We start from the raw sequence: 57,671 nt of genomic DNA, 5'->3' as shown, positions 1-57,671 counted from the left end.
GCACACAGGTGGCCACGCGGTCCAGGTCGAGCGCGTGGGCGGTGCGGTCCGCCTCGGTGAGCAGCCGGTCGGGGGAGAGGCCCTGCAGGGCCAGCGCACGGAGCAGCGAGCGGTACTCGCTCATGGCCGCGGCCGCCCGCACTCCGTGCCCCATGACGTCCCCGACGACGAGGAGGGTGCGTCCGGAGGGCAGGGCGACGGCGTCGAACCAGTCGCCGCCCACCTCGGCGCCCCGCCCGGCGGGCAGATAGCGGCTGGCGATCTCCACGCCCGGTCCCGGTGTGTGCGGGGTGGCCAGGAAGGCGCGCTGCATCTCCAGCGCGGTCTCGTGCTCGTGCGTGTAGCGCAGGGCGTGCCCGATGCCCGTGGCGGCTCGCGCGGTCAGCAGTTCCAGCAGCTCGACCTCGTCCGGCGCGAACTCGGGGGAGTCCGCCCTGCGGCCGACCATGACGGCCCCGACCGGCTCGCCGCCGACCATGAGGGGCAGGTAGGCCACGGAGTGCAGTTGCAGGGCGCGGTAGCGTTCCAGCCGCTGCCGGGTGGGGGCGAGCTGGCGCACGGTGTCGTCGTCGGGGTGGTTGAGCACCATGGGCTGGTGCCGGGTGAGAACCTGGGACATCGACGAACTGGCCTGGTGGAAGATCACCTCGCCGCTCCTGGTCGCGGGGATGAGCGGCACGGGTGTGCCGGGAGCGGCGGCCACCGCCATGCGCCGCAGCCGCACCGGGACCGGGGTGGCCGGAGCCCTGCGCGTGCCCTCGGGGTCGAGCACGTCCACGGCGGCGTAGTCGGCGAAGCGCGGCACCAGCAGATCGGTCAGCGCGCGACAGGCCTCGGCCGCGTCGAGGGTGCCGCCGACCCGGACGGTGGTCTCCTCCAGCAGCTCCAGCCGCTCCTGCGCCCGCGTGAGCGACTCGCGCTGCCGGATGCCCTCGGTGACCTCCATGACGACGGCGGCGACACCGACGATCTCGCCGTCCTCGCCCTCCAGCCGGTGGAAGGCGCCGAGCCACCAGCGCGGCACGTCCACCGTGTCCGCGGGCGCCCGGCCGTCGAACACGAGCGTCTGCGGCCGCCCGGTGCGCATCACCTCACGGGCCACCTCCGCCGAGGGCCCGGAGCCGGGGATCACCTCGGGCATGGGGCGGCCGAGGTGCTCCTCGACGGACAGCCCGTTGAACCTGGCCAGGGTGTCGTTGAGGTACAGATAGCGCAGGTCCGCGTCGAGGACCGCGACGGCCGCCGGTGTCCCGTCGAGAAAGCGGCGGGCCGTCCACAGCTCGTCCAGCACCTGCCCGGTCCCCGCCGCCCGGGCCGCCTCCGACAGCTCCCGCAGTGTCCCCGAGGAGAGGAAGGGAGCGGAACGCGCGGACAGACGGGGGTGGGTCATCTGGTGTGATTCCTCGGAGGCCGGAGTCCGTTTCGCCATACTTATGGCGTATTGGACCATATGTGAGGCGTCGAGGCTATGAGCTGCGTCTCATCCGCTGCTGACCAGCTTCTCGAAGAAGAACTCGTGCTTGAGGAACGACGTCTCGTGCTCCGCCCCGGGATACGGCGGGATCAACTGCGCGGCCTGGAAGAGCCGCCAGCCGTCCTCCAGGGCCGCGAGACCGCTCTCGTACGGCGGCTCGTCGCTGTCCCCGGTCGTGGGGCGGGTGGTGCCCGTCCCGTCGTAGCGGGCCCAGCCGACGACGCGGGAGTCGAGCGCGGAGGTGTCCAGGTACAGGACGAGAACCTGCTGGCGCACGGTGGTGGACATGCTCACGCCTGGCTCCTTCGTGCCGCGGGCCGGTTGGTGATGCGGGTGGCCCAGTACTCGATGTCGAACGCGGGATCGCCGGACAGGGCACGCCACAGCCGGACCCGGTTCAGGATCTCCAGCCGGCCGGTGGCCTGCTCGTACCAGGGGAAACCGCGTTCCAGTTCCTGCCGGACGGCGGGAGTGTCCAGGTCCGCGGTGTCCCACAGCCGCACCTGGGGCACGGTCGGGTTGAAGCGGATCTTGTACATGTGGCGGACGGTGTCGCTGTCGTTGCGCCGCCCGCCGTGCCAGATCCCGTGGTGCAGCAGGGCGACCGTGCCGGCCGGGCAGGTCAGCCGGGTCTGCCCGCGCAGGTTCTGGTAGCGGCCGGTGTCGCTCTCGTTGGTGCGGCGCAGATGGCTGCCGGGCACGATGAGCGTGCCGCCCATCGACGCCGTGACCTCCTGCGGGTAGTACATGAGCTGGACGTCGAACGCGTCGGTCCGCAGATCGATGAGGGCGTCGGCGTGCAGCGGCTGGGCGCTGCCCTCATGCGGTACACGCGTGTGCACGAAGTGGTGGTCGACGGTCGGGTCCGGGCCCACCAGACTCTCGAGCGCCCCCGCGACGGCGGGCAGTTCGACGAGCCGGCGGGCGAAGGAACCCTCGGGGAACGCCTTCGGCACCGGAGTCCCGTACGGCACGGAGGGCAGCCCGGCGGCGAAGACCCCGAGCGCCTCCTCGTTCATCTCCCGCGGCACGACGCCGTCCAGGAGCAGGAAGCCGTGGGCCACGAACCGCGCCGTCTGGACGGAGTTCAGCAGCTGTCGTGTGGTTGACATACGGCAACCGTAGGAACAACCGTCCTCGTCGTCGTGGGTCGTAATCGGCGAGCACTGGTAATTTTCCACCATGACACGCCATGTCGACCTGGCCCTCGACCTGCCGCCCCACGTGGAGAACGCGGGCGTCGGCGTGCACGGCTCCGCGGGCCCGCACGACGTGTTCCGGCTCCCGCGCCTGTGGCAGCTCCATCTCTACGGCTACTCGGGCGCCCTGGAGCTCGGCGGCTCCCGGCACCCGATCCGCCCCGGGCACGTGAGCCTCGTCCCGCCCGACACCGAGGTGCACTTCCACTACGACGCCACGCGCTGCGAGCACCTGTACGCCCACTTCCGGCTCCCGGGCGACGGCGAGCGGCGCCGGGTCCCGGTGATGCAGGACGCCGGTACGGAGGCGGCGGCGCTGACCGCGCTGCTGCGGCAGACGGTCGCGGCGAGCACGCAGTCCCCGGCCCGGGCCTCCGCCGAACTGTGGACGGTGCTGTGGCGCACGACCGGACTGACCGGCGCCGGCGAGGACCGGGCCCGGCACCCCGCGCTGCGGGCGGCGATCGCCCACATCGAGGAGCACCTGGCCGGCCCCCTGACCGTCCCCGGCATCGCCCGTGCCGCCGGGGTCTCGCACACCCATCTGACCCGGCTGTTCCGCGAGGACACCGGGCACACGGTGGTCGCCCACGTCCGGCGCCGCCGCATGGAACGGGCCCGGCACCTGCTCATCGCCTCCACCCTGGCCATCCCGGCGATCGCGGCGACCGTCGGCATCCCCGACCTCCAGGCCTTCAACAAGGCCTGCCGCAAGGAGCTCGGGGCCTCACCGCGCGCCGTACGGGAGCGGCACGGGTAGCGCGGGCGCGCCGGCAGAGGGCTCGGCGGCAGGGCGGATCGGGCTCAGGCGGGCGCCGGCACCGTACGCCGGGCGCCCCCGCGCCGGCTCCGATACCGGCCGGCCGCCGCGCAGCCGAAGTAGAGGACGAACGAGATCGTCGTGACGTACGGGCTGATCGGGATGCTGCTGCCCAGGGCCAGCAGGATGCCGCCCTCGATCGACGCCATCGCGAAGGCCACGCTGAGCAGCGGCAGCAGGACCGGTGAGGCGGTGACGCGGGCGGCGGCCGCGGCCGGGGTGATCAGCAGGGAGAGCACCAGCAGGGCGCCCACGACCTGTACGGACAGCGCGACCGCGAGGCCGAGCACGATCATGAAGGCGAAGGAGAGCCCCCGCACCGGGACCCCGCGGGCCTCGGCGACGTCGGGATCGGCGCTGGCGAACGCGAGCGGGCGCCACATCACCGCGAGGGCGATCAGGACCACCGCGGAGGTGGCCAGCAGCCAGGTCGTCTGCGGGGTGTCCACGGCGACGATCTGCCCGGTGAGCAGGCCGAACTTGTTCGCCGCCCGCCCCTTGTAGAGGGCGAGGAAGAGCACCCCGAGGCCCAGTCCGAACGGCATCAGGATGCCGATCACCGAGTTGCGGTCCCGCGCGCGTGTCCCGAGCACACCGATCGCGCCGGCCGCGAGCAGCGAACCGGTGATCGAGCCCGCCACGACGTTCATGCCCAGGAGCAGCGCTCCGGAGGCGCCCGCGAAGGACAGCTCGCTGATGCCGTGCACCGCGAACGGCAGATCGCGCATGGCGACGAAGACCCCGGCGAGGCCGCCGACCAGACCGAGGGCCGCTCCCGCGATGAGCGAGTTGCGGACCAGGACCAGGAGTTCGCCGTAGTTCTCGAAGTCGAACATCTGGTGCCAGACGCTCATGGGCGGACCTCCTCGGGCACGTGGTGCGCGTGCTCGTCGTGGGCGCCGACCACCACGACCCGGCCGTGCACCCGCACGACGTCGACCCGGGTGCCGTACAGCCGGGACAGGGAATCGGAGGTGAGCACCTCGTCGGGGGCGCCGACGCGATGACCGCCCGGCGCCAGGTAGAGCACCCGGTCCACCAGGTCGAGCACCGGGTTGATCTCGTGGGTCACGAAGACCACCGCCGTGCCGCGGGAGCGGCGGCGGGCGTCCACCAGCTCGGTGACCGCGCGCTGGTGGTGCAGGTCCAGGGAGAGCAGCGGCTCGTCGCACAGCAGGATGCGCGGGTCGGTCGCGAGCGCCTGCCCTATGCGGACGCGTTGCCGCTCGCCGCCGGAGAGCAGGCCGAGTGGCACGTCGGCGTACGCCGAGGCGCCCACGGAGGCGAGGACCTCGTCGACGCGTCTGCGTACGGCGGCCGTTCGCAGACGTGGTCCGAAGCGGTGGCCGTCGATGCCGAACCGCACGAGGTCACGGGCGCGGAGCATCGACTGCGCGGACAGCGTCGCCTGCTGGGGGACGTACCCGATGTGCCGGGCGGCCTCCCGGGGAGAGCGGCCGAGGACCGTCAACTCCCCGGCGGACAGCGGCTGCCGGCCGAGCAGGGCCCGCACGAAGCTGGTCTTGCCGGCTCCGTTCGGGCCCAGCACGGCGAGGAACTCACCCGGCCGCACGTCGAGTTCGAGGTCGCGCCAGACCGTGCGCGGGCCGTAGGAGAGAGCGGCCCCGCGCAGGCTGATGACCGCGCTCACTTGGCCAGGGCGTTCGCGAGCGCGTCGACGTTGCCGGTCATCCAGGAGAGGTAGTCCTTGCCGCTGGGCAGGGTCTCCGTCACCGGGACCACGGGGATGCCCGCCGCTTTGGCCGCCTGCTCGGACTTCTCGGTCTGCGGGCCGGAGGTCTGCTCGTTGTAGACCAGCGCCTCGACCTGCTTGCCGGTGAACAGGGCGAGCGCCTCCTGGAGGACCTTGGGGGAGACGTCGGTGCCCTCCTCGATGGCCTCGCTGAACTCCGCGGGCGTCTTGTCGACCAGGCCGCTCGCGGCGGTCATGTACAGCGGCACGGGTTCGGTGATGGCGATCGCCGCACCGCCGTGCTCCTTCTTGATCTGCGCCTCCTTGGCCTCCAGCGGCTTCAGGTCCGCCTTGAAGGCCTCGGCGTTCCTGGTGTAGGCGGCGGCGTTCGCCGGGTCGGCCTTGCCGAGGGCGGCGGCCATGCGGTCGGCGATCCTCGCGACGGTGGGGAAGTCGTACCAGACGTGCTCGTTGAGCTCGCCCCCCTTGGGGGCGCTCTTGCCGGAGACCTTCACCGCGTTGATCACCTCGGCGGAGGAGTTGCCGGCGCTCTTGAGCATGCGGTCCACGAAGTCGTCGTAGCCGCCGCCGTTCTCGACGACGACCTTCGCCTTCGACAGGGCCAGCTGGTTCTGGGTGCTGGCCTCGTAGGAGTGCGGGTCCTGGTCGGGGTCGCTGATGACCGAGGTGACGGAGACCTTGTCGCCGCCTATGCGCGAGACGATGTCGCCGTAGACGTTCGTGGACGCGACGACGGCGACCTTGGACGATCCGGCCGGGGCCGCGGCGGCGCTCCCGTCGTTCCCGGAGTCCGAGGAGCTGCCGCAGCCGGCCAACAGGGCGACGGAGGCGCCGACGAGCAGCGCCAGACGGCGGGACGGGGACGTGGACATGGATCCTCCAAGCGCGGTTCTGATGGCCCCGTCACGCTAGATGGAAATGATTGTCGTAAACAGCCCCGACGGCCGCTATGTGAAAACCGTTGCCAACAATTGACTTCTTCCTGGTCCGGGCCTGTGTCGAACGCGCGAGCGCGCCTCCTTCAGCGAGCCGGTCATTCCTTCCCGGTGAGCAGCCGTCGCGGGTTGGCGATGCGGAAGGCGTAGGCCGCGGCTCCGCCGAGCCCGTGGCCGGGGTGCTGCGGCGGCTCCGCGTACGGCCGGTCCGAGCCCTGGACCACGGCCTCCACCCCCAGGGCGCGCACGACGGCCTCGACCGCACGCGGCCCGTACGAGGACGTCTCGACGAAGACCGACGGGTCCGGCCGGGTCCCACCGCCCCCACGTGCGGCGAACCGCTCCCCGTGCAGCGGTGCGAGCCCTGCCAGCAGTGCGAAACAGACCCGCAGCCGCGGGTGACGCGGGCGGCCGTAGGCGCGGAAGGCGAACCAGGCGGCGTGCATCTGCTGGACGTAGGGGACCATCGCGGGCCACCAGCCGGGCCCGCCGGAGCCACCGGCAGCGGGCCCCGGGTGCACGAACAGCGGAAGATCGCGCTCCTCGAGCAGATCGAGCAGCGGTGCGCACCGGTGGTAACCGGCGGCGTCCGAGAGGGCGTCGGCGGGCAGCTGGAGGCCGACGAACCCCCGGTCGAGGCAGTCGGCCGTCGCCCTGGCGTCGATGTCCCGCACACAGGCGGCGGCCCACGCCCCGAACGGCTCGGGCAACCCGGCCGCGCCCTCGTGATAGGCGTCGAGCAGCGGCCTCGCCTCGGCCCCGGGCAGCCACTCCACACCGATCGGCGCCGACAGGGAGACCAGCGCGAGACCGAGACCGTCCTCGGCGGCCAGTTCCGCACGCAGCGCCACGTCGTGGTCGGCCGGTGGGAGGTCGAAGGGCGGCTCACCGTCCAGATGCAGCGTCCAGCCGTCCAGGTACGGTGGCTCGCGGCGCGTCCTCAGGGCCGTCACCAGCGAGGGGCTCCACAGATGCTGGTGCACGTCGACATTGGTCATGACGCTCCTCCCACCCAGGCGCGCAATGTGCTCCGGACATCGCGGGACCCCATGATCTCGTGGTGGACCACCCCCGCGTCCAGCCCATCGGACCCCGCGGACCTCACCGGGCCGTGGACGCCGACCCGATCTCGACCACGCGGGCCCACGCCGGCGGCAATCTGGGGACGTACTCGGGATTGTTCTCGCGGCGTGCCCGGCTCATGCCCGGCCGGGAGAACAGCCCGACGACCGTGCGGCACGGGGGCCGCGTGCTCGGCCAGGGGGTCTGCCCGTCGGTCAGGGCCACGACGACGTCCGGACGGGGGCGCGAGCGCAGCGCCTTCTCGAAGCCCGCGCGCAGGTCCGTACCCCCGCCACCGACCAGCGGGATGCCCTCGGCCCGGCACAGCGGACGCACCACCCCGGCCGCGGCATCGCACGACAGCACGTGCACCAGATCGCGGCGGCCGCCCACGGCACGGGAGATCGCGGCCACCTCCAGCAGCGCGCTGCCCAGTTCCTCGTCGCTGACCGAGCCGGAGGTGTCGATGATCACGCAGACCCGGGGCGGCCGGCGCCGCAGACTCGGCAGCACCGCGCCGGGCACCCCGGCCGAGCGCCGCGACGGACGGCCGTAGCTGTAGTCGTCGCCCGCACCGGCACCGCTGACCGCCGCACGAAGCGCCGCGCCCAGCAGTTCCCGCCACGGCTGCGGCGGATGGAACGCCTCCTCGGCCCACCGCCGCCAGCCCCGCGGGGTGTCCCCCGGACGCGCCCTGATGCCCTGCGCCACCCGGAAGCGGACCGCGTCCCGCTCCTGCTCGCTCAGCCCGTCCGCCCCCTCGGGGCCCAGGTCCCACGCGCGCTCCAGACCGTCGGCACCGCTGCCGCAGTCCAGCCAGGACAGGTCGAGGGTGAGCGGCCCGAGGCTGATCCCGCTGAGGTACTCCTCCATCAGCTGTCCCTCCGGCAGCCGCAACCGCCCCGGCCGGACGGCGCCCCGGGGCCGCACCAGCCCGTCGCCGTACACGTCGTCGTTGATCTCGCAGTCCGCGGCGATGTTCATCCGCAGCCGGTCTCCGACGCCGGTCAGTCCGCGTTCCCGGGCGACCCGGTCGCCGCGCCCGTGGTGGTCGCGCAGCAGATGCGACACCTCGTGCACCCACACGCCCGCGAGTTCCTCGACCGGCGTCCGGTCCACGAACGCGGGTGAGACGTAGCACCGCCAGTGCCGGTCGACGGCCATCGTCGGCACCTCCGGCGACTCGACGGTGTGCAGGGCGAACAGGGCGGTGGCGAGGTAGGGGCGGACCCGGGCGGCGTGGAGACGGGCGGCGAAGAGCTTGTCGCGGTCGAGCCCGCCCCCTTCGCCGGAGGTGTGCGGGTCTTCGGCGATGCCCGCGCTCACGTTTTCGCGGATGCCGGCGCTCACCTCCCCGGGGGCGTTCGTGCTCATCGGCGGGCCTCGGAGGCGACCGCCGCCCGGTCCGCCCGCCGGGACAGCGCCACCGTCCCGGCGAGCCTCTCGACCGTCGCCGGCACGTCCCAGTCCTGCTGCCGCAGCGAGGCGAGCGTCGTGGCGGGCACGACCACCAGGTCGGGTGCCCCGGTCTCCAGCGCCCGGGCCAGGACCGCCCAGGCGGAGTCCCAGCGGGCCCGGTCCGGACGCGCGCGTACGGCGGCCACCACCGCGTCGAGCACGGCCTGGCGCAGGTCTCCCCGCTCGGGCAGAACGGCCCCTTCCGGATCGGCGAGCACGTCCTCCGGGTCCGGGAGGTCCAGCCGGTCCAGGCCGGCCAGCAGCTCCAGACCCGGCCCGTCGCCCACCGTGCCCCGCACCAGCAGGGAGAGCACATCACGGTCGGAGCCGGCCGCGGTGGCGAAGGCGATCAGGGACAGGGTCATGTCCCAGCTCCGCGGCGACGGCCAGGGACCGCCCCGCCGGGTCTCGTCGCTGGGCAGCCGGTGCACGAGCGTGGGCCGCGCAGCGAGCAGTCCGCAGACCGCGCGGCGGGCGAAGTTCACGGCCTCCGGCAGCTTGCCCGGGTCGAGGCGCGGCAGGGTGGCCCGCGGCCAGGTCCCGCCGAGTCCGCGTACGACGACCTCGTGGTCGTGGGTCCACTGGAGATGGACGAACCGGTTGGCCAGGGGCGGGCTCAGTTCCCAGCCGTCGGCCGCCGAGGACCGGGGGTTGGCGGCGGCCACGATCCGCACCCCGGGCGGCAGCCGGAGCGCGCCGATCCTGCGCTCCAGGACGAGCCTGAGCAGTGCGGCCTGGACGGCGGGCGGCGCGGTGGACAACTCGTCCAGGAACAGCAGGCCCCGGCCGGCCCGCACCAGCCGTACCGCCCAGTCCGGTGGGGCCATCGGGACGCCCTGGGTCGCGGGATCGTCCCCGATCACGGGCAGCCCGGAGAAGTCTGACGGCTCGTGGACGCTGGCGATCACCGTGGTCAGCGGGAGGTCCAGGGCCGTGGCGAGCTGGGTGAGGGCAGCGGTCTTCCCGATGCCCGGCTCACCCCACAGCAGCACGGGCAGGTCGGCGGCCACGGCCAGGGTGAGGGCCTCCAGCCGGGAGTCGGGGCGCGGTTCGGTGGTGGAGTCGCGCAGGAGGGTCAACAGGTCGGCGGCGATGTCCAGTTGGGAGGTGGGAGCAGGGGTGGGCATGGGCATGGGCATGGGTGATCACCTGTGGGTCGGAAGTGGTCGGAAGTGGGCCGGGAGGAGGGGCGCTTGCCCCGGTGGAGGACTCAGTTCGTTCGACGCGGACGGGTGCGCCGCTTGCGGGAGCCGCGAGCGTCCGGACGCGGCGGGAACGCGGCGGGACCGGGGCCGGTCAGGCCCGCCCTGAACAGGCCGTAGGTGACGCGCCGTTGCGCGGCCGCCTCCAGTTCGTCGCGGAGCGGGCCGGGGCGCAGCATCGCCTCGGACCCGAGCAGTGCTTCCACGACGGCCAGTGCTCCGGCGGTGTCGCCGTGCACGAGGCGTTCGCGGACGCCCTCCAGGCAGTGCGGACGGCGGTGTGCCTCGTCGATCGCCCGGAGGCAGGGGAGCGGGGTGCCGGTCAGCGCGACCAGCAGTTCCTCCCGCCGGATTTCGTCCGGGTCGTGGTCCAGCGCGGCCAGCACGCCGTCGACCAGGCCGATCCGGTGGCGGGCTCCCCGGCACTCCACGAGGCCCGGTCCTCCGGGCGGGTCGGGGGTGCGGGGCGGTCCGGTGGCCGCGCTGTCCGGCGCCAGCGCGGTGGCGACCAGGGGGTGCAGCCGGTCCGCCTCGATCACGCCCGCGCGCAGCAGCCGGAGGTCGGGCGGGGCCCAGGTCGCCGCGTCGGGCAGGACGGGAAGCACGGAGACCACGTCGGGTGGCGGCGTCGGCACGGGACGCATCCTGTCGCCGTCCCCGCTGAGCTCCAGCACCAGCCGGTGCCGCCCGCCGAACCGCACGAGCACGCGGTCGCCGGATCGCCCCGGCGCGCGGTCGTCGGACCGCCTCGGCCCGCGCTCGCCGGATCGCCCCGGCACGTGGTCGTCGGACCGCCTCGGCCCGCGCTCGCCGGACCGCCACCCCGGCCCGCGCTCGCCGGATCGCCCCGGCGCGTGGTCGTCGGACCGCCCCGGCACGTGGTCGTCGGACCGCCCCGGCACGTGGTCGTCGGACCGCCCCGGCGCGCGGTCGTCGGACCGCCTCGGCCCACGCTCGCCGGATCGCCCCGGCGCGTGGTCGTCGGACCGCCTCGGCCCGCGCTCGCCGACCCGCTCCTCGGCCGCGAGCAGTATCCGCGCCTCGGCCGCCCAGCGGTCGGTGGCGCAGCCGTGCGGTACCAGCGACTGCGGTCCCGTCGGCGGGGGTCGGCCGGATCCCGCCCGCTCCGGCAACTCCTTGGCCCTGCCCGCGTCCCACAGGTGCCGGTGCAGATCCAGGCGGAACCGTCGATTCGGGCGCGGATGCGGATGTGGATGCGGCCGTCGTACGGCGTCGGCTCCGGACCGGGACCACAGCGCGAGGCTGATCCGTTGTCCGGCGTCCGCCCAGGCGGGTGCGGTTCGGGCCACGAGGTGCACCGGGCCCTCGACGGTTTCGTAGCGCGCCAGTGTCAGGGTCAGCCCGGGCCGCAGCAGCCCGTCCGGAGCCACCCTCGGCAGATGCCAGCGCAACAGGTCGGGAGCGAGGGCGCGGAGATCGGACCGGACCCGGCGGGCGAGTTCGCGGCCGTGATCGCGCGCCACGGAACGGAGGTCGAGATCGACGTCGAAGTTCGCGGCGGCACACGCCCCCGCCCAGTCCCCGGCGAGACGCCGGGCGGTCGCGGTCTCGATCATGGAGGCCGGCACGGCGAACTCGCGCACGCGCGGCCAGAAGGACGTACGGATGTCCTCGTTCGCGGTCGAAGTGAGCATCAGCACTCACCTTGCGCGGACGGGACCCCCCATCGTTCAGGAGTGTGAGTCGTCATCGTGGAGCAGCGTAGGCCGCCCCCCGCCCCGACTGCCACGCGTTTTCCGGCGGGTTAGCCTGGGGCGTGATCGGATTCCCGCTCGGCGCCGCCACCACGCTGGCCGAACTCGCCAGTGATCCGCACCCGCGGCTGGCCCGACTGCGCGCCCACGAACCCGTGTCCTGGCTGCCCGAACTGAACGGCTGGCTGGTGACCCGGCGCGATCTCGCGCTCGACGTGATGCGGGACGCCGGGACCTTCACCGTCGACGACCCCCGCTTCTCCACCGCCCAGGTCGTCGGCCCGAGCATGCTCTCCCTGGACGGCGACGCACACACCCGGCACCGTGAGCCGTTCGCCGCCGCCTTCCGCCCGCGTGAAGTGCGGGACGGCTTCGCCGAGTTCATCGAGCGGGAGACCGACCGTCTGGTCACCGCACTGGAACCGGCGGGCGCCGCCGAACTGCGCCGCGCCTTCGCCGGCCCCCTCGCGGTCGCCGTCGTCACCGAGGCGCTCGGACTGGTGGGCGCCGGGTCGGACACGGTGCTCTCCTGGTACGACGCCATCGTGCGGACGGTCTCGGAGATCACGGCGGGCCGTACGGCGGACACCGCGGGCCACGACGCCTACGCCGAACTCCGGACGGCGGTCGAGGCCACGGTCGCCAAGGGTGCCGAGTCCTCGCTCCTGACCGCCGCCGCCGGCCGGCTGGCGCTGCCGGAAGTGGCCTCCAACGCGGCGGTGCTGATGTTCGGCGGCATCGAGACCACCGAGGCGATGATCACCAACGCCCTCCTGCACCTCCTGCGCCACCCCGACCAACTCGCCCTCGTGCGGGCCGACTCCGCACTGCTGGGAGGTGCGGTCGAGGAGTCGCTGCGCCTCGAACCCGGCGCGGCCGTGGTGGACCGCTACGCCACCCGTGACCTCACCCTCGGCCCGGCCGCGATCCAGCGGGGCGACCTCGTGACCGTCTCCCTGGCGGGCGCCAACCGGGACCCGGCCGTCTTCCCCGACCCCGACCGCTTCGACGTCCGCCGGGCCAACGCCCGCCTCCAACTGGCCTTCGCGCACGGCCCCCACTACTGCCTCGCCGCGCACCTGGCCCGGCTGGAGGCCCGTATCGCCCTGCGGCACCTGCTCGACCGGCTCCCCGCCCTCCGCCTCGACCCGGACCACCCGGCCGCCCCGCACGGCCTGGTGTTCCGCAAGCCACCGACACTCCACGTGCTCTGGGGCTGATCCCCGCTCGTGGTCCGGGACCGAGGCTCAGCCGGCCTGCTTCACCTCCAGGGACAGGTCGTTGTCGACCGTGTAGTACGGCCGCACGACGATCTTCCCGGCCGTGGCGCCCGGGTAGACGAAGACGTGCTTGCGGTCCGCCACGTCGTCCAGGAGACGGGCGAGCCGGATCATCGGGGCGCCGGCAGCGGGCCGTACGAACAGGTCCCAGATGCCGGTGTCCAGGGACTCGTCGTCGACCGTGAACGAGAAGCTCCGGCCGTCCTCCCCGACCAGCGGCTTCAGCGCGCGTACGGTCCCCTCGGCCCGTCGCAGCCGCAGCCGCACCTCGGCATCGCCCGGCAGCGAGGCACCGTGCAGCCGGGCCGTGACGCTCAGCGCGGAGCCGGTGACGTCGACGCGGCCGACCTCCGCGTGCGCGGGCCGCAGCCAGGTCCGCATCGCGAGGTAGCCGTCCTTGGTGACATAGGGGACCCGCACGGCCAGCGGCCCCCGGCGCTCCCCCCACTGCCCGTCGACCAGGGCCCGCAGGTCACGCGGCCCCGGACGCAGACGCGTGCGCTCGGACCCGTCCAGCAGATACACGTCCCATCGGCCTTCCGCGAGCACGGGATCGGAGTTCAGCACGGCCCGCGCGCGCCCCTCGTCGACGGGTTCCAGGCCGAGGACGTGCAAGGTCTCCTCGGGCTGCCCCTTCTTGGGCCGCAGCCGCAGCAGCAGACCGTGCCCGTGGGCGGTCGGCAGCTCGAAGGTGATCCGGCCCTGCGAGTCGATCGCGCATCCCGCGCGTGGCGTGGTCATGACCGCCCCTTCCGTACCAGGCGCAGCGCGCCGCTCGCCGCGATCAGCGCGGTGTCCCTGGCGGCGGAGCCGCGGGCGGTCAGTGTTCCGCCCTGCCGCTCCCGCACGACCGGCCGTCCCGCTCTCCTCGCCGAGACGGCCTCCGTGATGAGCCGCTCGGCCTGTTCGACCACGGGCCCGGGAGCGAACCGCCGCGCGTTCTCCAGCGCCGCGCGGCCCATCCGGCGCCGCGCCTCGTCGTCCCCGACCAGCTCAAGGAGCGCCGCGGCCATGGCGTCCCGGTCCCCGACGGGCACCAGCCGGCCGTCCACCCCGTCCGCGATGATCTCGGCGGGGCCGTGCGGACAGTCGGTGCTGACCACGGGCAGCCCGCAGCGCATCGCCTCCACGATCGTCATGCCGAAGGGCTCGAAGTCGGAGGCGGCCACCCCGATCGAGCCCTTGACCCACTCGGCCTCCATCGGGGCCGCGGGACCCATCAGGAAGACGTTGTTCCACAGGCCGAGGTCGGTGATGAGCCGCCGCAGCCGGTCGTGCTCCTCGCCCTTGCCGTAGATGCGCAGCTGCCAGTCCGGGTGCGCGGCGGCGACCGCGGCGAAGGCCTCGACGAGAAGGTCGTACCGCTTCACCGGGACCAGCCGGCCGGCCGCGACGACCACCTTGGCGGAGCCGTCCGCGGCCGGCAGCACGGGGTCCGGCACGCTGTTGGGGAGGGCCTCGACCCGCACGCCGGGCAGCCGCATCCGGCGCCGGTAGGCCGCCGCGTCCGCCTCGGTGACCGTGGTGAGCACGTCGAGCCCGCGGTAGGCGCGGCGCAGCGCGGTGCGCAGGCGCGGCGAGTGGTTGTCCAGGGTGAGGTGCTCCTGTCCGATCCGGGCCACCTGGGGCGGCGCCTGGCTCGCGAGGTGCACGTTGAGTCCGGGCCTGGTCCCGATCACCGCGTCCGCGTCCATGGCGGCGAGGGCCTCGGCGATGCGCCGGTCGGTCAACTCGCTGTACTGCCCGTACCGGTACTCGGAGCGTGGGAACACCCGCGCCGGTCTCAGATGTAAGGGGTGCTCCTTCTCCTGTCTGAGATCGACCAGCGGCCGCAGTGAAACCCGGGGATCCAGCACGAAGTTGGGCAGTTCCCGATGGCGCAGCACGGACACGATCTCCACCTCGTGCCGTGCGGCCAGGGCCTGGGCCAGGTTGAACGTCGTGGTGATCGTGCCTCCGATCCCGTAGGCGTTGTGGAGCAGGAAAGAGATCTTCATGTCGGGCTAGACCACCCGGCATTGCCTCCGGTTGACCTTCGTTACCCTTTCGTGGTGTCCTCGCCGCCTGGACGTCATGCCGTGTACTGGTATGCGGGATAAGTGAGATAGCCCTTGTCGCCGCCCTGGAAGTACGTGGCCTCGTCGGCGGGGGCGATCGGCAGTCCGGTGCGCAGTCGCTCGACCAGGTCCGGGTTGGCGATGAACGCGCGGCCGAAACTGATGAGATCGGCGCCGAGCCCCAGCCAGTGGTCGGCCTCGGCGCGGCCGGTCTGCTTGGCGCCCAACGGCAGTACCGGGTTCATGACGAGCACGCCCGGCCAGGCCCGACGCAGGGCGACGAGGGTCTCCTCCGGGGCCGTGGCCTCCAGATGGACGTAGGCCAGTCCGAGCCCGGACAGCTCGGTCAGCAGCGCGGTGTACAGCTCGGGGACGTCCGACTCCTCGACTCCCCAGAAGGTGCCGCCCGGTGAGAGACGGATCCCGGTCCGCTCCGCGCCCACGGCGTCCACGGTCGCGGCGGCCGCCTCGACGGCGAACCGGATCCGTCCGGTCACCGAGCCGCCGTAGCGGTCCGTGCGCAGGTTGGCGTTGGAGGAGAGGAACTGCGAGATCAAGTAGCCGTTGGCGCCGTGCAGTTCCACCCCGTCGAACCCGGCGTCGACCGCACGGCGGGCGGCCTCGGCGTACGACGCGGCATGCTCGGGCACTTCCTCCGTGCGCAGTGCCCGCGGAACCGGCGGGGCCTGCGGACCCGTGGGGGTGAACACCTCGCCGGTGGCCGGGACGGCCGAGGGGCCGACGGGCCGCAGTCCGGTGGTGTCCGGGTGCGAGACCCGGCCGCCGTGCATGATCTGGGCGAAGAGCCGGCCCCCGTTGGCGTGCACGGCTTCGGTCACGGACCGCCACGAGGCCACCTGTTCGTCGGTGTACAGCCCCGGAGTGCCCGGGTTGGACTGTCCGACCAGGCTCGGCTGCACCCCCTCGGTGACGATCAGGCCGGCGGTGGCCCGCTGGGCGTAGTAGCGCGCCATCGACGGCGTCGCCAGGCCGCCCTCGGCGGCCCGCACCCGGCTCATCGGGGCCATGACCACCCGGTTGGGCAGCCGCAGTCCGCCGAGCCGGAAACCGGTGAAAAGCGTCGTCACGTCATGTCTCCTCAGTCAATTGACGTACCCGTGTCCCGGGCACACGGTTACGCTAAAACCTGACGTCGACGTGAGGGTCAAGCCCGGAACGGAGCACCACATGCGCATCGGGGAGCTGGCGGCACGGGCCGGGGTGAGCGTGCGGGCCCTGCGCTACTACGAGGAGCAGGGCCTGCTCCACAGCACACGCAGCGGGAGCGGGCAGCGGCACTACACGGAGCCGGCGGTGGAGCGCGTGGTGTTCCTCCAGCGGATGTACGCGGCCGGACTGTCCAGCCGTACCATCGCCGAACTCCTGCCGTGCGTCGAGTCGCCCAGCGAGGAGACGTCCGACGCCGCACTCGTGCGGATGGCCGAGGAACGCGACCGCCTCTCCGCGCACATCGCCGAACTGATCCGCACCCGGGACGCCCTCGACGGGCTGATGGCCAACAACCGGGCCCACCGCGAGACCCTGCGGACGGCGTGACAGGCTGAGATCACCGGAACCGGTCGGACCAAGGAGCCGCACGTGACGTACGACATCGCCGCCCTCCGCTCCCACTTCCCGGCCCTGGCCGCCGGCACCGCCCACTTCGACGGCCCCGGCGGCACCCAGACCCCCGAGCCCGTCATCCGGGCCATCGCCGACGCCCTGGCACAGCCCCTGTCGAACCGGGGCCGGATCACCCTGGGAGAGCGCAACGCCGAGCGGATCGTCACCGGGGCCCGCCGGGCCATGGCCGACCTGCTGGGGGCGGACCCGGCGGGCATCGTCTTCGGCCGCAGCGCCACCCAGCTCACCTACGACTTCGCACGCACCCTCGCCAGGACCTGGTCGCCCGGCGACGAGGTGGTCGTCACCCGTCTCGACCACGACGCCAACATCCGCCCCTGGGTCCAGTCGGGCGCCACCGTGCGCTGGGCCGAATTCGACCCGGGAACGGGCGAGTTGACGGTCGACGCGATCCGGTCCGTGCTGTCCGGGTGCACCCGGCTCGTCGCCGTCACGGCCGCCTCCAACCTGATCGGCACCCGCCCCGACATCCCCGCGATCGCCGAGGCGGCCCACGAGGTGGGCGCACTCGTGTACGTGGACGGCGTCCACCATGCCGCCCACTCCCTCGTGGACCTGGAGGAGCTCGGCGCGGACTTCTTCGTCTGCTCCCCGTACAAGTTCCTCGGCCCGCACCACGGAGTCCTCGCCGCCCGACCGGAGTTGCTGGAGACCCTGCGCCCGGACAAGCTCCTGCCCTCCACGGATACCGTCCCCGAACGCTTCGAACTGGGCACCCTGCCCTACGAGTTCCTCGCCGGGACGGCGGCGGCGGTCGACTTCCTCGCCGAGCGGCTGGACCCGGACGCCACCGGGGGCAGGAGGGAGCGGCTGACCGCGGGGTTCGCCGCCCTCGAAGCCCACGAACGCCTCCTGCGCACCCGGATCGACGAGGGGCTGGCCGCGCTCGACGGCGTCACCGTCCACTCCAGGGCCGCCGACCGCACCCCGACCGTCCTGCTGACCTTCGAGACCCACGACACGGCCGACGCGTACGGCTTCCTCGCCGAGCGGGGCGTCCAGGCCCCGGCCGGCTCCTTCTACGCGATCGAGGCCTCCCGCCACCTCGGCCTCGGCGACACCGGCGGGCTGCGCGTCGGCCTCGCCCCCTACAACGACGCCGAGGACGTCGACCGGCTGCTGACGGGCCTGACAGACTTCCTGAAGAGGTGAAGGGAGAAGAGCTCATGGCCACATTTCCCACCGCTCGAGACGTACGGACCACCCCGGAGGGCCTGCTGTGGGAGCCCAGCGAGCGCTGGGTCCGCGGCCGCAAGGGAGACGTCACGGTCGTCGACAGCCGGCACCCCGTCCTGGTCTGGGAGCCGGACGTGCCCGTACCGCTGTACGCCTTCCCGCGCGCCGACGTCCGAGAGGACCTGCTCCGGCCCGCGAAGAACCCGGCGACCGGCACTCACACCGGCTCGCAGCTCTTCTACGACCTCGAGGTCGACGGCGAGCTCGTGGAGAACGCGGCCTGGACGTTCCCCTCGGCCGACCTCGCCGACCACATCGCCTTCGCGTGGTTCCGGCGCTGGGGCACCGGCCTCGACCACTGGTACGAGGAGGAGGAAGAGATCTTCATCCACCCCCGTGACCCGCACAAACGCGTCGACGCCATGCCCAGCAGCCGCCATGTCCGCATCGAGATCGACGGGACGACCGTCGCCGAGACCCGCCGCCCCGTGCTGCTCTTCGAGACGAGTCTGCCCACGCGGTACTACATCCCGCGCGAGGACGTCCGCCTCGACCTCCTGGAAGCCACCGACCACCACACCGGCTGCCCCTACAAGGGCACCGCCGAGTACTGGTCGGTGGGCGACCACCGGAACATCGTCTGGAGCTACCCGGACCCGCTCCCCGCCGTGGGTGCCGTCAAGGGGCTGCTCGCCTTCTACAACGAGGCCGTCGACATCACCGTGGACGGGGAGCGCCTGGAGCGGCCGGTGACCCCCTTCACCGGCACGGTCAAGTGATCACGGCTGCCCGCCCCGCTCCAGAGGGATCCGCTCACCCGCCTCGACCGCGACCGGCAGCCGGTTCTCGGCGGGCGGGAGCGGGCAGGTCGCCAGGTCGGTGTAGGCGCAGGGCAGGTTCGCCGCGCGGTTGAAGTCGATCGCGACCCGGCCGTCCGCGTCGGGCGCCGCGATCTGGAGGGAGCGGTTCGCCGCGTACGTCGTGAGGCCGGAGGTCTTGTCGGTGAACAGGACCATCAGCGCGCCGGGACCCCGCCCGTTGAACGCGGTCAGCCGATGCCGTGCGCCCTCCAGCTCGAACTCGACCTGGCCGGGGGAGTCGTAGACGTGCTCCAGGCCCTCCACGGCGGCCCCCACGGTCACCGGGCGCGGCTCCTCGTACGGCAGGAAACGGCCCTCGACCAGCCAGCGCGGGTCCGGCGCGTAGGCGGGCGTGTACGTGAACGCCGTACGCAAGGGGCTGTCCGGGTGGCGGGGGCGCAGGATGTCGTTGCCGCCGCGCTTGGCGATCTCCAGGCGTGCCGCGCCCCAGTCGGCGTACACGCTGCCCCGCTCGGCGATCACCCCGAAGCTGTGACGGCCCCGCACCGTGTGTCCGTCGACGGTCAGCTCCTGGCCCTCGTCCAGCTCGACCACCACGCCCTCCGCCGTCGCCGACCAGCTGCCCGGGGCGTCCTCGAAGCGGCTCGGCTCCGGGTTCAGCCAGTGCAGGCCGGTGATCGCGAGGAAACCGTGCGGTCCGGACAGCACGGCCTCCTTCTGCCGGTGCCAGTCCTCCCACTCCTGAACGAAGCCCATGTCCACTCCTTGGTACGGCGGTGCCCTGTCCTCGGCGACAACCGCCGTACCTGCGCGAATCATCCCCAAACCGTCCGCGACACGTGACCTGACTCTCATGGCCACCGGCGGTCTTTGCCGAGACCATGGGGGCGTCACCGGCAGGCCGAAGGGAACGGGAATGCTCCGCAAGGTACTGGTCGCCAACCGTGGTGAGATCGCGATCCGCGCGTTTCGCGCAGGTTATGAGGTGGGCGCGAGGACGGTCGCCGTCTTCCCCCACGAGGACCGCAACTCACTGCACCGACTCAAAGCCGACGAGGCCTACGAGATCGGCGAACCGGGCCATCCCGTGCGGGCCTATCTCTCCGTCGACGAGATCATCCGCGCCGCCCGCCTGGCGGGCGCCGACGCCGTCTACCCCGGCTACGGCTTCCTCTCGGAGAACCCCGAGCTCGCGCGGGCCTGCGAGGAGGCGGGCATCACCTTCGTCGGACCCAGCGCCGACATCCTCGAACTGACCGGCAACAAGGCCCGCGCGGTCGCCGCCGCCCGCGCCGCAGGAGTACCGGTGCTCGGTTCCTCGGCGCCCTCCAGCGACGTGGACGAGCTGGTCGCGGCCGCCGACGAGATCGGCTTCCCGGTGTTCGTGAAGGCCGTCGCCGGCGGTGGCGGACGCGGTATGCGCCGGGTCGAGGACCCCGCCCAGCTGCGCGAGTCCATCGAGGCGGCCGCACGCGAGGCCGCCTCGGCCTTCGGCGACTCGACCGTCTTCCTGGAGAAGGCCGTCGTCGAGCCCCGCCACATCGAGGTGCAGATCCTCGCCGACGGCCAGGGCAACGTCATCCACCTCTACGAGCGCGACTGCTCGGTGCAGCGCCGCCACCAGAAGGTCATCGAGCTCGCCCCAGCGCCCAACCTCGACCCCGGCCTGCGCGACCGGATCTGCGCCGACGCCGTCCGCTTCGCCCGCGAGATCGGCTACCGCAACGCGGGCACCGTGGAGTTCCTCCTCGACCGCGAGGGCAACCACGTCTTCATCGAGATGAACCCGCGCATCCAGGTCGAGCACACGGTCACCGAGGAGGTCACCGACGTCGACCTCGTCCAGGCGCAGCTCAGGATCGCCGCCGGCGCCACCCTCGCCGACCTCGGCCTCTCCCAGGAGACGGTGCGGCTGCACGGCGCCGCCCTCCAGTGCCGCATCACCACCGAGGACCCCGCCAACGGTTTCCGCCCCGACACCGGCCGCATCAGCGCCTACCGCTCGCCCGGCGGCTCCGGCATCCGCCTCGACGGCGGCACCACCCACGCCGGTACGGAGATCAGCGCCCACTTCGACTCGATGCTGGTCAAGCTCTCCTGCCGGGGCCGGGACTTCACCACCGCGGTCAACCGGGCCCGGCGGGCCGTCGCCGAGTTCCGCATCCGCGGTGTGGCCACCAACATCCCCTTCCTCCAAGCGGTGCTCGACGACCCGGACTTCCAGGCGGGCAACGTCACCACGTCGTTCATCGAGCAGCGCCCGCACCTGCTGACGGCTCGTCAGTCCGCCGACCGCGGCACGAAGTTGCTGACCTACCTGGCCGACGTGACGGTCAACAAGCCGCACGGCGAGCGGCCCGACCTGATCGACCCGGTCTCCAAGCTGCCCAGGACGCCGGACATCGAGCCGCCCGCGGGCTCCAAGCAGCTGCTCACCGAGCTCGGCCCCGAGGGCTTCGCCCGCCGGCTGCGCGAGTCGCCGACCATCGGCGTCACCGACACCACGTTCCGCGACGCCCATCAGTCGCTGCTCGCCACCCGCGTGCGCACCAAGGACATGCTCGCCGTCGCCCCTGCGGTCGCCCGCACCCTGCCCGAGCTGCTCTCCCTGGAGTGCTGGGGCGGCGCCACCTACGACGTCGCCCTGCGCTTCCTCGCCGAGGACCCCTGGGAGCGGCTCGCCGCCCTGCGCGAGGCCGTCCCCAACATCTGCCTCCAGATGCTGCTGCGCGGCCGCAACACCGTCGGCTACACCCCGTACCCGACCGAGGTGACGGACGCCTTCGTGCAGGAGGCCGCCCAGACCGGCATCGACATCTTCCGCATCTTCGACGCCCTCAACGACGTCAGCCAGATGCGCCCCGCGATCGAGGCCGTACGGGCCACGGGCACGTCGATCGCCGAGGTCGCCCTCTGCTACACCTCGGACCTGTCCGACCCGAACGAGCGCCTCTACACCCTCGACTACTACCTGCGCCTCGCCGAGCAGATCGTCGACGCGGGCGCCCACGTCCTGGCCGTCAAGGACATGGCGGGCCTGCTGCGGGCCCCCGCCGCCGCCAAGCTCGTCTCGGCCCTGCGCCGCGAGTTCGACCTGCCGGTGCACATCCACACCCACGACACCGCGGGCGGCCAGCTCGCCACCTACCTGGCCGCGATCCAGGCGGGCGCCGACGCCGTGGACGGGGCCGTCGCCTCCATGGCCGGGACGACCTCGCAGCCCTCCCTCTCCGCGATCGTCGCCGCCACCGACCACTCCGACCGGCCGACGGGCCTCGACCTCAGGGCCGTCGGCGACCTGGAGCCGTACTGGGAGAGCGTCCGCCGCGTCTACGCCCCGTTCGAGGCCGGCCTCGCCTCCCCTACCGGGCGCGTCTACGACCACGAGATCCCCGGCGGCCAGCTCTCCAACCTGCGCACCCAGGCCGTCGCCCTCGGCCTCGGCGACCGCTTCGAGGACATCGAGGCGATGTACGCGGCCGCCGACCGGATCCTGGGCCACCTGGTGAAGGTCACCCCGTCCTCCAAGGTGGTCGGCGATCTCGCCCTGCACCTGGTGGGCGCCGGGGTGACGCCCAAGGAGTTCGAGGAGACCCCGGACCGCTTCGACATCCCCGACTCCGTGATCGGCTTCCTGCGCGGCGAGCTCGGCACCCCGCCCGGCGGCTGGCCCGAGCCCTTCCGCACCAAGGCGTTGCAGGGCCGCGCCGACGCCAAGCCCGTCCAGGAGCTGAACACGCAGGACCGCGAGGGCCTGGATAAGGACCGCCGCTCGACCCTCAACCGGCTCCTGTTCCCCGCCCCGACCCGCGAGTTCGAGACCCACCGCCAGTCCTACGGCGACACCAGCCTCCTGGACAGCAAGGACTTCTTCTACGGTCTGCGCCCGGGCAAGGAGTACGCCGTCGACCTGGAACCCGGCGTCCGGCTCCTCATCGCCCTGGAGGCGATCGGCGAGGCCGACGAGCGGGGCATGCGCACGGTGATGTCGACGCTCAACGGCCAGCTGCGGCCCATCCAGATCCGCGATGTCGCCGTCTCCTCCGACATCCCGACCACCGAGAAGGCCGACCGGTCCAGGCCCGGACATGTGGCCGCCCCGTTCGCCGGAGTGGTCACCCTCGCGGTGAGCGAGGGCGACGAGGTCGAGGCGGGCGCGACCGTGGCCACCATCGAGGCGATGAAGATGGAGGCCTCGATCACCGCCGCGACGTCCGGCCGGGTCTCCCGCCTCGCCATCAACAAGATCCAGCAGGTGGAGGGCGGTGACCTGCTGGTCGAGATCGGCTGAGCCGCCGGCGTTCGACCGGAACGGTGACACCCGCTTCCATACAGCTCATCACCATTGCGGTCCGCTCCTCCTGGGCCAAGGCTGGTCGCATGTCCCGGGCGGCGAGGAGGACGGGCTGATGACGAGTGCGAGCGGTACACCGGACGCCGAACGGCAGCGACTGGCCGAGGCCGACGCCGGTACGGCCCCCTGGCGGCGCTGGGGACCGTACCTGAGCGAACGTCAGTGGGGCACCGTCCGCGAGGACTACAGCGAGAACGGCGACGCCTGGTCGTACTTCACCCACGACCAGGCGCGCTCCCGCGCCTACCGCTGGGGCGAGGACGGCATCGCCGGAGTCAGCGACGACAAACAGCGCCTGTGCTTCGCGCTCGCCCTGTGGAACGGCCGCGACCCCATCCTCAAGGAACGCATGTTCGGCCTGACCAACGCCGAGGGCAACCACGGCGAGGACGTCAAGGAGTACTGGTTCCACCTCGACAACACGCCCACCCACTCGTACATGAAGTACCTGTACAAGTACCCGCAGGGCGAGTTCCCCTACGGCGACCTCGTCACCACGAACCGGGCCCGCGGCCGTGAGGACTTCGAGTACGAGCTCCTCGACACCGGCGTCTTCGACGAGGACCGCTACTTCGACGTGTTCGTCGAATACGCCAAGGCGGGCCCCGAGGACCTCCTGATCGAGATCACCGCGCACAACCGCGGCCCCGACGAAGCGGTACTGCACCTCCTGCCGACCCTGTGGTTCCGGCACACCTGGTCGTGGGCGGGCGGCACGGCGGTCCCCGCACTGCACGCCACGGACGGGTCGATCCGCGCCGACCACGAGGAACTCGGCCCCCGATGGCTGTACCACCAGGGCGGCGAGACCCTCTTCACCGACAACGAGACCGACAACGAGCGCGTCTTCGGCAGCCCCAACAGCACGCCGTACGTCAAGGACGGCATCGACCGCTGTGTCGTGCAGGGCGCCCGAGAGGCCGTGAACCCCGCGCGCACCGGCACCAAGGCGGCCGTCCAGCACGTGCTGACGATCCCCGCCGGCGACAGCGCCCGCGTCCGCCTGCGCCTGACGGACACCGAACTGAATGACCCCTGGAGCGAGTTCGACGCGGTCCTCGACATCCGCCGTGCCGAGGCCGACACCTTCTACGCCGGCATCACCCCACCGGCCATGGGAGAGGAGGAGCGACGGCTCGTCCGCCAGGCCCTCGCGGGAATGCTCTGGAGCAAGCAGTACTACTACCTCGACGTGGAGCGCTGGCTCGCCGAACACGGCGTCGACCCCCTCGCCGCCGACCCCCGCGTCCGCAACAGCGCCTGGTACCACATGGTCAACGACGAGATCATGTCGATGCCGGACACCTGGGAGTACCCCTGGTTCGCCGCCTGGGACCTCGCCTTCCACACCCTGGCCCTCGCCATGGTCGACATCGGCTTCGCCAAGTCGCAGCTGGAGCTGCTGCTGCGCCGCCTCTACCTGCACCCCAACGGCCAGATCCCCGCGTACGAATGGAACTTCGGCGACGTCAACCCACCCGTCCACGCCTGGGCCGTCCTCTTCGTCTACGAACTGGAGAAGCACCGCACCGGCCGCGGTGACCGCGCCTTCCTGGAGAACGCCTTCCAGAAGCTGTCCAAGAACTTCACCTGGTGGCTCAACCGCAAGGACGCCGACGGGAACAACGTCTTCCAGGGCGGTTTCCTCGGTCTCGACAACATCGGCGTCTTCGACCGCAGCGCGCCCCTGCCCACCGGCGGACAGCTCGACCAGGCCGACGGCACCGCGTGGATGGCCCTGTACTGCCAGAACCTCCTGGACATCGCCATCGAACTCGCCGTGGAGAACCCGGTCTACGTCGAGCAGGCGCAGATGCTCTTCGAGCACTTCGCATGGATCGCCGTCGCCATGAACCGGATCGGCAAGGACAACGCCAGCCTGTGGGACGAGGAGGACGGCTTCTTCTACGACGTCCTCAGGCTGCCCGACGGCAGCGCGACCCGCCTGAAGGTGCGGTCCCTGGTCGGCCTGATACCGCTTGCGGCGACGAGCGTGATCGGCGGCCGCGCGAACCGCGCCTTCCCCGAACTGGTCGAGGGGGCACGGGACTTCATCAGGCGCCACCCTGCCGTGGAGGCCTTCGTGACGCGGCACGCGGGCGGCGGCCCCACCGCCGACGGACGGTATCTCTTCGCGCTGTTCGGCGAGGACCGGCTGCGCCGCATCCTGGCCCGCATGCTCGACGAGGACGAGTTCCTCGGCCCGCACGGCATCCGCTCCTTGTCCCGCCACCACGCGCGGCACCCGTACACCTTCGACGTGCACGGGCAGACCTTCGGCGTCGGCTATCTGCCCGCCGAGTCCGACTCGGGCATGTTCGGCGGGAACTCCAACTGGCGCGGCCCGGTGTGGTTCCCGATGAACATCCTGCTGATCCGCGCCCTGCTCAACCTGCACGGCTACCACGGCCCCGAGTTCACCGTGGAGTGCCCGACCGGCTCCGGGCGCAGGCTCAACCTGTACGAGGTCGCCCGCGAGATCTCCGACCGGCTCACCGCCACCTTCCTGCCCGACGCCGACGGCCACCGGCCGGTCCACGGCGCCCAGCCGATGTTCGCCAAGGACCCCCACTGGAAGGACCTCGTCCTCTTCTACGAGTACTTCCACGGCGACAACGGCGCCGGCCTCGGCGCCTCCCACCAGACCGGCTGGACGGGCCTGGTGGCGGCCACCGCGACCCTCTTCCACTCCATCAGCGAGGAGGACTGGCACCGGGGTGGGCGGGAGTCGCTGTCATGACGGTGATCCACGAGATCAACACACTGGTGTGGCTGGGTGAGTTGAGCCGCCGGTACGGGCGTCACGTCACTCTCGGGGAGGTGCCGGAGGAGGTCTGGGACTCGCTGGTGCTTCCCGGTGTCGACACGGTCTGGCTGATGGGCGTGTGGGAGCGCAGCCCGGCGGGACTGCGGATCGCGTTGCGCGACGAGGGTTTGACGGCTTCCTTCCGTGACGCCCTTCCCGATGTCACCGAGGCCGACATCGCCGGATCGCCGTACTGCGTGCGGAACTACGTCGTCGATCCGGTGCTGGGCGGCCCCGAGGGTCTCGCCGCCGCCCGAGCCCAACTGGCCGCCCGCCACATGAGGTTGCTCCTCGACTACGTGCCCAACCACATCGCCCCCGACCATCCCTGGCCCACCGAACGCCCCGACTGCCTGATCCAGGGGAGCGCGGAGGATCTCGCCCGGGCCCCGGGCGGCTTCATCGAGACCGGGGGCGGGATCTACGCCCGCGGCCGCGACCCGTACTTCCCGCCCTGGCCGGACGTGGTCCAAGTGAACGCCTTCAGCGAGGAGCTGCGGACCGCGACCGTCGAGACCCTCGTGTCCATCGGCGACCAGGCCGACGGGGTGCGCTGCGACATGGCCATGCTGCTGATGAACGACATCTTCGGCAAGACCTGGGGAGACCGTGCGGGCACGGCTCCCGCCGAGGACTTCTGGCCGTACGTCATCCCCCGGGTGCGGGCCCGCCACCCCGAGTTCCTCTTCGTGGCGGAGGCCTACTGGGACCTCGAAGGGCCGCTCCGGCAGCAGGGCTTCGACCACTGCTACGACAAGCGCCTCTACGACCGTCTGCTGCACGAGGACGCCGGCTCCGTCCGCGCCCACCTGGGCGCCGACCCCGCCTACCAGCGCGGCCTGGTCCGCTTCCTGGAGAACCACGACGAACCCCGGGCCGCCGCCACCCTGCCCGGCGACCGGGGACGGGCGGCGGCCGTGACCGTCGCGACCCTGCCCGGAGCGACCCTCTGGCACGAGGGCCAGTTCGAGGGCCGCCGGGTGCGCCCACCGGTGTTCCTGAGGCGCAGGCCGCGGGAGCCCGTCGACGAGCCCCTGCGCGACTTCTACGGCCGGCTGCTGCCCGCCGCTGCCGCCGTGCGCCGGGGAGACTGGCGGACGCTGACACCGACGGGCTGGCCGGACAACGACACGCACCGCCACCTGCTCGCCTGGACCTGGACGCACCCCGACGCCCGCCACCTGGTCGTCGTCAACGACTCCGACCGCCCGGCCCAGGCGAGACTGCCGCTGCCCTGGGACGACCTGAGAGGCCGCACCTGCCGTGCGACCGACCTGCTCACCGGTGCGGTGTACGACCGTGACGGAGACGAACTGGCCGACTCCGGACTGTTCGTGTCCCTGGAGGCCTGGGGCTGTCACGTGCTCAGGTGGTGAGGGCGAGGGCGCGGGCGTACCGTCGTACCGAGACCATGAGCACCGACCCGCAGGCGACTCCTGCTCCTCGGACCACCCCACCGGACTCCGGCGGCGGTGGCAACCTCATGGCGTTGCTGGTCATCGCGTCCTGCCAGTTGATGGTGGTGCTCGACATCACCATCGTGAACATCGCGCTCCCGGACATCCAGCGGTCCCTGGACTTCTCCACCACCAGCCTTGCCTGGGTGGTCAACGCGTACACCCTCACCTTCGGCGGGCTGCTGCTGCTCGGCGGCCGGGCCGGGGACATCCTCGGCAGACGGCGGGTGTTCATCTGCGGAGTGCTGCTCTTCGTCCTCGCCTCCCTGCTCGGCGGGCTCGCCCAGAACGAGGGCCAACTCCTCGCCGCCCGCGCCCTCCAGGGAGTCGGCGGTGCCATCGCCTCCCCGACCTCGCTCGCCCTGATCAGCACGACCTTCCGTGAAGGACCCGAGCGCAACCGGGCGTTCGGAGTCTTCGCCGCGGTGTCGGCGGGCGGCGGTGCGATCGGACTGCTCGCCGGAGGGGTCCTCGTCGAGTGGCTCAACTGGCGGTGGGTGCTCTTCGTCAACGTCCCCATCGGACTGCTCATCGCGCTCGCCACACCGCGCTGGATCAGGGAGTCCGAGCGGCATCCGGGCAAGTTCGACGTCACCGGCGCGCTGACCGCCACGGCGGGCATGGTGCTGCTGGTGTACGGCTTCATCCGGGCCGCGCAGGAGGGCTGGCGGGACGCGCTCACGCTGGCCTCGTTCGCCGCGGCCGTGCTGCTGCTCGTGGTGTTCGTGCTGGTGGAGAAGCGTTCCCGGCAGCCGATCACCCCGCTGCACATGTTCGCCGACCGCAACCGCGCGGGCACCTACGGCATCATGCTGTGCCTCGCGGCCGCGATCTTCGGCATGTTCTTCTTCCTGACCCTCTTCACCCAGAACGTCCTGGACTTCAGCCCGCTGGCAACCGGGTTCGCGTTCCTGCCGGTCAGCGCGGTCATCGCGGTCGGCGCCGGACTCGCCTCGCGGTTCCTGCCCGTCTACGGGCCCAAGCCCTTCATGGTGGGCGGCGCGATCCTCGCGGCGGCCGGGCTGGCCTGGCTGACCCTGACCGACGTCCACTCCACCTACGCGGGCAGTGTCCTCGGCCCGATGCTGGTCTTCAGCCTCGGCATGGGCATGGAGTTCGTGTCGCTGACCCTGATGGCGCTGTCCAACGTGCCCACCGAGGAGACGGGTGCGGCCTCCGGACTCCTCAACGCCACCCAGCAGGTGGGCGGTTCGCTCGGGCTGTCCATCCTGGTCACGATGTTCGGCACGGCCAGCACCAACGAGGCGGAGAAGCAGGTCCCGCGCTTCCTCGCGCAGGCCACCCCGGTCGAGCGCCGGCTCTTCGAACGCACCGGGCAGCTTCCGGGCCCCTGGGGGGACGAGGTCCTCACCGCCGGTGTCTCGGCCGCGTTCGTCGTGGCCGCCGTGTTCACCGCGGTCGCCGCGCTCATCGCCGTCGTGGTCATCCAGGTCCGCCCCTCCGACCTGGAACGCCTCAAGGGCGGCCCGCCGCAGCCGTAGGGACGAGACCGAGCCGCTGGGCGCGCAGCAGCGTGCTGATGCGGTCGTGCGTGCCGAGCTTGCGGTAGATGTTCGCGATGTGCTTGTGGACCGTACGCTCGGATATCCCGAGCCTGCGGCCTATGGACAGGGCGGTCAGGGCGTCCCCGAGCAGGAGCAGCACGGTCGTCTCCCGGGGAGTGAGGGCCACCTCCGCCGCCTCCTCGGAAGGCGCGCCGAGCCGCCGCAGGAGTTGCCGCTGCTGCTCGACGGCCGCCAGCAGGGACTGCGCCTGTACGGCCAGACGCAGTTCGTCCTCGGTGAAGTCCCGCCCCGAGCGGTACACCATGCACCCGGTGATCGGAGTGGTCGACCGCGGCAGCGGAATCCCGAGGACGTGGTCGACGTCCAGGAGATCGTCGAGCAGGCGCGCGGTCGGGCTCCCCGACCAGGAACGACCGGCCACCCGACGGGCCGTGACCGGAGCCCGTTCGGCGCGTTCCGCGTAGTGGTCCGCCAGCGGATAGCCCGCCCGCAGCAGCGCCATGTCCTCGTCCCCGAGCGCGGCGAACTCCGCGTCGGCATCGGGGGACAGCCCGAGCGTGCCCTCGCTCTCGTTCCAGTTGTCCAGCTTGTAGATCAGGGCGTCGCCACCGAGCAGGCCCGGCAGTTCGGCCGCCAGCAGCGGCCACAGTCGCTCAGGGTCGCGTTCGTGGAGCGCGGCGACGGCGACCGACAGCATCCGCTCATACGCAGTTGTACCCATACCGGCGTAGTACCTCGCTGACCCACACTTCATCCGAGCAACATCGACGTTCTCGGATGTACTCCAGCACATTGAAGCTCCGGCGGGCCGCAGTGGGGGAGGGCGGCCCGTCGGACACGCCTGTCTCCCGCGGGAACGGCAGCGCCGGCCGCGACGCGTGCGGGCCGCCGGCACGGGGGACCGGCGGCCCGCACGCAACCCCGGCCCTACTGGTCGGGTGCCTCCAGCGCCGGGCCGGGCGTGGGCTCCGGGTTGAACACCGGGTGGTAGCTCTCCGGCGGCGCGAGGTACGTGGCGGGCAGCCCGCCCGTGTCGATCACGATCTGGTCCACCGCGATCGCCGGGTCGACCATGAAGATCCTCAGCACATGCTCCCCGGCCTCGGCGACCGTCACCGTGGCGGTCAGTCTCTCCACGCCGTCCTCCACCTGCCGGGCCCAGGCGTCCCCCCGGTTGCCGGTCGCGACGGCCTGCCCGGACAGGACGGTCACCGGCTGGTCGTCCAGAGCGACGGCCACCCGCCGCCGCCCGCGCTCGTCCAGCGAGGGCAGCCGGAAGACGGTGACGGGGAAGGTCCCGGTGCTGGTGAACCGCACCCGGTACCGCAACTCCGGCGCACGCGCGGCGAAGTCACCGGTGATCGGAGACGCCGTGGAAGGCACGGCCTCGACGGCTCCGGTACGGCGTCCGAGGCCCCGCACGGTCCGCCAGCGGCAGCCGCTCCGGCCCACCCTGCGGTCGGCGTGCGCCGCGTCGATCGACACGTATCCGTGGGCCTCGACGAAGCCACGGGCCCGCCGGGGGCCGTTGACCACGCGCAGCGGCACGTCGTGGCGCTGCCCGGCGCCCGTGAAGCCGACCGTGGCTTCCTGGGCACCCTCGGGCGCGCGCTCCCAGTCGATCTCCACCCACACCCGCCGCTGCTCGGTGAGCGGGCCCCCGGCCGTGCTCAGCCTCACCCACGGGTGACTGGCCTCGGCCGCCCAGTCCAGCGGAAGGAACCCGGTGTTGAAGACGTCGACGAAGCGCCGGTCGCGGGTGTACGAGGAGAACGACAGCGGCCGGGCCGCCCCGGTCTCGTTCCCCTCGGCCGCCACCCCGAGCCCCGAGGTCTCCTGCCGGGCCACCCGGGTGACGGCCGGACGCCCCGGCGCCTTCGGGATCTGGGACGGGTACGGATTGACGATCCCGTCCCATTTCCCGCCCGACACCTCGGTGTTGTACTGACTGGTGAGGGCGGCCTCCGCCGTGTGCGCGGCAAGCGCCAGGTCCGCGAAGCGGTTGCTGCCGGCCCCGCGGCCCTGCCGGACGGCGAGGGCGTTGCGGTCCGCCCAGTAGTACTTCAGGTTCATCAAGCAGGCGCCGTGCACCGGGTATTCGACCAGTTCGTAGAAGGCGTTGCGATACACCTCGGGCAATTCGGCGCCCACCGTCCGCACGCGGGCGAGGAGTCGGTCGTACGCCGCCATCCGGCGCCCCGCCTCGTCGCCGTGGTGGACCACGGACACCAGGCCCGCGGCGATGAACTCGGGGCGCAGCTCCCCGGTGAGCCGGTAGTACTCGGTGCGGATCGCGGCGATCTCACGGGCGTGCCGTCGCCCGAACTGCCTGCCGGCCCACTCGGCGAGGAAGCCCTCGACCTCGCCCGCCTCCCAGCGCTCCACGTCCCAGGCCATGTCCATCGCGAAGGACAGTCCGGTCTCGATCGACTTGAGGTCACCGACGTTGAAGATCCACATACGGTCGGTGCCGTGCTCGTAGACCCTGCGCAACTCCTGCCAGACCTTGGCGACCTGGGTCGTGTCCAGCCACAGGTAGCTCTTCGGTCGGCCCCAGTAGGACAGGTGGTAGTAGATCCCGTTGCCGCCCGGCCGCGCCCGCTCCGCCTCGGTGGGCAGCTGGCGCATGTTGCCGTGGTTGTCGTCGGGCCAGATCAGCGTGACGTCCTCGGGGACTTGGACACCCGCGTTGTACAGGTCCAGGACCTCCTTGTACGGGATGAAGATCTGCGGCTCGGCCGCGGTGCCGACCTCTTCGGCGAGGATCCTGCGCTGGTCGGCGATGATGTCGTTCATCACCACGACCTTCTCCGGGATCGTGGTGGCGTACTTCGTCTCCAGCGCGCTGTCGTGCAGACCGCGCATGCCGAGCGTCCAGCTGCTCTCGTACGCGGCGTTCTGTCTCGCCCGCGCTCTCCAGTAGTCGGAGATGACGGCGGGATTGACCGTGTAGTCGTAGACCGGCGCACTGCCGTCCGCGTTCGGGTGCTCGGCGATCCAGGGCTCCCACTCGTGGACGCCGTTGCGCAGCAGGGCCTCGGGGTGGCTGGAGCCGACCACGATGCCGTAGCGGTCGGCGAGTTCGGGGTTCTCCCGGTACTTGTTGAAGAAGTCGGAGTACGGGTGCATCGCCGGCCACAGGTAGTTGGCCTTCAGGCGCAGCAGCAGCTCGAAGACCCGTTTGTACGTCTCGGGCCCGATGTTCTTGTCGGTCTCCTGGGTGCGGTGGGACCACGTGGTCAGGTTCTGCTCGTCGTTGATGAAGACGCCGCGATAGCGGACCGAGGGTTCGTGGCGGGTGAAGGGCCCCGCCGGGACCGTCACCGTGTCGCGACGCTCGACGGGGACGTCGGCCCACCAGTACCAGGGGGAGACGCCGATGCGCTCCGAGGTGTCGTAGATCCCGTAGACCGTGCCGCGCCGGTCGCTGCCCGCGATCACCAGGGCGCGGGCGACACCGGGGAACGGACGCTCGATCACCTGGGTCACGGACGCCTCCCAGCGGCCCTCCACCCGGGAGACGTCCAGACGGCCCTGTGCGACGAGGTGGTCGAGGGCGGGGCTCGCGCCGAGTGTGCCCACCAGGACGAGCAGCGGGGCGCTTTGCGGCAGTGTGCGGAGCAGGTCGGGTCTCACCCCGCAGACCCGTTCGACGTCCGCCTGGAGGTCGCCTGCGGCCCGGACGACGGCGGGGTCGTCCGCCGCGTCCACGAAGATGCCGACGGCCGTGCCCGCGGCCGCCAGCGGAAAGTCGGGACGGCCCGACGGGGCCGCCTGCGCGCTCGCCGGGATCAGTCCGGGGAGCAGGGGGGCCGCGCCGACGGCGGCCATTCCCCGGAGGAAGGACTTGCGGGTCCATTGCTGGTGCGGCACGAGACGCTCTCCCCAGGTTGGCATGGTCAGGACAGAAAGCGCTTTCTCAGGAACCCTAGGGGAGGTGATCGTGGGGCGTCCAGAGGTGTGCGTGAAGGGAGTGCCGTCGGGTGTCGCGGGACCGGGGTGAGGGGGTTCGCGGGACCAGGGTGAGGGGGTCCGCGGGACCGCCGTGCAGGGTCCCGCGGTACCGCCGTGCCGGTTTCGGGTGCCCCGTCAGACGGGACGGATCGCGCCGCGGATGATCGACTCGCCGGTCGGGTAGATCGACTCCTCGCGGATGGACGCCCCGGGGCCCGGCGCGTGGATCATCATGCCGTTGCCGGTGCACAGGCCCACATGGCTGAAGTCGTCGTGGAAGAAGACGAGGTCGCCGGGTTGCATGGCGTAGAGCGGGACCGCGGTGCCGGTGCTCGCCTGACCGAGCGAGGTGCGGGGGAGCGAGACCCCGGCGACCTTCCAGGCGGCCTGGGTGAGGCCGGCGTTGTCGTACGACCCCGGGCCCGCCGCGCCCCAGACACAGGGCTTGCCGATCTGGGAACGGGCGAAGGCGAGGACCTGGATGACCTTCGAGTCGTAACCGGGGTCGGTGACGGGGAGGGTGGCGGCCGGGGCCGGGGCCGGGGCCGGGGCGGCGGGGGCCGCTGTCGGCTGCGGTGCCTGCCAGGCCGGTTCGGCGGCGCGGGGGGCCGGGATCGCCGGGATGCTCTGGGTGACGCCAGGGTTCGCCGGGGTCGGCTGGGCGAGGTCGACCGGTGGGGGCGCGAGCGTCGCGAGGGGGGCGGTGAGGGCGGAGTGATCCTGGTACGCCGTGGCGGGTTGCGCGCTGTACTCGGGGAAGGCTGTGGTGGCCGGTGCGCTGTACTCGGGGAAGGCCGTGGTGGCCGGTGCGGAGTACTCCTGGTAGCCCGTGGTGGCCGCCTGGGTGGCGTATTCGGGCAGCCCGCCGCCGAGTTGGCCGCTGTAGTCAGGGAAGCCGATGGCGGTCTGCCCGGTGTACTCGGGCTGCGCCGTGCCGAGTTGACCGGTGAGGTCGGTGAAGCCCGTGGTGGTCTGCGGGCTGTACTCGGGGTATGCCGTGGCGGCCTGCGCCGTGTACTGCGGGAAACCGGTGTCGGTTTGCGCCGTGTACGCCGGGAACGCGGTGGTCGGTTGCGGTGCGTACTCCGGGACCCCGGTGACGAGCTGCGGGGTGTACTCCGGGACGCCCGTGACGAGCGGGGAAGTGCCCACGGTGGGGATCTCGCCGGTGCCGCCGAGGTCCTGCGGGGCCGGTTCCGGCGCCCAGGACGGCGACTGGGCCGGCGCGGCGGTGAGAGCGGCCGGTGCCGTCTCCGGTGCGCTCGGCAGGGCGAGCGCGGGCTTGGCGGTCAGCTCCGGCAGGGATCTTTCGGCCGGCTTCGACTCACGTGCCGCGGGGGCGGGGCGCGGGCCCCGCGTCTCGGCGCGGCCTGCGGGGAGGCGGTCGGAGGGCAACGTCGCCGCGATCACGGGCCCCACCTTCGCACGGGCCGCGCCGTACCACTGCTTGGCGATGTCGTCGAGGGCGGGATCGCCCCCTGACCTGCGGCCGCCGCCGGTCGCCGGAGCCTGGCGACCACGCTTGCTCGACGCCGTGCCGGCCGCGCGTGTGGCGTTGTAGGTGCCGGAGTCGTCCTCGGCGCGGTCGTAGAGGTTGGTGATCCGCCGGCTCACCTCGTCAGGGCTCGGTCCCTCGTCGGCGGCCGCGTTCCCGGTCTGGGAGAGGAGGGCCGCGGAGGCCATCGCCGCTGTCGCGATCGCGGAGTTGCGCTTGGCCGGGAGGCTGAACCCTCCATTGCGCGAAGTTCGATCCGGCGCCATGAAAGACGTGCCCCTTCCGTCGTGCTGCTCGCCGCAAACTTAGCCAACTTGTGAGGCTCGCGTGAAGATTGAAGTGTGAAAAGTGTGAGATGTAACTGTGACCTTCGTCGCCTGCGGACGCGGATCGGGTGAAAGTCAGTGGTCGCGCCGCTGTGCGCGCCACGCCTCGTAGTGGTCGAGGACCGTCTCCTCGACCGGGCGGTAGACGATGCCCAGTTCGTTCACGCTGCGGCTGTTGTCCACGCGGAAGCGGATCCCGAGGTGTCGTCGGATGTAGTCCTGGGTGAGCCCGAAGGCCGGGCCCAGGACGCGCACCGGCCAGTGGGGGAGCGCGGTGCGCGGGATGCGCAGGCCCCGGGGATACCGGGTGCGGATGATGCGGGACATCTCGTGGAACGACGTCATCGTCTCCGCGGCCAGGATGTAGCGGCCCTTCGCGTCGGGCTTCTCCGCCGCGGCGATGTGCGCGTCGGCCACGTCGCGGACGTCGACCGTGGTGAAACTGAAGTCCGGAGCGCCGTAGAAGAAGTAGCCCTTGAAGAGCTCCTCCAGGAGGAAGAGGCTGCCGGACTCCGAGCCGGGGGTGAGCGAAGGGCCCAGGATCAGGCCTGGGTTGACGGACACCATGCTCCAGCGGTCCTGCGCGGCCTCCGCGTCCCAGGCCGCGCGCTCGGCGACCGTCTTGGCGTAGTGATACGGGTTGTTCTCCACTGTGCTGCTGGTGTTGAAGTACTTCTCCGACAGGACCTGCCCGTCCATGTCCCGCACGTCGGAGTAGTCGCCGAAGATCGCGCCGACGGTGGAGGTGAGGACCAGCCGCTCCACGGACGGTGTCCGCCCGATGCCGGCCAGGACGTTGCGCGTGCCGGTCAGGGCCGGGTCCACCATGTCCTTCCGGCCGTCCTTGATCTTCTCCGGCATGAAGAACGGCGAGGCCACGTGGAAGACCACCCGGCAGTCCGTCATGGCCCGGTCGAAGGAGCCCTCTTCGAGGAGGTCCGCCTCGAACAGCGTGAGCCGGCCGGGGAACTCCTCCTGCATGTCCCGCAGCGGCCGCACCTTCACCGGGTTCGCGAGACTGCGCACGGTGGCGTGGACCTCGTAACCGCGCTCCAGCAGCCGCCGCACCAGATGGCTGCCGACGAATCCGCTGCCGCCGGTCACCAGAACCCTGCCCGACTCCGCACCCATGCCGTCGCTCCTCCACCCGGGGGGTGACATTCAAGCACCGGCCGATCTTCAACGGGAGGTGTCCGGGCTGCCGTCGGGGTCCCGGTTCAGCTCTGCGGCACGGGCTCCGCTCCCCCCTGGTCCAGACGGAACGGCGGGTACTCGTCCGTCAGGAGCGAGATGTACGCCGACACCCGCAGGGCCCAGCGGTTGAGGCCGACCACCAGGTCCCAGATGCCGCCCGGGTAGTGGCCGGTGAAGAGCAGGGAGATCCCGGCGAAGAAGGTCAGCAGGCCGATGAGGGCACGGATGCCGCCCGCGACGCCGAGGACCAGGAAGTGCGGGATCGCCAGCAGCCACCACTTCACCAGGACCAGCCCTCGGGACAGCTGCTCGGGGTACGTCACGTCCCAACGGGCGGGGTAGTCGGGGGCGTCGGCGAGGGTGAAGGGCGGGTAGCGGTCGGTGCCGAGGGCGGCGTAGGCGTAGTAGGAGACCCGCCAGTCCCAGCGCAGCACGCCGACCGCGAAGTCGAAGAGGGGGCGCGGGTAGCGGCCCGTGACGAGGATCGCGAAGAACGCCACCACGCTCACCACCACGAAGCCCACCCACAGGACGGCCAGGACGACGAAGTGGGGGAGCGCGAGCAGCCACTTCACCAGCCACAGCCAGCGGGAGAGGCCGGGATCCAGCCGGGCCGTGAGGCTCGCCGGGTAGGGCGCGGGCAGGGTTTCGGTGCGCAGGGTCTCGGTGGTCATGCCTCCGGTCCTCTCGGGTCGCGGGACGAATCGACCGTGGTGCCGGTGGGGGGTGACTCCGACCAGTGTCGGCCCTGCGCGGGCCCGCTCCCAAGGGGTCGGCGAGGACGAGGCGCCCGGGTTCCCGGGCGCCTCGTCCCATGGGGCCTGTCACCAGCGGGGGAGCCTGAGTTCGTAGTCGGGCCGGAACCGTTGCATGTAGCCGGTGTCGTCCCGGCTGCGTACCCCCGAGTCGACGTAGAGGCGGTGCAGCCGCTCCAGGGCGTCGTGGTCGAGTTCCACACCGAGACCGGGTCCCGTCGGCACCCTGACCTCGCCGTCGCGGAACTCCAGGACACCCGGGCGGATCACGTCGTCGGCGTGGTTCCACGGGTAGTGCGTGTCGCAGGAGTGGTCGAGGTTCGGGATCGCCGCGGCCACATGGGTCATGGCGGCGAGACTGATGCCCAGGTGCGAGTTGGAGTGCATGGACAGGGCGAGCCCGAACGCCTCGCAGACCGCGGCCAGTTCACGGGTGCGGCGCAGGCCGCCCCAGTAGTGGTGGTCGGTCAGCAGCACCTGGATCGCGTTCTGCTCGATCGCGGGCCTCAGGTGCTCCCAGGCGATCACGCACATGTTGGTGCCCAACGGCATCGGCGCGTCCTTCGCCACCGCCGCCATGCCCTCGATGCCCTTGGTCGGGTCCTCCAGGTACTCGAGGACACCGTCGAGTTCGCGGGCCACGTACGCCGAGGTCTCCACCGTCCACGCCACATTGGGGTCGAGCCGCAGCGGCTGCCCGGGGAAGGCCTCCGCCAGCGCCCTGATCGCGGCGATCTCCTCGTCGGGCGGGAAGACACCGCCCTTCAACTTGAACGACCTGAACCCGTACCGCTCCTGCATCAGCCGGGCCTGCTCCACGATGCCGGCCGGGTCCAGCGCCTCGCCCCACTCGTCGCCGACGGCGGCACGGCCGTCGAGGGCCGGGTGCTCGGCCCACTTGTAGAAGAGGTACGCGGCGAACGGCACCGAGTCCCGGACCGTGCCGCCCAGCAGGTCGCTCACCGGCCGGTCGAGCAGCTTGCCCTGCGCGTCGAGGCAGGCCACCTCCACCGCGGAGGTGGTCCAGCCGCGCTCGTGCGAGGAGGGCACCGTCGGCAGCAGGACGGCGTCGATCGCGGCGCCGACCGCTGTCGTGTCGAAGACGTCCATACCGACGACGACCTTCGCCGCCGACTCGAGTCGCTCCAGACGCGCCACCCCGCCCGGCGACTCGCCGAGCCCCACCGTGCCGTCCTCCAGGACGAGTCGGAGGATGATCCGCAGGGCGAGCGGCTCGTGGACACCGTTGGAGTTGAGCAGTGGCGGGTCGCGGAAGGCGATCGGGGTGACGATCAGTTCCTTGATGCGGGTCGGCTCGTTCATGCGCCGACCACCTCCAGGCCGTGGTCGATGAGTTCGGACAGTCGCGCGAGATGCTCCGGCGTCGGATCGACGAGGGGCGCGCGCACCCCACCCACGTTCAGGCCACGCAGGGCCACTCCCGACTTGACCAACGCCACCGCGTACCCCGGCACCTCGTCGCGGAGCCGGACGAGGGGGCCGTAGAACTCGTCGAGGAGCGTGTCCACCAGCGGCCGGTCGCCCGCGGCGAGTGCCCCGTGGAAGGCGAGGGCGATCTCGGGCGCGAAGGCGAACACGGCGGAGGAGTACAGCGGGACGCCGATGCCCTGGTAGGCGGGCGCGGTGGTCTCCGCCGTCGGGAGGCCGTTGAAGAACTGGAAGTCCTCCGTGCCGGGCACGGCCCGCACCGCCCGCACGATGCGGTGCATGTGCTCGATGTCCCCGAGGCCGTCCTTGAGGCCGACGACCTCGGGGAGCGCGGCGATCTCGGCGGCCGTGTCCGCGGTGAGGCGGGCGGTGCCGCGCTGGTAGAAGATCACCGGGAGGCCGCTCGCGGAGGTGACCTCCTCGACGTAGCGCACCAGGCCCTGCTGCGGGGCCGTGACCAGGTACGGCGGCAGCAGCAGGATGCCGTCGGCGCCCGCGCGGGCGACCCGGGCCGCGTGGTCGCGGGCGACCGGGGTGGGCCCGCCCGCGGCGGCCAGGACCGGCACCCGGCCCGCGGTCGTGGTGACCGCGACCCGGGTGGCCCGCTCGATCTCGTCGGACGTCAGCGCGTGGAACTCACCGGTGCCGCAGGCGACGAACACGCCTCCGGCCCCGGCCTTGACGCCGTTCTCGATGTGCTGGGCGAGTCGTTCCTCGTCCAGCGAGCCGTCCGAGGCGAAGGGCGTCACCGGAAAGAACAGGACTCCTTGGAACTTCATGTCTTCCTCGCAACCACGGTGTCAGCCCTTGGTGGCACCGGCGGCGATGCCGGTGACCAGCGAGCGCTGGAGGAGCAGATAGACGATCAGGCTGGGGATCAGGGCGATGACCGCACCGGCCAGGACCACGCCGGAGCCGACGACCGGATCGGTGCGCAGGGTGGCCAGGGCGACGGTGACCGTGTAGTCGGTGGGGTCCTTGGCGGCGATCAGGGGCAGCAGGTACTGGTCCCAGATCATGATGAACCCGAGGACGCCCGCCACGCCGAGGGCGGGCTTGCACAGCGGCAGGATGATCTGCCACAGCATCCGCAGTTCGCCGACGCCGTCGAGGCGGGCCGCCTCCTCGATCTCGGTGGGGATGTCCCGCATGAACTCGGTCAGCATCATCACCGAGAAGCCCCAGGCGCCCAGCGGCAGGATGACGCCCCACACTGTGCCCTTGAGATCCACGTGGACCACCGGCACATCACCGAGGACCAGGGACAGCGGGATCGCGATGACCTCCTCGGGCAGCATCAGCGTCATCATGAACAGCAGCATGATCAGGGCCTGACCGCGGAACCGGTGCCGGGCCAGCGCGTACGCGGCGAGCGTGCACACCACGAGCTGGAGCAGCAGCCCGCCGCCCGCTATGACCAGCGAGTTGCCGAGGTAGTCCCACATGCCCTGTGCACCGGCCACCTCGAAGTTCGACAGCGTGGTGTCGTGCGGCAGGAACGACAGCGAGGAGCCGCTGGGGTGGGTAGTGAAGGCACCCGAGAAGATCGTCAGGAAGGGCGCCGCGAAGATCGCGAGGGCGACCCCGCAGAGCAGGATCCTGAGGCCCCAGGCGAGGCCGGGCCTGTCGTTCCAGCCGAGGGCGGTGTCGAAGCGGGCCGGTGTGGTCCGCCGCGCCTGGGGGCTCCGCCCGGCCGGGGTGTCAGGGGCCGCCGGCCGGACGGGGTCGATGACGGGGGCGCTCATCGCGCTTCTCCCCTCTTGCGGAAGTGGTTGACCGTGACGGTGAGCAGCAGCGTCACGCAGAGCAGGACGACCGAGGCCGCGGAGGCGCCGCCGATGTCGTTGCGGGTGAAGCCCAGGGTGTAGGCGCGGGTCATCCACACGTCGGTCGACCCGGCGGGGCCGCCGCCGGTGAGGACGTAGACCTCGGTGAAGACGCGCAGGCCGCGGATGGTGGCGAGAGTGAGAACGATCATCAGTGCGGAACGGATCGCGGGCAGCGTGACGTACCGCAGCCGCTGCCACAGCGAGACACCGTCCATGGCGGCGGCCTCGTACAGCGAGCGGTCCACGCCCGCGAGACCGGCCAGGAAGATCACCATGTTGTAGGGGGCCCAGATCCAGATGCCCATCGCCATCGTCGAGTAGAGCGCGATGTTCGGGTTGTCGAGGAACTGGACGGTCCCGAGCCCGAAGAAGTGCAGGCCGCTGTTGATCAGGCCGTCGGAGGTCGGGTAGTACATCAGCCGCCACAGCTCGCCGACGACCGCGGTGGCCGTGACGGCGGGCAGGAAGACGGCGGTGCGCAGGAACTTCAGCGAGCGGGCCTGGCCCTCCAGGAGCAGCGCGAGGGCGAACCCGAGCAGGATCGCGCCGACCGCCTGGCCGATGCCCAGGATCAGGGTGTGCCCGATGGCCTCCTGGAAGCGGTGGTCGGTCAGGACCCTGGTGTAGTTGTCGAGGCCGGTCCACTCGTTGCCGAGGAAGGGGCGCACGTGGAAGAAGCTGAGCCAGATGCCCTTGGCCATCGGCCAGAACTTGAAGACGAGGGCGAGCAGCAGCCCCGGGGCCAGGAAGAGCCAGGGGACGAGGGCCTTCTTGTCGAAGGCCCTGCGCGCTGTGTGCGCGGGGACGGCAGCGGTCATTTCAGCAGGTCCTGGTCCTTGAGGTCACCGGCGAGGGTGTCGTTGAGCTCCTTGAGCTGCGAGCGCACGTCACCGCCGCAGTATGTGAAGATCGAGTTCAGTGCGTCGGCGGTGTCCTGTTTGATCGGGGCGAAGTCCGGCGCGTTCGGGAACTGCTCGGAGGCGGTCTCGTAGGCCTTCTGCACGACACTCCAGCGGGGGTCGTTCCTGACCTTCGCCGCGTCCAGCGTGGTGTTCACGGGGATGCGGACGACGGGCTGGTGGCCGTCGACGCTGGTCATGGCGATCCGCTGGCCCTCGGGCGAGACCAGGAACGAGGCCAGCGCCAGTTCCTGCCTGTCCTTGCCGGTCCGGGCGCCGAGGTAGACGTTCTCGCCGTCGGCCAGCACATCGCCGCCGGCCGGGCCCGCGGGAGCGGGGACGACCTCGTACGTCTTCCTGCCGGGCGTGGTGTCGTAGGTGGTGATGTTGTACGGCCCGGTCATGTACATCCCGGCGTTGCCGTCCTGGAAGTTGGTGGCCGTGCCCGTGACGGCGGTGATGGCGCCGGGCTGGACGACACCCTTCTCGCCGCAGAAGAGGTTGTCCTTCATCCAGGTCACGGCGTGCACGGCGGCGGCCGAGTCCATGGCGGGGGTGTACTTCCCCTTGCCGTCCGGCTTGATGATCTCGGCGCCGCCCTGCCACAGGAAGCTCGATCCCCACATGGCCGCGTAGCCGTTCTGGGCGCTGGCCGGGGCGACGATGCCGTAGGTGTCGGCCTTGCCGTCGCCGTCCGGGTCCTCGGTGGCGAAGGCCTTGGCGACGGAGAGCATCTCCTGCCAGGTCGTCGGCGCCTTCAGCCCGAGCTTCTTCAGCCAGTCCTTGCGGATCATCAGGGTCTGGGCCTGACGGGAGTAGGGGATGCCGTAGTGCTTGCCGTCGACGCCCACCGTGGAGGACCAGGACTTCGCGGTGATCCGGTCGCCGCCCGCGATCGAGGCGGGGTCGACGGGCTTGAGCAGGCCCTGGCTCTGGTAACTGCCCATCAGAGCCGTGTCGTTGATCATGACGTCCGGCAGGTCCCTGGTGGAGGCCCGGCTCTGGAGCTGCTGGTCGAAGTTGATGACCGGCTGGTAGTCGATCCTGATGCCGGTCTTCCTGGTGAAGGCGGCGAAGACCCGGTCGTAGGTGGCGGCGTCGTCCGGGTTGCTCCGGGTCCACACCTCCAGCGTGTTCGGATCGCTGCTGCCCGCGCTGCCGGAGCCGGAGCCACAGGCGGCCGTTGCGAACATCAGTCCCGCGACGGTGCCCGCCGCGGCCAGGCGGTGTCGTCGTCGGCGAACGCCCATGAACACTCTCCGTTCACATTCGTGAACCCGCTTCACGAATCTAAATGATCGGCCAAGCTACGGATCGCTTCTTCCGTATGTCAAGACATGACGGGGGTCTTCACAGAGGCTGTGCACGAGCCCTCCGGGCACGTGGGGGGTGTGAGCGATCGTGGAGGCGCAGGTGTACGACGACGGTGACGGCCCGGGTGCGGCGGCGACGCGGCTGACCGGCCGAGCGGCGACCGAGGAGCGTCCGCTGTCCGACGGGCTGACCGAGGTGGTCCTCGACGACGGCCGGGCGGTGGCGGTCAAACGGGCCGACGGCATCGAGGAGGCCCGGGCGGAGGCGGCGGGGCTGGCCTGGCTGGCCGGCGCCGGGGCGGCCCGGGTGCCGACCACGTACGGCCAGGACGGCCCCTGGCTGGTCACCGACCTGGTCGCGCGCGGGAGGCCGAACCGGGAGGCGGCGCTCGACCTCGGCCGGGAACTGGCCGGGCTGCACCGCGCCGGAGCGTCCGCCTTCGGCGCGGCACCGCCCGGCGGCCCACGGGACGCCTACATCGGGCGCGCGCCGATGCGGAACGTCGAAGGCGCCGACTGGCCGACGTGGTACGCCGAGCACCGGGTGCTTCCCTATCTGCGCAGGTCGGTGGACGAGGGCACCGTCACGCTCCCGGAGGCGGCGGTGATCGAGCGGCTCTGCGCCCGGTTGCCCGACCTCGCGGGGCCCGCCGAGGCTCCGGCCCGGCTGCACGGCGACCTGTGGAACGGCAATGTGCTGTGGGGCGCCGACGGCCACGCCTGGCTGATCGACCCTGCCGCGCACGGTGGCCACCGCGAGACCGACCTGGCGATGCTCCACCTCTTCGGCTGCCCGCACCTGGACGAGGTGCTGCGCGGCTACCGACAGGTCACCCCGCTCGCCGACGGCTGGGCCGACCGGGTCGGACTGCACCAGCTCTTCCCGCTGCTGGTGCACGCCGTGCTGTTCGGGCGGGGGTACGCGCAACAGGCGCTCGACACGGCGAAGGCGGCCCTGGCACGGTGAGAACACCGGTCCGGGACCGCCTGGCCTCGTGACGCGAACGGCGAGGAGAGCGAAGGAACTGGAGCCATTAGGAGGCCGGTTGTCGAGACCGGTGAGAAGGAAGCTCCTTCATGGCCTCGCCGCGAGCGTCACGAGGACGAGGAGAGCGGAAGGGCTGAAATCCAAGCCCCATGGGGGCTCATCGCGTTGAGAAGGAAGCCCTTCCATGGCCTCGTCACGGGTAACGCTAACAGTCACTCGGGGATCAGGTCGCGCAGATTTTCCGGCGTGATGACCACCGAGTCCGGGTGCAGTCCCTCGGGACGCTCCAGGCCGATGTACGTCACGGGCACGTCCGGCACCGCCTCGGCGTCCCAGGTCGCCACGTCCGTACCGCCGTTCGCCATCAGCCCGGTCAGGTACCGGATCGTGAGCTGCTCGCGCTCGACGATCCCGCGCAGCAGCGTCGCCACCGTCACCTGGTTGCCCTCGACCCGGTTGTACGCCGGATGCCCCTTCAGGTACAGGTGCAGCCACTTGGCGCGCCAACTCCCGTCCTCCGCACGCCGGAACGCCAGCGGAAGCGCCACCCGGCCGGGACCGCGAAGCTCCGACTTCATGCGCACGGTGCGCGCCTCGAAGGGCTGCCCCTTCTGTGCGGCCTCGCGCAGCATGAACCCGAAGAAGGACTCCTCGGCCTCCTCGAACTTCTCCCCGGAGTAGATGAGGACCTGCGGAACGATGTACGTGCCCCGCACCGCCCCGAGCCGCAGGTCGATGAACTCCGAAGCTCCCTCGGGTGCGTCGGTGATGTCACCGGAGTGCTCGCCCTCCACCTCGCGGAGATTGGTGTACGACAGCCACGACACGGTGTCGTAGTCCGCGTCCAGCAACACCGCCGACAGGTCGTAGTCGGTGACCCGCCGCGCCTGCTTCCAGTACACGAAGAAGCGCAGCAGCTCCCCGTCCACCGGCGACACGGAGCCGCGGGGCAGCACCCCGAGCCCGGCCGTGGTCGCCCGTCCGCTGAGCGGCAGCGCCACGTCGAGGACGTCGGGGTCGACCAACAGCCGCTCCGGAGCGGGCAGTCGGCGGCCGATCTCCGCGTCGAGCGCGCCGATCAGACGCTTCCGGTCCGCCTCCGGTACGGCCTGCCGCGTGTCGTCGGCGACATGCGCGCGGCCGGCACGGTTGATGAACACCCGCCTGCGGCCCGTCTCCTCGGCCCGGTTGTGCAGGTACTCCCGTACCGAGAGCACCACCCGTCCCGAGACCTCCGGGGCGACCTGCTCGACCGCGGCCACCACGGCGTCCCGCTCCTCCTGCGTGGCGGCGGTGCGCAACAGCCGGTCCAGCGCCCGGAACAGCTTGCCGGGCGCGGACCTGAGCAGCTCGGCGGCCCCGGTGACGTCGCCCGCGCCGAGCAGCGCCTCGACCCGGGCGTCGAAGGTGTACGCCTTCTTCTCGCCCCGGGCGACGGCGAACACCTCGGCGGCACGCGGCCACTGGGGGTACTCGTGCGGGTGCAGACGCTCGCCGAGCCGCTTGAAGGCCTCGCGATGTCCCAGCACGTCGGCGAGCTTCGCGGGAGACCGGGCGACGACCTGGTCCAGACCCGCGAGCAGGGCGCGCCGGACCGGCCGGGACAGCTTGTGGAACCGGGTCGGTTCCTGAAGGCTCACGTCCCCGCCCGACAACGCGCAGGCCAGCCGCAGCACATCGGTGACGGTGTCCAGGAGCAGCCCCGAACCGGCTTTCATCCGGGCCTCGTTGACGACGGCACGGTTCTCCCGCACCGGGATCGTCTCCGGCTGGGGGCCGTCCGCGCAGTGCCCGGCGAGGACCGCGAGGTCGGCCAGGTGCTCGTCGCCCAGCGGCGTGGTGCTGCCGGCCAGCGCCAGGTACAGGGCCGTGACCTCATCGTCCAGGGAGCCGCCCAGGTGCAGGACGGTCAGCCGGTCGCCCACCGCGGCCGTCAGTTCGTCGTGCGCGGCGAGCATCTCCTCGTACGTGTGCCGGTAGTTGCCGTACGACGGCAGCGTGAGCAGGTTGACCACACCGGTGCGGAGCTGGGCGATGATGCCGGGGCGGGCCCTGCGGTCCTCGAGCGCCTCGGTGACGCAGCGCATCCAGAACTCGAAGGTGTCCGGGACGTTCGCCGGGAAGTCGATGAAGTAGACGTTGTGCCGCACGTGGTCGCCGGCCATCTCGCGGACGGTGTCCAGGGTGCGCACCGCGGTGTCGACGACCGTGCCCTCGGACAGCCCCGACAGCCGCCGCAGCGCGTCGGCCGACAGCTTGAAGCCGACGGACATCAGCGCGGCGTCGAACTGCCGCGCGGCGATGTCGCCCTCACCGGCGGGGCCCGCGGGAGCGGGCAGCCGCAGGGCATGCCGGATGACCAGGGATTCCAGACGGTGGACCATGCCGGAATGGTCGCAGAGGTGTTCGATCCGGCGCACCGGAGTTTTCGGGGCCCCGGCTCCCCGCGGGCCCCTGTGTCAGGACTCCTTGTCCTTCTTCGCTTCCTTGATGCGCGCCGCTTCCTTGCGGACCTCCGCCTGCGTGGCGCGCTCCTTCTCCAGCCACTCGGGGCTGTCCTCGCGCAGCGCCTCGATCTGCTCGGTGGTGAGTGCCTCGGTGACCCCGCCGCGCGCGAGCCCCGCGATGGACACACCCAGCCGCGCCGCGACGACCGGGCGGGGGTGCGGGCCGTTGCGTCGCAGGTCCTGCAACCACTGGGGCGGGTTCGTCTGGAGCTCGTTGAGCTCGGCGCGCGAGACGACACCCTCCTGGAACTCGGCGGGGGTGGCAGGGAGGTACACACCCAGCTTCTTCGCCGCGGTCGCGGGCTTCATCGTCTGGGTGTTCTGGTGCGACGTCATGGAGTCCAGACTATCGGCCGCGCACGAGACCTCCGACCACAGTGGGTAACCTTGCCGCGTGACAGACTCCCCAGATTCCCCCTCCTTCCGGCTCGCGTACGTCCCCGGGGTGACGCCCGCCAAGTGGGTGCGGATCTGGAACGAGCGCCTGCCCGACATCCCCCTGGAGCTCCTCCAGGTCACCGCCGCCGAGGCATCCGACCTGTTGCGCGACGGCACCGCGGACGCCGGATTCGTACGACTGCCGGTCGACCGTACGGTCTTCAGCGCGATCCCCCTCTACACCGAGACGACGGTCGTCGTGGTCCCCAAGGACCACGTGGTGACCGCGGCCGAGGAGGTCACCCTGGAGGACCTGGCCGACGAGGTCGTCCTGCACCCCCTCGACGACGTCATCGGCTGGGACCGGCCACCCGGCGAACCGGCCTTCGAACGCCCGGCCACCACCGCGGACGCGATCGAGCTCGTGGCGGCGAACATCGGCGTCCTCGTCGTCCCCCAGTCGCTGGCCCGTCTTCACCACCGCCGCGACCTCACCTACCGCCCCCTGACCGACGCCCCGCAGTCCGACATCGCCCTGTCCTGGCGCGAGGACGCGACGACGGGCATGGTCGAGGACTTCATCGGCATCGTCCGGGGACGCACGGTCAACAGCTCACGGGGCCGCACGCAGCCGGAGCCGGAGCGCGGCACCGCCCGCAAGCAGACCGGCGCCGGGAAGAGCTCGGCGCGGGGATCGTCCGGCACCGGGAAGGGCTCGACGCGAGGATCGTCCGGCGCGGGCAAGGGGGGCCGAGGAGGATCCGGCTCCGGCGGGCCCGGCGGCTCCAAGGGGGCGGGGGCCCGAAGGGGCAAGCCCAAGCGCAGGGGGTAGTGGTGGGCGCGTGGCGATGGCCGCGCGTGGCGATGGCCGCGCGTTGCTGTGTGCGCGTTGCTGTGTGCGCGGGGAGGCTCGCGTGTGGGCGTGGGCGTGGGCGTGGGCGTGGCCGCGTGTGGCGGTCCCCGTGAGTTTCTCTGGACGCGGCGACCCTCGCGTTGGGCCGTGCCGGGGCGTGGCGGTCCCTGCTGACGGGGGTGCCGGGGCGTGGCGATTCCTGCCGGCGGGGGTGCCGGGGCGTGGCGATTTCCGCCGGTAGCCCTGTGCGCGTGGCGATTTCCGCCCGTGGCGCCCCCCGGTACGTAGCCCTGCCCGCGCCCGGCGGTGCCGCTCCGTAGCGGTGTCCGCCCGTGGCGGTCCGCGCCCGGCGCTACCTGCCTGCGGTGGTCTCCGGCCGCTCCAGGATCCCGGTCCGCCGCCTCAGTCGCTGCCGAACGCCCCGTCGTCTCCGAAGGCGATCCGTGCGAACCGTTCCCCCATCCGACGGTGCGTCGCCGCGTCGGGATGCAGGTCGTCCGGGAGGGGCAGCTCCGCGAAGTCGTCCTGGCCGTACAGCTCGCGCCCGTCGAGGTGGTGCAGGTGGGGGTCCTCGGCGGACCGCTGCTCGACGATCCGGGCCAGTTCCTCGCGGATCACCTGGAGGGTCAGCTTCCCGCTGGCGCGTTCCGCGGGGTCGCCCAGCGTCATGAACCGCAGCCGGCCCTCGCCGATGTCGCCGAAGTCCGGGAAGCAGGGGCCCGGTGTGTCCTCGTGCATCGGGCACAGGATGGGCGAGACGACCAGCAGGGGCGTGTCCGGGTGCCCCTCGCGGATCGTGTCGAGGAAGCCGTGGACCGCGGGACCGAACGCCCGCAGCCGCATCAGATCGTGATTGACGATGTTGATCCCGATCTTGAGGCTGATCAGGTCGGCGGGTGTGTCCCGCACGGCCCGCGCGGTGAACGGGTCGAGGAGCGCGCTCCCGGCCAGACCCAGGTTGATCAGCTCCACCTCGCCCAGTGCCGCGGCGACCGCGGGCCAGATGCCCGTGGGGCTCGCCGCGTCGGAGCCGTGACTGATGGAGCTGCCGTGGTGCAGCCACACCCGGCGGTCGTCGCGGGGCACCGGTTCCACGGGCGCGTCGGTGCGCAGCGCGATCAGCTCGGTGGTCTCGTTGTGCGGCAGCCAGATCTCGATGTCCTTGACCCCGCCGGACAAGCCATCGAAACGGACGGTGCCGGGCGGTCCGGGCCGCGTCTCGGACGTCCCCGCGGCCATGTCGACGGTGATGACAGTGCCGCCGAGCACAATGCCCCGTCCGGCCGGCTTCCCGTCGACGACGAGGTCGTACACGCCGTCGGGCCGGGGCGGCGCCCCCACGTAGGCCCGCTTGGTCGGCAGGGCGTCCAGCTCCACCGCGGTGGCCCGGGTGCGGAAGACCAGCCGTACGCCCGAGGGCTGGGACTCCGCCATCGCCAGCTGCTCGTCGGTGTTCTGCGCGCGGGCCCGGGCGGGCAGCCGGTGCGGGAGCACCCCGTGCTCGGTGCGCTCCACGTCGAGGGCGCCGCGCAGCAGCTCGGCCGTGACGGGGGTGGTGATCCAGTCGTGCATGTTCCTCAGCCTGTCGGTCGGCGGGTGGGCCAGTTGCGCAACAGCGTGTCGAGGGCGTCCAGGATCCGCGTCCAGGACTCCTCGGAGTCGGGGGAGCTGTGGCTGAACCCGCCTGCCCCCTCCAGGCTCGCGTAGCCGTGGAACGTGCTGCCCAGCAGTCGTACGGCATCGGTCTGGTCGGGTTCGGGCAGGTCGTAGCCGCGCAGGATGGCCCGCATCATTCGCGAGTGCCGTACGCCCGCGCTGGCGGCCGCCGTCTCGGGGTCGAGCCTGAACCGGGCCGCCGCGGCGCGGCCGGGGTGGGCGTGGGCGTAGTCGCGGTAGACGTTCGCGAAGGCGGTCAGGGCGTCCTTCCCGGCCCGGCCGGCCACCGCGTCGGCGGACAGGTCGGCGAGCTCCTCCAGGGCGAACAGGGCGATCCGGGTCTTGAGGTCCTGGGAGTTCCTCACATGGGAGTACAGGCTCGCGACCTTGACGTCGAAGCGCCGGGCGAGCTCCGAGACGGTCACCTGCTCGAAGCCCACCTCGTCGGCCAGCTCCGCGCCCGCCCGGACCAGCCGTTCCGTGGTCAGCCCTACCCGTGCCATAAGAGTCCTCTCGGTCGCCAGAATCAATTATGCATTTGCCTAAAGCTTTTAGGCAATCTAGCGTGAACTTATGGAACCGCTGACCGAGCAAGAGATCCGTGCAGCCTTCGTGAACTGCACCAAGGGCGAGGCCAAGCGCCTCAATGTTCCGCGTGACCTGGACGAGCGGCCGTGGGAGGACCTGGACTACCTCGGCTGGCGCGACCCGCAGGCCCCCGACCGCGCCTACCTCGTGACGGTCCTGGACGGCCGTCCGACGGCCCTCGCGTTGCGCAGTTCCGCCGCGGGCTCCTGGCAGACGCGGCGCAGCATGTGCTCGATGTGCCTGACCACGCACACCGGCGGGGTCTCCCTGATGGTCGCGCCGAGGGCGGGCAAGGCGGGGCAGCAGGGCAACTCGGTCGGGGCGTACATATGCGACGACCTGGCCTGCTCCCTGTACGTGCGCGGCAAGAGGGACGCGGGCGCCGGAGCGCGGCTGCACGAGACGCTCACCCTGGACGAGAAGATCCGGCGGACGGTGACTAACATCGCCGCCTTCGTCACCAAGGTGACGGGCACCGCGTAGGGCGCCCCCGCCCCAGGGGTATCGCTGAGCGTGGGCCGAGTCCTCGGTCCCCTCGCGAAAGGGGCGGGCGGCCGGTGGCTCCTGGGGGAAGGGACAGGCAGGCTGGTGGCTCCTGGGGGAAGGGACAGGCTGGCTGGTGGCCCCTGGGGGAAGGGGCGGGCGACCGGTAGCTCCTGGGGGAAGGGACAGGCTGGCCGGTGGCTCCTGGCGGAAGGGGCAGGCGACCAGTGGCCCCTCGCGGAAAGGCCCGGCGGCCGGTGGCCGTGTCGCGGGCGACCAGGTCGGCGCTGGGCCGGGGATCAGGGTCCGCAGGCTCCGAAGGGCCCCTTCCCGCCGTTCCCGGTGGCAGAATCGGGCGCGTGGATTGGGGGATCCTCGAGCGCGAGCCCGAGCTGGCGCGACTGGCCGCGGCCGCGCGGGAGGCGGCGGACGGGGCCGGATCCGTGGTGCTCGTCTTCGGCGAGGCCGGTATCGGCAAGTCGAGCCTGGTGAAGGCCCTTCCGGATCACCTGCCCGACGGCACCCGGATCCTCGTCGGCGAGTGCGACGACCTCGCCACCCGACGGCCGCTGGGCCCCTTCCGCGACCTGATCGGCAGCGTCGGCGGCGAACTCGCCGGTGCCGTGACGGAGGGCGGTGACCGCCATCGCGTCCACGAGGCCCTGCTCGAAGAACTACGCGGAGCGGTCCTCGTCGTCGAGGACGTCCACTGGGCCGACGAGGCATCCCTGGACGCCCTCCGCTTCCTGGTCCGGCGCGCGGATCGCCTGCCCGCTCTCCTGGTCCTGACCTACCGCGACGACGAGTTGAACCGTGAGCACCCCCTGCGGCACCTGCTGGGCCAGGTGTCCCGTGCGCCCCGCGTGCACCGGCTGCCGCTGGCCCGCCTGTCCCTGGACGCCGTACGCACCCTCAGCGCCGGCCGCGTCGACCCCGCCCAGGTCTACGCCGTCACCAACGGCAACCCCTTCTTCGTCGCCGAGATCCTCGCCGCCGGCGGCACCGGAGAGGTGCCCCCGACCGTCGTCGACGCCGTGCTCGCCCGGCTCCGAGGGCTGCCCGGTGACACCGTGGACGCGCTGGAGCAGCTGGCCGTCGTCCCCTCCGCCGTCGAACGCCCCCTGGTGGACGCGCTGTTGGCCGAGGAGGTCACCGTACTCGCGGCCGCCGAACAACGCGGTCTGCTCACCGTCACCCCGGAACGGGTCGCGTTCCGCCACGAGTTGATCCGCCGGGCCGTGGCCGACTCCCTGCCCGCCGCCCGCCGTATCGGCCTCAACCGGGCCGTCCTGGAGGCGCTCGTCGCCCGCCCCGGATCGGACGCCGCCCGGATCGTCCACCACGCGGCCCAGGCAGGCGACCGGGACGCCGTCGCCCGCTACGGCCCCGACGCGGCGAAGGACGCCTCCTGCGCGGGCGCCCACCGCGAGGCCGCCGCCCAACTCCGGCTCGTGCTGCGCGAACGGCACCGCTACGCCCCCGCCGAACTCGCCGACCTGCTGGAACGCTACGCCGTCGAGACCTACACCATCGCCGACTCGGCCGCCGCCGTCGCCGCCCAGCGCGAGGCCGTCGCCCTTCGCCGCTCCCTCGGCGACACCCTCGCCCTCGGCGCCGACCTGCGCTGGCTCTCCCGTATCCACTGGTGGGCAGGCAACGCAGACCAGGCTCAGGAGGCCGCCCGGGAGGCCGTGGCCGTCCTCGAACACGCGGGAGACGACCGGCTGCTGGCGCTCGCCGTCAGCAACACCGCCCAGCTGCGCATGCTGTCCGAGCGCTACGCCGAGGCCGTCGAGCACGGCGAACGCGCCATCACCCTGGCCCGCAAGGCCGACGACCAGGCGATCCTCGCGCACGCCCTGAACAACGTCGGCACCGCCCGCTGGCGCTCCGGAGACCCCGGCGGGCGGCGCCAGTTGGAGGAGAGCCTTGAGGTCGCGCTCGCCGCCGGCGAGGTCGAGCACGCCTGCCGCTCCTACGCCAACATCATCTGGACCCTGCTCGACAACCTCCAGTACGACGAGGCGGACGCGTTCCTGCCCCCGGCGATGGACCTCGCCGACCGGGCGGAGCACCTGGGCTTCCTCAACTACCTGCACGTCGAACTCGCCATGCGCCGACTCGCCGCCGCCGACTGGGGCGAAGCCGAGAAGCACGCCGAGTACGGCATGCACGACTTCGTCCCGGCCCGCTGCCCCGCCCTGACGGTGCTCGCCCGGGTCCGCATCCGCTGCGGCCGCCCCGGCGCCGACGAACTCCTCGACGAGGCCTGGGAGATCGCCGTAGGGACCAGGGAACTGCAACGCACCGGGCCGGTCGCGGTGGCGCGGGCGGAATCGGCCTGGCTGCGCGGGGACCCGAAGGGAGTGATCGAGGCGGCCGAACCCGTTCATGCTCAGGCGAGCCTGCTGCCCGGCGCCCCCTACCGGCCCGAACTGGGCTACTGGCTCACCAAAGCCGGCCATCCGGTCCCACCGGACGACTCCGACCATCCGTACGCGTTGCAGGCCCGCGGGCAGTGGCGCCGGGCCGCCGCCCGCTGGCAGGCCGCGGGCTGCCCCTACGAACACGCCTCGGCGTGCGCGGAGAGTCCCGATCCCGCCGACAAGCTGGCGGCCCTGGCCGCTTTCGACGCCCTGGGCGCCGAACCGGCGGCCCGGATGCTGCGCGCCGAACTGCGACGGCTCGGCGTGCGCCGCATCCCGCGCGGCCCCCTCGCGGCGACCCGCGAGAACCCCGCGGGCCTCACCGACCGCCAGCTCCAGGTCATACGCCTGCTCGCCGAGGGGCTCACCAACGCGGAGATCGCCGCCCGGCTCGTCGTGTCGGTCCGCACCATCGACAACCATGTGCGGGCCGTGCTCGACAAACTCGACGCGCCGGGCCGCCGCCAGGCCGCGGCCCGCGCGGCGGAGCTCGGGCTGCTGCCCGGCGGTTCCCCGACCTAGGTATGCCGGGGCGCCGAGCTGGGTGACGGTCACGGATGTCCGCCGAGTGGTGACGCGAGTAGAACGGACGAATCGACCCGATTCGGAAACGGGGGACACCATGTCCAGCACACCCGCCCAGGCCGCACGGCGTGAACTGACCGGATTCACGGGGGAGTTGATCGGCCCCGAGGACGCCGGCTACGAGGAGGCCCGTGCCGTCTACAACGCCATGATCGACCGGCGTCCCGCCCTCGTGGCCCGCTGCGCCGACGCGGACGCGGTGGCCGGCGCGATCGGCTTCGCCCGCGCCCACGGCCTGTCGCTCGCCGTGCGGGGCGGCGGCCACCACGGCGCAGGACTCGGCACGGTCGACGGGGGAGTGGTCGCCGACCTGTCACCGATGAAGGACATCCAGGTCGATCCGGCCGCCCGCACCGTGCGGGTCGGCGGCGGCTGCGTCTGGGGCGAGGTGGACCGCGCCACCAACGCGCACGGCCTGGCCACGCCCAGCGGCATCGTCTCCACCACCGGCGTCGGCGGCATCACCACCGGCGGCGGCCTCGGCCACCTCACCCGCAGGTGCGGGCTGACCATCGACAACCTGCTGGAGGCCGACGTCGTCCTCGCCGACGGCCGCCGGGTGCGGGCGAGCGCCGACGAGAACAGCGACCTGTTCTGGGCGATCCGGGGCGGCGGCGGCAACTTCGGCGTCATCACCTCGTTCGTCTTCCGACTGCACGAGATCAGCACGGTGATCGCCGGGCCGACCTTCTGGCCCGTCGAGGACAGCGCCGAAGTCCTGTCCGCCTACCGGGAGTTCATCCTGAACGCGCCCCGCGAGCTGGGCGGGTTCTTCCTCTACGGCACCGTCCCGCCGGCCCCGCCGTTCCCGGAGGAGATCCAGCTGCGCAAGACGGCCGGGGTGGTGTGGTGCTGGACCGGCGACGACACCGAGGCCGCCGCCCGGGAGATGGCCCCGCTGCTCGACGCGCTGCCCGCGCCGCTGCTGCACGCCCCCATGGTCATGCAGCACCCCGACCTCCAGGCCATGTTCGACGGGCTCTACCCGCCCGGCCACCAGTGGTACTGGCGGGCCGACTTCGTCGAGACCGTCCCCGACGAGGCGGTCCAGCTGCACGCCAAGTTCGGCGCCGAGGTGCCGACCGTCCAGTCCACCATGCACCTCTACCCGATCGACGGAGCCGCCCACGACGTGGGCCAGGACGAGACCCCCTGGGCCTACCGCCACGCCAACTGGGCCTCCGTCTTCGCCGGCGTCGACCCGGACCCGGCCAACGCCGAACTGATCAAGCGGTGGACCGTCGACTACTTCGACGCCCTGCACCCGTACTCGGCGGGCGGCGCCTACGTCAACATGATGATGGACGAGGGCCAGGAACGCGTCCGCGCCAGCTACCGCGGCAACTACGAACGCCTGGCCCGCATCAAGGCCGACCGGGACCCGGACAACGTGTTCCGCCTCAACCAGAACATCCAGCCGGCACCCGGGCCGTCGCACGCGTCGCGGCCGTAGGACCGGTGACGGGTCGCGGAACCGTTTGGCGGGGCCTGCTCGAAGAACCGTTTGGCGGGCGTCCGGCCCCTCGCGGGGGCGGGCGCCTGGTCCTCACCGGGACGGACGGCCCCCGGCCCTCACCTCCGGTTCCGCGCCAACCAGTCGTGAGCCGCCCGCGCCGTGAACTCCTCCTGGCCTCCCCGCAGGAGCAGAGCGGCGCGGGCGAACTCCGGTGCGTCGGCCTGCGCCGCGACGTACGGGATCGCGACGCAGCGCATCCCGGCGGCGTGCGCGGCGGCGACACCCGGGGCGGCGTCCTCCAGGACCACGCAGTCGGCGGGGGCGGCACCGAGCCGGCGGGCCGCCTCCAGGAAGACGTCAGGCGCGGGCTTGCCGTGGGCGACCTCGTCGGCCGAGACGGTCGTCGGCAGATACGCGTCCAGGCCCGTACCGGCCAGGATCGCCTCGATGGCCGCACGCGACGACCCCGAGGCCACCGCCATCGGCACGCCCTCCCCGGCCAGCAGCTCCACGAACTTCCGCATCTCGGGGTACGCGCGCGTGGCGGTCCGGGCCAGCTCCAGATAGCGCCGGTTCTTGTCCGCGAGCAGCTCCGGCACGGACGCCCGCAGCCCGTACAGCGACTTCCACCGCTCGACCGTCTCCCGCGTACTGATCCCGACGTAGCGCTCGTGGTCGTTCCAGGTGAAGTTCAGGACGCCGTGCTCGGCGAGGGTCTGCCGACCCGCTTCGTAATAGTTCGGCTCGCTGTCCACGAGCGTTCCGTCGAGATCGAAGATGACCGATATGCCGCTGAGCCTGCTCATGGCGTCCAGGATGTCAAAGATCAACTCAACCGCGGTTCGTGCGCCCGACCGACTCCACCAGCGGCAGCAGCCGGTACGCGACCCGCTCCCGCAGCGCCACCTCGGTTCGCGTCCGCACCACTCCCGGCAGGCTGATCACCGTCTGGATCACATCCTCCAAGTGCGCGTTGTCCCGCGCCACGACCCGCGTCAGCAGATCCCCGCCACCGGCGATCGAGAACGCCTCGACGATCTCCGGTACGGCCGCCAGCGCGTCCCCCACGTCGTCGAGCCGGCCCTGGGTCACCTCGATGTGCACGAACGCCAGCACCGGATGGCCGAGCGCGGCGGGCGACAGCGAGGGCCCCGAACCGGTGATCACACCGTCCCGCTCCAGCCGGTCGAGCCGCGCCTGCAAGGTGCCCCGCGCGACCCCCAGGATCCGCGCATACTCCCGCACACTCGTCCTCGGCTGCTCCAGCAGCAGCCGCAGGATCCGGGTGTCGAGCTCGTCCACGGCCATGGCGTACGACCTCCTCGCACCTGGTCCTTTGGCCCGCCGATGGGTGGCCCAGGACCGCTTCCTCTGTACCAATGGCCCAGCATATTCGGCCCCGCTTGAGCCGGTAGCGCCAAGGATGCTGCAATGAGCCCGTCGATGGCGCTGCGGACCCCCGCGGCGCCTTTTCCATGCCGGTGCACCCGGCACCCGAGGGTTTCAGGGGGCGGTACGTGCTGAAGAGGGTGTTCATGGCGCCGGACCCGGGCCGGGTCCGGCTGCGCTTCGCCGCGCGGGCGGTCCTCGGCATCGGTCTGGCCGTCGTGGTGTGCGGCCTGGCCGGCCACTCGCTCGCCGGCGCCGTCACCGGCGGCCTCGCCGCGCTGCTCGCCCTGTTCACCGTCACGGACACCACCGTCCGCGGCCAGGCGCTCACCACCGCCCTGCTGCCCGTCGTCGGCCTCCCCGTCCTCGCTGCCGCGGCCGAGCTCCACGACCACCCCGTCGCCCGCGACCTCACCTTCCTCGCCGTGGTCGGCGCGGGCGTGTACGCCCGGCGCTGGGGCCCGCGCGGGCACAGCCTCGGCGTCTTCGCGTTCATGACCTTCTTCGTCGCGCAGTTCCTGCACGCGACCACCGACCGGCTGCCCGAGCTCTACGCCGCCGTCCTGCTCTCCCTGCTCACAGCCGCCGCGGTCCGCTTCGGCCTGTGGTGCTACGAACGCCGCCTGCCCCCGGCCCCCGTGCCCGCCCCGCCCGCCGGGACCGGCCTCGCCCGCGCCACCACCCGCCAGGCGGTCCAGGCCATGACGGGCGCGGGCTTCGCCCTCGTCGTCGGCCAGCTGATCTCCGGCCAGCGCTGGTACTGGGCCGTCGGCGCCACCTGGTGGATCTTCGTCAACACCACCTCGCGCGGCGAGACCCTGGTGCGCGGCTTCCGCCGCGTCCTCGGCACGGTCATCGGCATCGGCCTCGGCCTGCTCGTCGCCGTACCGCTGCACGGGGCGCCGGAACCGACGGCCGTCCTGCTCGCCGTCTGCGTCTTCGGCATCTTCTACACGGCCGCCGTCTCGTACACGTGGATGATGCTCTGGGTCACCCTCCTCGCCGAGCTTCTCTACGGCCTCCTCGGCGTCCTGAACCCCGGCCTGCTGGCGCTGCGGTTCGCGGAGACCGGAGTCGGCGCGGTCGGGGCCGTCCTGGCGGTGCTGTTCGTCCTGCCGATCACCACGCACACCGTCACCGACGCCTGGATCCAGCGTGCCCTGCGCTGCGTCCACGCCTGCACCGCCGAGGCCGCGGCCCGCCTCGCGGGTGTGTCGGGCGCCGACCCGGGCGGCCGGGTGCGGGAGCTGGAGCAGCTGCTCGGCAGGGTCCGCCTCTCGGTGGCCCCGCTGGTCCACCCCCTCAACCCCGTGCCCGCCCGCAGGCGGCGCGCCCGTCGCGTCCTCGCCCTCCTCGACGACTGCGCCCGCGAGGTCCGGGGCCTGGTCGCCGTCGCGGCCGACCCGGAGGCCTCGCACGACGCCCGCCTGACCCTCGCGTGCCGACGGGTGGAGTCCGCTGTCGCGGCACTCACGGACGGCAGGGACCTCCCCGTGGCGGACCGGCCTCTCGTCGAGGAACCCGCGCTGGCCCATCTGCACGGACTGGAACGGGCGCTCGCCGAGCTGGCGGCCCCCTTGCGCACGCCGAGCGGCTCGCCTCTGGTGGGAGCCTGAACCCGCTCCGGGAGGAGCCTGAACCCTCGCAACGTGTCCGCGACGGCCCCGTGAATTTCACCGGGTTGGTCTAGACCGGTGCTGATCGACTGCTACCGTCGCCCCGGACGGCACAGACCGAGAGGGGACGACGGTGGCAGACGGCGACGGGCGGCGACGGGCCTACATCGGGTCGTTCACGGCGGCGGGAGGTCCCGGCATCGTGACGGCGGCGGTGACCCCGGGCACCGGTGCGCTGAAGGTGCTGAGCAGCCTGAACGGCGTACCCGACCCGTCGTACCTGGCCCTGTCGGCCCGCGGCGACGTGCTGTACGCGGTGAGCGAGACGGCCGAGGGCGCGGTGGCCGCGTACCGGGTGACCGGCGAGCGACCTGAGCCGGCCGGTCCGCCGGTGCCCGTGGACGGGAACGGACCCACGCACCTCGCCGTGCACGCCGGACACGTCCTGACCGCCAACTACGGCTCCGGCAGCGTCACCACCCTGCCGGTGCGCGCCGACGGCTCCCTCACGGGTGCCCCCTCCGGCGTGCTCCGGCACACCGGCTCAGGCCCGCACACGCCCCGCCAGCAGGGCCCGCACGCCCACCAGGTGCAGCCCGACCCGAGCGGGCGGTGGATCGTCAGCGTGGACCTCGGCACGGACTCCGTGCGGGTGTGCACCCTGCGGGACGGCACGCTCGACGTGCACCGCGAGATCGCCCTGCGCCCCGGCTCGGGCCCGCGCCACCTGGCCTTCCACCCCGACGGCACCCACGCCTACGTCCTCAACGAGCTCACCCCGACCCTCACCGTGTGCCGCTGGGACGCGGTGGAAGGCACGCTGAAGCCCCTG

At 72.2% G+C, this 57,671-nt stretch carries 46 protein-coding genes (2 of these 46 cut by a window edge); 16 read left to right on the top strand and 30 right to left on the bottom strand.

All coding sequences use genetic code 11. From position 1 onward, the window contains the following. The 3 genes from IOD14_RS27815 to IOD14_RS27805 form a co-directional block, all read right to left on the bottom strand. Positions 1-1,390, bottom strand: partial view of a SpoIIE family protein phosphatase gene (locus IOD14_RS27815; RefSeq protein ID WP_212671853.1) — the 5' portion only. The gene continues 368 nt to the left of window position 1, outside the view; only the first 1,390 of its 1,758 coding nucleotides appear in the window; its start codon is at positions 1,388-1,390; the stop codon falls past the left edge of the window. Positions 1,391-1,480: 90 nt separating this feature from the next. Beyond that, positions 1,481-1,762, bottom strand: coding sequence for a hypothetical protein (locus IOD14_RS27810; RefSeq protein WP_174269281.1), 282 nt, complete (start codon positions 1,760-1,762; stop codon positions 1,481-1,483). Positions 1,763-1,764: 2 nt separating this feature from the next. Continuing rightward, a complete protein-coding gene (locus IOD14_RS27805; protein ID WP_212671852.1) occupies positions 1,765-2,586 on the bottom strand; it encodes a phytanoyl-CoA dioxygenase family protein in 822 nt (273 codons plus the stop codon). 70 nt (positions 2,587-2,656) lie between these two features. On the opposite strand from IOD14_RS27805, the gene IOD14_RS27800 reads away from it, so the two are divergent. Next, the gene (locus IOD14_RS27800; protein WP_123987549.1) at positions 2,657-3,433 is read left to right on the top strand and encodes an AraC family transcriptional regulator; all 777 of its coding nucleotides are present in this window, start codon (positions 2,657-2,659) and stop codon (positions 3,431-3,433) included. 44 nt (positions 3,434-3,477) lie between these two features. Here IOD14_RS27800 and IOD14_RS27795 read toward each other — a convergent pair whose 3' ends face one another. The 7 genes from IOD14_RS27795 to IOD14_RS44540 all read right to left on the bottom strand — a co-directional run bounded on the left by IOD14_RS27795 (position 3,478) and on the right by IOD14_RS44540 (position 11,519). Beyond that, positions 3,478-4,347 carry a metal ABC transporter permease gene (locus IOD14_RS27795; protein ID WP_212671851.1) on the bottom strand — a complete coding sequence of 290 codons (870 nt, stop codon included), beginning with the start codon at positions 4,345-4,347 and terminating at the stop codon, positions 3,478-3,480. Beyond that, entirely contained in the window at positions 4,344-5,144 is an 801-nt protein-coding gene (locus IOD14_RS27790; protein ID WP_212671850.1) for an ATP-binding cassette domain-containing protein, read from the bottom strand. The genes IOD14_RS27795 and IOD14_RS27790 overlap by 4 nt, the downstream gene beginning before the upstream one ends. After that, positions 5,141-6,079: a zinc ABC transporter substrate-binding protein gene (locus IOD14_RS27785; RefSeq protein ID WP_212671849.1), complete on the bottom strand. Its 939-nt coding sequence runs from the start codon at positions 6,077-6,079 to the stop codon at positions 5,141-5,143. The genes IOD14_RS27790 and IOD14_RS27785 overlap by 4 nt, the downstream gene beginning before the upstream one ends. Before the next feature lie 161 nt (positions 6,080-6,240). Continuing rightward, on the bottom strand, positions 6,241-7,140 hold the full coding sequence (locus IOD14_RS27780) for an amidohydrolase family protein (protein WP_212671848.1): 900 nt from the start codon (positions 7,138-7,140) through the stop codon (positions 6,241-6,243). A 103-nt stretch (positions 7,141-7,243) separates the two neighbouring features. Continuing rightward, entirely contained in the window at positions 7,244-8,578 is a 1,335-nt protein-coding gene (locus IOD14_RS27775; RefSeq protein ID WP_249126087.1) for a VWA-like domain-containing protein, read from the bottom strand. Beyond that, positions 8,575-9,801, bottom strand: coding sequence for a MoxR family ATPase (locus IOD14_RS27770; RefSeq protein WP_123987544.1), 1,227 nt, complete (start codon positions 9,799-9,801; stop codon positions 8,575-8,577). The genes IOD14_RS27775 and IOD14_RS27770 overlap by 4 nt, the downstream gene beginning before the upstream one ends. 71 nt (positions 9,802-9,872) lie before the next feature. After that, positions 9,873-11,519, bottom strand: a complete 1,647-nt coding sequence (locus IOD14_RS44540; protein ID WP_249126086.1) for a hypothetical protein — start codon at positions 11,517-11,519, stop codon at positions 9,873-9,875. Positions 11,520-11,641: 122 nt separating this feature from the next. Here IOD14_RS44540 and IOD14_RS27755 point away from each other — a divergent pair, with 122 nt between their 5' ends. Further along, entirely contained in the window at positions 11,642-12,799 is a 1,158-nt protein-coding gene (locus tag IOD14_RS27755; RefSeq protein WP_123987542.1) for a cytochrome P450, read from the top strand. Between the two features lie 27 nt (positions 12,800-12,826). On the opposite strand, the gene IOD14_RS27750 is transcribed toward IOD14_RS27755, so the two are convergent. From IOD14_RS27750 to IOD14_RS27740, 3 genes are all read right to left on the bottom strand, one after another. Beyond that, on the bottom strand, positions 12,827-13,600 hold the full coding sequence (locus tag IOD14_RS27750) for a hypothetical protein (RefSeq protein ID WP_212671847.1): 774 nt from the start codon (positions 13,598-13,600) through the stop codon (positions 12,827-12,829). Continuing rightward, positions 13,597-14,856 carry a glycosyltransferase family 4 protein gene (locus tag IOD14_RS27745; protein ID WP_123987540.1) on the bottom strand — a complete coding sequence of 420 codons (1,260 nt, stop codon included), beginning with the start codon at positions 14,854-14,856 and terminating at the stop codon, positions 13,597-13,599. The genes IOD14_RS27750 and IOD14_RS27745 overlap by 4 nt, the downstream gene beginning before the upstream one ends. A gap of 74 nt (positions 14,857-14,930) precedes the next feature. Further along, a complete protein-coding gene (locus tag IOD14_RS27740) occupies positions 14,931-16,004 on the bottom strand; it encodes an alkene reductase (protein WP_212671846.1) in 1,074 nt (357 codons plus the stop codon). Positions 16,005-16,104: 100 nt separating this feature from the next. Between IOD14_RS27740 and IOD14_RS27735 the strand changes: the two genes are divergently transcribed. The 3 genes from IOD14_RS27735 to IOD14_RS27725 are packed head-to-tail and all read left to right on the top strand — an operon-like array spanning position 16,105 to position 18,515. Next, on the top strand, positions 16,105-16,473 hold the full coding sequence (locus IOD14_RS27735; protein WP_123987538.1) for a MerR family transcriptional regulator: 369 nt from the start codon (positions 16,105-16,107) through the stop codon (positions 16,471-16,473). Positions 16,474-16,515: 42 nt separating this feature from the next. Then, on the top strand, positions 16,516-17,712 hold the full coding sequence (locus IOD14_RS27730) for a cysteine desulfurase-like protein (protein ID WP_212671845.1): 1,197 nt from the start codon (positions 16,516-16,518) through the stop codon (positions 17,710-17,712). 14 nt (positions 17,713-17,726) lie between these two features. Continuing rightward, positions 17,727-18,515, top strand: coding sequence for a DUF427 domain-containing protein (locus tag IOD14_RS27725; RefSeq protein WP_212671844.1), 789 nt, complete (start codon positions 17,727-17,729; stop codon positions 18,513-18,515). Here the strand turns inward: IOD14_RS27725 and IOD14_RS27720 are convergent, their stop codons facing one another. Further along, on the bottom strand, positions 18,516-19,313 hold the full coding sequence (locus tag IOD14_RS27720) for a DUF1684 domain-containing protein (RefSeq protein ID WP_212671843.1): 798 nt from the start codon (positions 19,311-19,313) through the stop codon (positions 18,516-18,518). Positions 19,314-19,473: 160 nt separating this feature from the next. Between IOD14_RS27720 and IOD14_RS27715 the strand changes: the two genes are divergently transcribed. The 4 genes from IOD14_RS27715 to IOD14_RS27700 all read left to right on the top strand — a co-directional run bounded on the left by IOD14_RS27715 (position 19,474) and on the right by IOD14_RS27700 (position 28,676). Further along, complete coding sequence (locus IOD14_RS27715; RefSeq protein WP_212671842.1) at positions 19,474-22,848, top strand: pyruvate carboxylase; 3,375 nt, start codon at positions 19,474-19,476, stop codon at positions 22,846-22,848. A 118-nt stretch (positions 22,849-22,966) separates the two neighbouring features. After that, complete coding sequence (locus IOD14_RS27710) at positions 22,967-25,651, top strand: glucosidase (protein ID WP_212671841.1); 2,685 nt, start codon at positions 22,967-22,969, stop codon at positions 25,649-25,651. Further along, on the top strand, positions 25,648-27,093 hold the full coding sequence (locus tag IOD14_RS27705; protein ID WP_212671840.1) for an alpha-amylase: 1,446 nt from the start codon (positions 25,648-25,650) through the stop codon (positions 27,091-27,093). Before IOD14_RS27710 ends, IOD14_RS27705 begins: the two co-directional genes overlap by 4 nt. 107 nt (positions 27,094-27,200) lie before the next feature. Next, positions 27,201-28,676, top strand: a complete 1,476-nt coding sequence (locus IOD14_RS27700; protein WP_123992516.1) for an MFS transporter — start codon at positions 27,201-27,203, stop codon at positions 28,674-28,676. Here the strand turns inward: IOD14_RS27700 and IOD14_RS27695 are convergent. The 10 genes from IOD14_RS27695 to IOD14_RS27650 all read right to left on the bottom strand — a co-directional run bounded on the left by IOD14_RS27695 (position 28,651) and on the right by IOD14_RS27650 (position 41,851). Beyond that, a complete protein-coding gene (locus tag IOD14_RS27695; RefSeq protein ID WP_123987531.1) occupies positions 28,651-29,421 on the bottom strand; it encodes a LuxR C-terminal-related transcriptional regulator in 771 nt (256 codons plus the stop codon). The genes IOD14_RS27700 and IOD14_RS27695 overlap by 26 nt on opposite strands. 206 nt (positions 29,422-29,627) lie before the next feature. After that, a complete protein-coding gene (locus IOD14_RS27690) occupies positions 29,628-32,531 on the bottom strand; it encodes a glycosyl hydrolase 115 family protein (protein ID WP_212673412.1) in 2,904 nt (967 codons plus the stop codon). Between the two features lie 258 nt (positions 32,532-32,789). Next, on the bottom strand, positions 32,790-34,415 hold the full coding sequence (locus IOD14_RS27685) for an NlpC/P60 family protein (protein ID WP_212671839.1): 1,626 nt from the start codon (positions 34,413-34,415) through the stop codon (positions 32,790-32,792). Positions 34,416-34,550: 135 nt separating this feature from the next. Beyond that, a complete protein-coding gene (locus tag IOD14_RS27680) occupies positions 34,551-35,606 on the bottom strand; it encodes an NAD-dependent epimerase/dehydratase family protein (RefSeq protein ID WP_123987529.1) in 1,056 nt (351 codons plus the stop codon). An 86-nt stretch (positions 35,607-35,692) separates the two neighbouring features. Further along, positions 35,693-36,343 carry a DUF4389 domain-containing protein gene (locus tag IOD14_RS27675; protein WP_212671838.1) on the bottom strand — a complete coding sequence of 217 codons (651 nt, stop codon included), beginning with the start codon at positions 36,341-36,343 and terminating at the stop codon, positions 35,693-35,695. Positions 36,344-36,493: 150 nt separating this feature from the next. Beyond that, entirely contained in the window at positions 36,494-37,747 is a 1,254-nt protein-coding gene (locus IOD14_RS27670) for a glucarate dehydratase family protein (protein ID WP_123987527.1), read from the bottom strand. Further along, positions 37,744-38,652: a 5-dehydro-4-deoxyglucarate dehydratase gene (locus IOD14_RS27665; RefSeq protein WP_212671837.1), complete on the bottom strand. Its 909-nt coding sequence runs from the start codon at positions 38,650-38,652 to the stop codon at positions 37,744-37,746. Before IOD14_RS27665 ends, IOD14_RS27670 begins: the two co-directional genes overlap by 4 nt. Before the next feature lie 21 nt (positions 38,653-38,673). Continuing rightward, the gene (locus IOD14_RS27660; RefSeq protein ID WP_212671836.1) at positions 38,674-39,618 is read right to left on the bottom strand and encodes a carbohydrate ABC transporter permease; all 945 of its coding nucleotides are present in this window, start codon (positions 39,616-39,618) and stop codon (positions 38,674-38,676) included. After that, entirely contained in the window at positions 39,615-40,520 is a 906-nt protein-coding gene (locus IOD14_RS27655) for a sugar ABC transporter permease (RefSeq protein WP_212671835.1), read from the bottom strand. Before IOD14_RS27655 ends, IOD14_RS27660 begins: the two co-directional genes overlap by 4 nt. Continuing rightward, the gene (locus IOD14_RS27650) at positions 40,517-41,851 is read right to left on the bottom strand and encodes a sugar ABC transporter substrate-binding protein (RefSeq protein ID WP_212671834.1); all 1,335 of its coding nucleotides are present in this window, start codon (positions 41,849-41,851) and stop codon (positions 40,517-40,519) included. Before IOD14_RS27650 ends, IOD14_RS27655 begins: the two co-directional genes overlap by 4 nt. A 163-nt stretch (positions 41,852-42,014) precedes the next feature. Here IOD14_RS27650 and IOD14_RS27645 point away from each other — a divergent pair, with 163 nt between their 5' ends. Continuing rightward, positions 42,015-42,881, top strand: a complete 867-nt coding sequence (locus tag IOD14_RS27645; protein ID WP_212673411.1) for a fructosamine kinase family protein — start codon at positions 42,015-42,017, stop codon at positions 42,879-42,881. 233 nt (positions 42,882-43,114) lie between these two features. On the opposite strand, the gene IOD14_RS27640 is transcribed toward IOD14_RS27645, so the two are convergent. Both IOD14_RS27640 and IOD14_RS27635 read right to left on the bottom strand, forming a co-directional pair. Beyond that, positions 43,115-45,286, bottom strand: coding sequence for a TerD family protein (locus IOD14_RS27640; RefSeq protein ID WP_212671833.1), 2,172 nt, complete (start codon positions 45,284-45,286; stop codon positions 43,115-43,117). A gap of 75 nt (positions 45,287-45,361) precedes the next feature. Next, entirely contained in the window at positions 45,362-45,745 is a 384-nt protein-coding gene (locus tag IOD14_RS27635) for a DUF5997 family protein (protein ID WP_123987520.1), read from the bottom strand. Positions 45,746-45,803: 58 nt separating this feature from the next. Here IOD14_RS27635 and IOD14_RS27630 point away from each other — a divergent pair, with 58 nt between their 5' ends. Beyond that, positions 45,804-46,619, top strand: a complete 816-nt coding sequence (locus tag IOD14_RS27630) for a LysR family substrate-binding domain-containing protein (protein ID WP_212671832.1) — start codon at positions 45,804-45,806, stop codon at positions 46,617-46,619. A 423-nt stretch (positions 46,620-47,042) separates the two neighbouring features. Here IOD14_RS27630 and IOD14_RS27625 read toward each other — a convergent pair whose 3' ends face one another. Both IOD14_RS27625 and IOD14_RS27620 read right to left on the bottom strand, forming a co-directional pair. Continuing rightward, entirely contained in the window at positions 47,043-48,212 is a 1,170-nt protein-coding gene (locus IOD14_RS27625) for a GDSL-type esterase/lipase family protein (protein ID WP_212671831.1), read from the bottom strand. A gap of 5 nt (positions 48,213-48,217) precedes the next feature. Continuing rightward, a complete protein-coding gene (locus IOD14_RS27620) occupies positions 48,218-48,799 on the bottom strand; it encodes a TetR/AcrR family transcriptional regulator (protein ID WP_123987517.1) in 582 nt (193 codons plus the stop codon). 70 nt (positions 48,800-48,869) lie between these two features. Between IOD14_RS27620 and IOD14_RS27615 the strand changes: the two genes are divergently transcribed. The 3 genes from IOD14_RS27615 (at position 48,870) to IOD14_RS27605 (ending at position 53,831) form a co-directional block, all read left to right on the top strand. Next, positions 48,870-49,367 carry an FBP domain-containing protein gene (locus IOD14_RS27615; RefSeq protein WP_123987516.1) on the top strand — a complete coding sequence of 166 codons (498 nt, stop codon included), beginning with the start codon at positions 48,870-48,872 and terminating at the stop codon, positions 49,365-49,367. Between the two features lie 359 nt (positions 49,368-49,726). Next, a complete protein-coding gene (locus tag IOD14_RS27610) occupies positions 49,727-52,315 on the top strand; it encodes a LuxR family transcriptional regulator (protein WP_212671830.1) in 2,589 nt (862 codons plus the stop codon). A 100-nt stretch (positions 52,316-52,415) separates the two neighbouring features. After that, complete coding sequence (locus tag IOD14_RS27605; protein WP_123987514.1) at positions 52,416-53,831, top strand: FAD-binding oxidoreductase; 1,416 nt, start codon at positions 52,416-52,418, stop codon at positions 53,829-53,831. A gap of 119 nt (positions 53,832-53,950) precedes the next feature. On the opposite strand, the gene IOD14_RS27600 is transcribed toward IOD14_RS27605, so the two are convergent. Together IOD14_RS27600 and IOD14_RS27595 are read right to left on the bottom strand one after the other, a co-directional pair. Continuing rightward, complete coding sequence (locus IOD14_RS27600; protein WP_123987513.1) at positions 53,951-54,640, bottom strand: HAD family phosphatase; 690 nt, start codon at positions 54,638-54,640, stop codon at positions 53,951-53,953. A gap of 25 nt (positions 54,641-54,665) precedes the next feature. Beyond that, on the bottom strand, positions 54,666-55,142 hold the full coding sequence (locus IOD14_RS27595; RefSeq protein WP_123987512.1) for an Lrp/AsnC family transcriptional regulator: 477 nt from the start codon (positions 55,140-55,142) through the stop codon (positions 54,666-54,668). A gap of 209 nt (positions 55,143-55,351) precedes the next feature. Here IOD14_RS27595 and IOD14_RS27590 point away from each other — a divergent pair, with 209 nt between their 5' ends. Both IOD14_RS27590 and IOD14_RS27585 read left to right on the top strand, forming a co-directional pair. Continuing rightward, positions 55,352-56,839 (top strand): FUSC family protein, encoded by a 1,488-nt coding sequence (locus IOD14_RS27590; protein ID WP_123987511.1) that lies wholly within the window; start codon positions 55,352-55,354, stop codon positions 56,837-56,839. 133 nt (positions 56,840-56,972) lie between these two features. Next, positions 56,973-57,671: the 5' portion of a lactonase family protein gene (locus IOD14_RS27585; RefSeq protein ID WP_123987510.1), read on the top strand. 333 nt of this gene lie beyond the right edge of the window; 699 of the gene's 1,032 nt are visible here — the first part of the coding sequence; the start codon lies at positions 56,973-56,975; the stop codon falls past the right edge of the window.

Origin of the sequence: Streptomyces sp. A2-16, assembly GCF_018128905.1 — a bacterium.
Classification (GTDB): domain Bacteria; phylum Actinomycetota; class Actinomycetes; order Streptomycetales; family Streptomycetaceae; genus Streptomyces.
The sequence above is the reverse complement of the archived record's forward strand: the minus strand, read 5'-3'. Positions and strand labels throughout refer to the sequence as shown.

Bases quoted from the DNA above. Each gene is read 5' to 3' on its own strand.
- IOD14_RS27810 (WP_174269281.1), bottom strand. From the start codon at position 1,762: ATGTCCACCACCGTGCGCCAGCAGGTTCTCGTCCTGTACCTGGACACC.
- IOD14_RS27785 (WP_212671849.1), bottom strand. From the start codon at position 6,079: ATGTCCACGTCCCCGTCCCGCCGTCTGGCGCTGCTCGTCGGCGCCTCC.
- IOD14_RS27695 (WP_123987531.1), bottom strand. From the start codon at position 29,421: ATGGGTACAACTGCGTATGAGCGGATGCTGTCGGTCGCCGTCGCCGCG.
- IOD14_RS27635 (WP_123987520.1), bottom strand. From the start codon at position 45,745: ATGACGTCGCACCAGAACACCCAGACGATGAAGCCCGCGACCGCGGCG.
- IOD14_RS27605 (WP_123987514.1), top strand. From the start codon at position 52,416: ATGTCCAGCACACCCGCCCAGGCCGCACGGCGTGAACTGACCGGATTC.
- IOD14_RS27665 (WP_212671837.1), bottom strand. From the start codon at position 38,652: ATGAAGTTCCAAGGAGTCCTGTTCTTTCCGGTGACGCCCTTCGCCTCG.
- IOD14_RS27725 (WP_212671844.1), top strand. From the start codon at position 17,727: ATGGCCACATTTCCCACCGCTCGAGACGTACGGACCACCCCGGAGGGC.
- IOD14_RS27620 (WP_123987517.1), bottom strand. From the start codon at position 48,799: ATGGCACGGGTAGGGCTGACCACGGAACGGCTGGTCCGGGCGGGCGCG.
- IOD14_RS27775 (WP_249126087.1), bottom strand. From the start codon at position 8,578: ATGAGCACGAACGCCCCCGGGGAGGTGAGCGCCGGCATCCGCGAAAAC.
- IOD14_RS27750 (WP_212671847.1), bottom strand. From the start codon at position 13,600: ATGACCACGCCACGCGCGGGATGCGCGATCGACTCGCAGGGCCGGATC.
- IOD14_RS27770 (WP_123987544.1), bottom strand. From the start codon at position 9,801: ATGCCCATGCCCATGCCCACCCCTGCTCCCACCTCCCAACTGGACATC.
- IOD14_RS27670 (WP_123987527.1), bottom strand. From the start codon at position 37,747: ATGAACGAGCCGACCCGCATCAAGGAACTGATCGTCACCCCGATCGCC.
- IOD14_RS27710 (WP_212671841.1), top strand. From the start codon at position 22,967: ATGACGAGTGCGAGCGGTACACCGGACGCCGAACGGCAGCGACTGGCC.
- IOD14_RS27615 (WP_123987516.1), top strand. From the start codon at position 48,870: ATGGAACCGCTGACCGAGCAAGAGATCCGTGCAGCCTTCGTGAACTGC.
- IOD14_RS27800 (WP_123987549.1), top strand. From the start codon at position 2,657: ATGACACGCCATGTCGACCTGGCCCTCGACCTGCCGCCCCACGTGGAG.
- IOD14_RS27715 (WP_212671842.1), top strand. From the start codon at position 19,474: ATGCTCCGCAAGGTACTGGTCGCCAACCGTGGTGAGATCGCGATCCGC.
- IOD14_RS27735 (WP_123987538.1), top strand. From the start codon at position 16,105: ATGCGCATCGGGGAGCTGGCGGCACGGGCCGGGGTGAGCGTGCGGGCC.
- IOD14_RS27600 (WP_123987513.1), bottom strand. From the start codon at position 54,640: ATGAGCAGGCTCAGCGGCATATCGGTCATCTTCGATCTCGACGGAACG.
- IOD14_RS27660 (WP_212671836.1), bottom strand. From the start codon at position 39,618: ATGAGCGCCCCCGTCATCGACCCCGTCCGGCCGGCGGCCCCTGACACC.
- IOD14_RS27795 (WP_212671851.1), bottom strand. From the start codon at position 4,347: ATGAGCGTCTGGCACCAGATGTTCGACTTCGAGAACTACGGCGAACTC.
- IOD14_RS27650 (WP_212671834.1), bottom strand. From the start codon at position 41,851: ATGGGCGTTCGCCGACGACGACACCGCCTGGCCGCGGCGGGCACCGTC.
- IOD14_RS27655 (WP_212671835.1), bottom strand. From the start codon at position 40,520: ATGACCGCTGCCGTCCCCGCGCACACAGCGCGCAGGGCCTTCGACAAG.
- IOD14_RS27780 (WP_212671848.1), bottom strand. From the start codon at position 7,140: ATGACCAATGTCGACGTGCACCAGCATCTGTGGAGCCCCTCGCTGGTG.
- IOD14_RS44540 (WP_249126086.1), bottom strand. From the start codon at position 11,519: ATGCTCACTTCGACCGCGAACGAGGACATCCGTACGTCCTTCTGGCCG.
- IOD14_RS27680 (WP_123987529.1), bottom strand. From the start codon at position 35,606: ATGGGTGCGGAGTCGGGCAGGGTTCTGGTGACCGGCGGCAGCGGATTC.
- IOD14_RS27595 (WP_123987512.1), bottom strand. From the start codon at position 55,142: ATGGCCGTGGACGAGCTCGACACCCGGATCCTGCGGCTGCTGCTGGAG.
- IOD14_RS27700 (WP_123992516.1), top strand. From the start codon at position 27,201: ATGGCGTTGCTGGTCATCGCGTCCTGCCAGTTGATGGTGGTGCTCGAC.
- IOD14_RS27640 (WP_212671833.1), bottom strand. From the start codon at position 45,286: ATGGTCCACCGTCTGGAATCCCTGGTCATCCGGCATGCCCTGCGGCTG.
- IOD14_RS27625 (WP_212671831.1), bottom strand. From the start codon at position 48,212: ATGCACGACTGGATCACCACCCCCGTCACGGCCGAGCTGCTGCGCGGC.
- IOD14_RS27685 (WP_212671839.1), bottom strand. From the start codon at position 34,415: ATGGCGCCGGATCGAACTTCGCGCAATGGAGGGTTCAGCCTCCCGGCC.
- IOD14_RS27675 (WP_212671838.1), bottom strand. From the start codon at position 36,343: ATGACCACCGAGACCCTGCGCACCGAAACCCTGCCCGCGCCCTACCCG.
- IOD14_RS27705 (WP_212671840.1), top strand. From the start codon at position 25,648: ATGACGGTGATCCACGAGATCAACACACTGGTGTGGCTGGGTGAGTTG.
- IOD14_RS27690 (WP_212673412.1), bottom strand. From the start codon at position 32,531: ATGGCCGCCGTCGGCGCGGCCCCCCTGCTCCCCGGACTGATCCCGGCG.
- IOD14_RS27720 (WP_212671843.1), bottom strand. From the start codon at position 19,313: ATGGGCTTCGTTCAGGAGTGGGAGGACTGGCACCGGCAGAAGGAGGCC.
- IOD14_RS27745 (WP_123987540.1), bottom strand. From the start codon at position 14,856: ATGAAGATCTCTTTCCTGCTCCACAACGCCTACGGGATCGGAGGCACG.
- IOD14_RS27805 (WP_212671852.1), bottom strand. From the start codon at position 2,586: ATGTCAACCACACGACAGCTGCTGAACTCCGTCCAGACGGCGCGGTTC.